Origin of the sequence: Paraburkholderia sp. J76 (assembly GCF_905220295.1) — a bacterium.
GTDB lineage: Bacteria > Pseudomonadota > Gammaproteobacteria > Burkholderiales > Burkholderiaceae > Paraburkholderia.
Window position 1 is genome coordinate 56339 of the sequence record NZ_CAJMZJ010000004.1, and the last position, 57671, is coordinate 114009.

Genomic DNA, 57671 nt, shown 5'->3' on the forward strand with positions numbered 1-57671 from the left:
ACCTCTCGCTGGGCGTGGCGAATTCGATCGTCGCCGTGGAAGAAGGTTGCGACCGCGTCGATGCGTCGCTCGCGGGCATGGGTGCGGGCGCGGGCAATGCGCCGCTCGAAGTGTTCATCGGCGCGGCGGAACGCATGGGCTGGAACCACGGCACGGACCTCTACACGCTGATGGACGCCGCTGACGATATCGTCCGCCCCTTGCAGGATCGCCCGGTGCGCGTGGACCGCGAAACGCTCGCGCTCGGCTATGCGGGCGTGTATTCGAGCTTCCTGCGTCACTCGGAAGTGGCTGCGAAAAAATACGGCCTGAAGACGGTGGACATTCTCGTCGAACTGGGCAAGCGCCGGATGGTGGGCGGCCAGGAAGACATGATCGTCGACGTGGCGCTCGACCTCAAGAATCGTCAGGAAGCGTTGGAGTCCTGATCAAGCGTTGCCGCGTAGAGCCGCCATCAAGAGCGGCCCGCATATACACATGGAGACTTTTATGACGACGCAAAAGAGTAGTGCCGGAGGAAGCGTAACCAACGGCAACGCAACCATCGCCCTGTGTCTGGCGATTGCGCTGCTCGAAGGATTGGACCTGCAATCGGCGGGCGTAGCGGGGCCGCGCATGGCGAAGGAATTTCATCTCGCCGTGGCGCAAATGGGCTGGGCCTTCAGCGCCGGCGCAATTGGCCTGTTGCCGGGCGCGGCGCTGGGCGGGCGGCTCGCCGACCGCTTTGGCCGCAAGCGCGTGCTCATGTGGTCGGTGGCGCTGTTCGGGCTCTTCTCGCTCGCCACGACCATGGTGTGGAATTTCGAAAGCCTGCTCGTCGCGCGTCTGCTCACGGGCCTCGGGCTCGGCGCGGCCATGCCCAACCTGATCGCGCTGTGCTCGGAGGCGGCGGGTGAGCAGCAGCGCAGCACGGCGGTCGGCGCGATGTACTGCGGCATGCCGTTCGGCGCGGCGATTGCGGCCGGGATCGGCATGCTCGGCAGCGGCGACGCGAGCTGGCGTCACGTTTTCTACGTGGGCGGTCTTGGCCCGATCGTGATGGTGCCGATGCTTGGCATGTTCCTGCGCGAGTCGCAGCAGTTCGTCGCCGCGCAGGCTTCGAAGATGGCGAGGGAAGGCGCGCCGAGCGTGACGCAAGCGCTTTGGCAAGCGGGCCGCGCGCGTACCACCATCGCGCTGTGGATCAGCTATCTCGGCACGCTGATCGTGCTGTACTTCCTGATGAACTGGCTGCCTTCGATGGTGCTCGCGCGCGGCCTGACGCGCGTGCAATCGAACCTCGTGCTGATGCTGTTCAACATCGGTGGCGGTATCGGCGCCGTTGCGATCGCAACGATCATGGACCGCTTCGGCCGCCGGGGCACGGTGATCGGCATGTACGTCGGTATCGTCGTGGCGCTCACCGTGCTCGCGGGCGCGGGCGGCGCAGGCTCGACGGCCGTGGGCGGCCTGCTGTGCGGCTTTTTTATCGTGGGTGGCCAGTCGGTGCTTTATGCACTCGCGGGCCATGCGTACCCCACGGAAGTGCGCGGCACGGGCGTGGGCGCGGCGGTGGCCGTGGGACGTCTGGGGTCGATTCTCGGGCCGCTCGTGGCGGGCCAGTTGTTCGCACTCGGTCAAAGCCCGTCGATGCTAGTGGGATCGAGCATTCCGCTCGTGGTGATCGCGGCGGTTGCGGCACTCACCGTGGTGGGTGCATTCCGGCCGCGCAACGCGTTGGGCGCACAAGGCGCATGACATTGAAGGGAGAAGGCACGCGCATTCTCCCGCACGAGTTATCACGTTCTAAAGGATGGTCATCATGACTGGCACGGCACAAGCAATCACCGAAGCCTCGACGAGCGGATTCGCCCGCGTGAAGGACGGCGAGGTCGAATTCCGGATTCACTACAACGACGCAGGCGCCGGCGCCGAAACCGTCGTGATGCTGCACGGCTCGGGTCCGGGCGCGAGCGGCTGGGCCAACTTCAACCGCAACGTCGAACCGCTCGTCGCGGCCGGCTACCGCGTGATCCTGATGGACTGCCCCGGCTGGAGCAAGAGCGACCCGATCGTCTGCACGAGTTCGCGCTCGGACCTGAACGGCCGCGTGCTCAAGGCCCTGCTCGACGTGCTCGACATCGAGCGCGTGCATATTCTCGGCAATTCGATGGGCGGTCATAGCGCCGTGGCGTTCGCGCTGGCGAATCCGCAACGCGTGGGCAAGCTCGTGCTGATGGGCGGCGGCACCGGCGGACCGAGCAGTTTCGTGCCGATGCCCACCGAAGGCATCAAGCTGCTGCAAGGTCTTTATCGCGAGCCGACCATCGAGAACCTCAAGCGCATGATGAACGTGTTCGTGTACGACGCGAGCGCGCTCACCGACGAACTGATGCAAACGCGTCTCGACAACATGCTCGCGCGCCGCGACCACCTGGAAAACTTCGTGAAGAGCCTCGCCGCATTCCCGAAGCAGTTCAGCGATTACGGCCCGCGCCTTGGCGAGATCGCGGCGCCCACGCTCGTGATCTGGGGCCGCGACGACCGCTTCGTGCCGATGGATATCGGGCTGCGCCTGCTGGCAGGCATGCAGAACGCCCAATTGCATGTGTTCAACCGTTGCGGGCACTGGGCGCAGTGGGAGCATGCGGAGGCGTTCAATCGCATGGTGATCGACTTCCTGAAGCACTGAGACCAGGCGTTCAGGCGCTTAGGCGCGGAAGTCCTTGCGGCAACGATGCGGCGCACCTTTTGGGTGCGCCAACGCGCGCGCCGGGCTGATCTTCGCGTACACGAAGAAAGACTCGGTCGAAGCGCGCGCAAAGAGCATGACGCGGTGCGCAGCGGCCTCGAACTGCTTGATCCGAAAAGCCGGGCGCTCGCGGCACTCAAAGATAGACCAGTGACTGGAGATTGCGGACGGGACAAGCAGCGCTTGAGGGCGATGAGGCGAGAGGGGGAGATGGTTACCGGGGTTGCCGGAACGTAATCTTGAATTGACTCGGCGTTCTACCATCGTCATCAACTGGCATTGGGTCGGACTGTTGCACAGCCCTCATCACGGCGGCGTCCCATGCCATGTCTCCACTTGAACGGACAATTTTCGCTGACAGCAATCTACCATCCGCAGAGCATTGCACGGATACTAACGTTTCAAGGCCCGTGTTTTTCCCGTTCCATACCAGCCTGGATTGCAGCAGTTGTTGGACCTTTTGAGGGAAGGGATGCTTGATTGAGGGGTCATAGACGTGACTAGCCGGAACATATCGAAGAGAAAGCTGCGAATTCTTTTGCATGGGGTCAGCAGTCCCATCATTTTGCGCGTTCGCATGCGAAACGAGCGAGATGGAGCAGAGACAAGTCAAAAGACCGGGTAGCCACTTCATGCGCATTTTTTGTATGAAAGACGTAACGACATCGCTTTTATCGTACATCGTACGTTCGCATTTGAGCACAGCGGGAACATGATTCAGGTCAGTGTTGGCATGCTTCCCGACGGCTCGCTCTGGCTCATCGCGCTCGTGCTCGAAAACTGGTGGCTCACCGATGGCTGGTGCAAGTGCGCCGTCACCAGGCAGAACGGCTCCTAGAGGCGCAATGTACCCGTCACCGCAACATGTGCGGCGGGATGGCGGACCCGCAGTACCGGCCAAGCTTCCTGGATGGCGGCGTGACCTGACACTGCGGCTATCCTTATCGTGGAAAGTACCGGGCGAGCAACTCGCGCGTGTTGATAGGTGTACTGCACAACATACTTGTTCATTCAGATCCCGTTTCGATTCATTGTTCGCAGCGAACTCGGCTGGCACCCGTGGCCTTGCGGATGCAACTGCAAGGATGCAGCGCCGACTATCTCGAAACAAGTCAATAAAGGTTTAATCCCGCTTCGCTTGCCGGTAAAGCCTCGGGCTTCGATCTCGCGCCGCTCTATACGAGCGAGCCACACCAGATGCCGTTTCTCAACGGCGAGCAACAAAGCGAGTCGCGCCGGTCGGTTGACTGTGCAACGCAGGTCAACGCGCGCGTCACGGTCCTGCAAGCGTTCACGCAGGAACTCAAAAACGGGTGACGCGGGCCATCCCGTCACCGCGAATACCACATATATCGAATCGTGGAACGGCATAACCGAAGTCGACACACATCGGCACGATCAACGTGTACGGGTCCGATACGCGCGACGGTCATGCGGTCGCTGGCGGCATGCGCGAGGCACTCGACCGGCGCGGACTCGCGATTAATGGCGCGTATGCGATGACGTGAGGCGGCCTCATGAAACCGCAAGGATGGATCTCATATCGCCGATGAAGTCGTACGGACCAGAATGAACGACACGCGGCCATGCACAGCCGTAGACAGTGCCGCCATGCTCACGCACGAGATTGCAAAAATAGAAGTCCTCGCCGAGCAAACGGCCGTCAATGATCTTCTGACGAAAGAATTCATAGACCGTGAAATCCAGCGGACCAGTTGGTAATGCGTACGGGATTCCAGCGGCCACCAGACGTTGCAGGCACGCACGGGAGATCAGCATGATGCCAGTGCCAGTCTCGCGTATGGGCATTGGGCTTTCCAGTGCAGCGGCAGGAGTATCGCCGTCATGAAGGAATGTCTGCATCCCGCCGTACTGCCCGGCAATCTGCGGCAACATTGAAGGCTCGATCTCCGGATGGGCCAGCACGACCTGCTTGACCCGTTCCCAATCGATTTGCTTGCGCGGATACATGGCAGCCACGACGTCGTAACTGTGCCATTCAAACATGCGCATTACGTCAGTGACGTCGAAACCCATGTCGTCATCGAGAAAGAGCAAATGACTGAAATCCGTCTTGCCAAGAAAGTGGCCTGTGAGTGTATTGCGGGCGCGGTCCACCATGCTCTGGTTCTGCAACGTCAGCAATTGGACCGGAATGCCGCGCAGCAGACACGCGCTTTGCAGGTCCCAGAGGCTTTGAACGTAGGAAGTCGAAAATAGCCCGCGACGAGAGGGCGTCGCAACTGCAAGTGAGAACGGCGTGGGCATAGGCGTCGTGAGTGCTGTGTGACCTGTGTGAAAAGTATAGGGTCCACGTTCGCGATGCCATCCTGAAATCTGTGACGCCACTGATCTCGTTCCCGAACGTACCGCCTGTCGTGGGATCCCCTGGCGCCTCACGTTGACGATACTTGAGCAATTACACACACCTGTTGCTCCCAAAGATGGGCGCAAGGCCTTCGGCGTGCATGACGTGCTGGCAATCAGCCTTTACACCGTCATTCATTCTGCGCCAGTTCGTCCAGCAGCCAGTCGCGAAATGCAACCAGCACGGGATGGCGCTGCGCACGCTCGGGGTACACGAGGTAATACGAGCGCGAGCTTTGCACCGCTTCGAACGGGCTGAGAAGCCGTTTCTCGTTCAATTCGTCTTCCACCAGCATGCGCGGCACGAGGCCCACGCCAATACCGGCCACGACGGCCTGAATCAAATGCGAGGTCAGCTCGAAACTCGGCCCCGGGCGTAGGGCGTCGTGAGGCAAGCCGAAATGCGCGCACCATTCGCGCCATGCATCGGGAAAGCTGCGCACGCGCAGCAGCGTGAGGCCGTCTAGCGCTTCGATGCTCGGCGCGGCGGCCCGTCGCCTCGATTTTTTCGCGAACGGCAGCGCCGCGGCGTTGCCGACCAGCACCAGCTCTTCCGCATAGAGACGGTGCGCCGTCACGCCCGGCCAGCGGCCGTCACCCACTACGATGGCGGCGTCGAGGTCCTGGGTCGAAAAGTCGGCGGCCTCGATGCGTGAGTCGAGATCGATCTGCAAATCGGGGTGCGCCTGATAGAAGCGGTGCAGGCGCGGCAGCAGCCACCGCGCGCCGAACGTGGGCAGCGTCGCGACGCGCAACTGCGTTTTCGGCGCGCTGGAGGTGAGCGCCTGTAGCGTCGCGCTGCGGATCAGCGTGAGCGCGTGCGAAATCTCGGCCATATAGGCGCGGCCGATATCCGTCGGGACGATGCGCTTGCCTTCGCGCGTGAAGAGAGGAAGATCGAGCATCGCTTCGAGCGCCTGAACCTGGCGGCTCACGGCGCTCTGCGTGAGCGACAGTTCCTCGGCCGCGCGCGTGAAGCTCTCATGGCGCGCGGATGCCTCGAACGCGAGCAGCAGCGACATGGAAGGCGTGAGCTTGCGGTAGTTCATTCGTAAACCTCATGATCGACCCAACCAGTTTACGTTTGCGCGCAGCCGGCTGGGGCGCGAGAATGTCTTGCCAGGAAGGACCTACTAGCGCCCAGTGCCAAACTTCGAGAGCGACATGACGATTGCCCAGCTTACCATTGGCGAACCCGGCAACCCGCTGATCCGTCAATTTTTGCATGAACTCGCGATTTCGGGTTTCGAGGGCGAGGTGGATGCGAGTCACGCCACGCGCACGGTGCTGGCCACGGACAATTCCATCTACCAGCGTTATCCGCAAGCGGTGGTGTTTCCGCGCCATGCGAAGGACGTCGAGCGTCTGGCGAGCCTGCTCGGGCGCGGCGCGTTTCGCGGCGTAGCGGTCGCGGCGCGCGGCGGCGGCACGGGCACCAACGGGCAATCGCTGACCGAAGGCGTGGTGGTCGATATGTCGAGGCATATGAACCGCATCCTCGAAATCGATCCGGTGGCGCGCACGGCGCGCGTGGAGGCCGGCGTCGTCAAGGATCAGCTCAATGCCGAACTGAAGCGGCATGGACTTTTTTTCGCGCCGGAACTCTCGACTTCGAATCGCGCGACCATCGGCGGCATGATCAGCACCGATGCGAGCGGGCAGGGCAGTTGCACGTATGGGAAAACGCGCGACCATGTGCTCGCGCTGGAAACGGTGCTGGTCGGCGGCGAACGTCTGTCGAGCGCGCCGGTCGATCACGACGCACTCGTGGCGCTCTGTGCGCGCGACGACAAAATCGCCGAAGTGTTCCGCACCGCGCGCGATATCAGCGAGCGTGAAGCGGGCCTGATACGCGAGCGCTTTCCCAAGTTGAACCGCTGCCTCACGGGCTACGACCTGGCGCATTTGCGCGACGGCGAAGGACGCTTCGACATCAACAGCGTGCTATGCGGTTCGGAAGGCACGCTCGGCTTTATAGTCGAAGCGACGCTGAACGTGTTGCCCGTGCCGAAGCACGCCGTGCTCGTCAATATTCGCTACGAGGGCTTCATGGACGCCCTGCGCGACGCACGCGCCTTAATGACCCATCGTCCGCTCTCGATCGAAACCGTCGACTCCACGGTGCTGCAACTCGCGCGCGAAGATAGCGTCTGGCAAAGCGTGGCCGGGTATTTTCCCGCTGACGATGGCGTCGAAGGCGGTGCGAGCGGCATCAACCTGGTCGAATTCAGTGACGACGATGCGGACAAACTGCGCGAACGCGTGGCGGCGTTCGCCGGGCACCTGGGCGCGGACGCGAGCGTGAAGCGCCTGGGTTACACGATTGCCGAGGGCGAAGCGGCGATCAATCGCGTCTACGCAATGCGTAAGCGCGCGGTGGGCCTGCTCGGCAACGCGCGCGGCGCGAGCCGCCCGCAGCCCTTCGTGGAAGACACAGCCGTGCCGCCCGAAAATCTCGCCGGCTACATTGCGGAGTTTCGCGCGCTGCTCGACGGTTTCGGCCTGCGTTACGGCATGTTCGGCCACGTCGATGCGGGCGTGCTCCATGTACGCCCCGCGCTCGACATGCGCAATCCCGACGAGGCCGCGCTCGTGCGTCCTGTTTCGGATGCCGTGGCCGCATTGACGATGAAGTATGGCGGCCTGCTGTGGGGCGAGCATGGCAAGGGCGTGCGCTCGGAATACGTGCCCGAATATTTCGGGCCGTTGTATCCCGCGCTGCAACGGCTCAAGGCGGCGTTCGATCCGCACAACCAGCTTAATCCGGGCAAGATCGCGACGCCGGCTGGCGCGAGTGCGACCCTGCTCAGAATCGACGGGACGACGCTGCGCGGCGAACTGGACCGGCGCATAGACGAGCGGGTGTGGCAGGCCAATGCCGACGCCGTTCATTGCAACGGCAACGGCGCCTGCTACAACTTCGACCCGCACGACGCCATGTGCCCGTCGTGGAAAGCCACGCGTGAGCGCGTGCATTCGCCGAAGGGCCGGGCTTCGCTAATGCGCGAATGGTTGCGGCTGCAACAGGATGCCGGCGCGGATCTTACCGCTGCGCCGGTTGCGGCGGCGTTGCCGGTGCGCATCGTCAATAGCGTGCGCAAACGCCAGGGCGAGCAGGACTTCTCGCATGAGGTTTACGACGCCATGGCGGGTTGCCTTTCGTGCAAGTCATGCGCGGGGCAGTGCCCCGTAAAGGTGAGCGTTCCCGAGTTTCGCGCGCGCTTTCTGGAGCTTTATCACACGCGCTATTTGCGTCCGCTGCGCGACTACCTGATCGGCGCGCTCGAATTCACGGTGCCGCGCGTGGCGGCTGTGCCCGGCGCGAGTCGCGTATATAACACGCTGATGAGTGCGGGTCTCATCAAAGCATTGCTTGCGCGCTGCGCGGGCCTCGTCGATAGCCCGCTGTTGAGCCGAGTGTCGTGGCGTGGGGTGCTGCACAGGTCGGGGGCGCAAACTGCCACACCCGAACGGCTCTCGATGCTTGACGAAGCGGGACGAAAGCGCAGCGTGATCCTCGTGCAGGACGCGTTCACACGCTACTTCGAAACGCCGGTAGCCGCGGCGTTTGTGGAACTCGCCACGCGTCTGGGTTTCAAGGTATTCGTCGCGCCTTATTCGCCGAACGGCAAGCCGCTGCACGTGCAGGGGTTTCTCCCACAGTTTCGCCGTGCCGCGCGGCGCAATGCGGCGCGCCTCGCCGCGCTTGCGGGCTCGGGTGTGCCGCTCGTCGGCATCGATCCCGCCATGACGCTCGTGTACCGCCAGGAGTACCGCAAGGTGGAAGGCATCGGCACCGTACCGGAGGTGCTGCTGCCGCAGGAGTGGCTGCTCGGCGCATTGCGCGCGTGCGCGACAAAGGCCGAAGTATCGGGCTCGTTCCGCCTGCTCCCGCATTGCACCGAACGCACTAACGCGAGCGCCGCGACACTCCTGTGGAAAGACGTATTCGCCGCGGTGGGCCTCGCGCTCGCGACGCCCGCTAGCGGATGCTGTGGCATGTCGGGCACCTATGGGCACGAGGCGCGCAATCGCGCGACTTCGGAAACGATCTTCGCGCAGTCGTGGGCGGCCCATGTCGACTCGAACGCTACCGCGACGCAGGGAGCCGAAGAACTGCTCGCCACCGGTTACTCGTGCCGCTGCCAGGTGAAGCGCTTGCGCGGGCGCCAGTTGCGTCACCCGGTTCAGGCGTTGCTCGACGCGCTGCGCTGAACCGGATCATTAGTCCCAGCGTCCCTGGTTGTGCCATTCGCGTTCGCGCCACTGGTGCTCGCGCCATTCATGCTCACGGCGTTCGTGCTCGCGCCACTCGTGTTCTCGCCAGCGCCGCGCGCGCCAGTCGTCGTCTCCTCTCCAGTCGGTCTGGACTGCCGCCGGCGCGTAGACCGCGCCAGGCGCCTCCACGCCGAAGCCCACCTCCACGTGAGCCATTGCTGCGGTCGAAGCCGCCAAAGCCGTTGCGCCCAGGACCAGGCCGAGAATCGTTCGCTTCATATCGCAACTCCTTCGCACGCTGTGTGCGTTTTCGATGAGCACGGTTCGGAGTGTAGGCGTCGCCTTCGGACACAGGTGCAACGGTACTGCGAGATTGGTAACAACGGGTTATGCGCACGCCGTGTTGCCGCCGTGGCAATCGCTCCGCGAGTTGATAAGCATAACGATGTATTTCTCGTGGTAACGCGTGCGGGCGATATCGCGTGAATCCGGGTACACTCGAATACGAATCGCGAGCCCATGTTTATCTATTGCCTTTTTTGCGCACGATGTCGAAACGAATCCTGCTTGTGGACGACGACCGCGACGTTGCTGAAGCGCTCGCGGCGCTCGTCGAGTTCGAAGGTCATCAGGCCCGATGCGCAGCCGATGGCCGCGAGGCCCTGCAAGTTGCCGCGTCGTTTCTTCCGGAACTTGCTTTCGTGGACTGGAAGCTTCCGGACATGAGCGGCGGCGACCTCGTGGGCCGGCTTCGACTCAATCCCGCTCTGTCGAATACCCGGTACGTTCTGCTATCGGGACATACCGGGCAGGGCTTCGCGGCCCAGGTAGCGGCAGCCGGTTTCGATAAATGTCTGACGAAACCGGTGCGGCTCGAAGACCTCGTGGCCTGCCTCTAATGCCGCACCGGCCGCCTCGCGCGGGCGGTGCGCGTCCACCTTGACGGATTCCCCTGTATGCCGGAACAATAATTGCGCGCGTGTCTCGCCGGTGCGCCGCCGTGCTGGTCGCAGCCGTGTACCGTTAGGAACATCGGCCACGAACATCGCGGTCCCGATTTTCAGCAGCGTCTCCCCGGAGCAGAGTCGCGTCATGAACAAGGAAGTTCCACCGCCGGTCGAGCACCGCCCCGCCCGTTGGGCCGGTGAAATGGCGGAGCGCATCGCCGCATTCGACTGGAGCAACACTGCGCTCGGCCCGCGCGAATCGTGGTCGGCTAGCCTCGTTGCCGCCATCAACATGCTTCTTGCTTCGCCCTCTCCGCTTGTCATGCTATGGGGTCACGAAGGCACGATGGTCTACAACGACGCCTACGCCGTTTTCGCGGGCGGCCGGCATCCGTTCCTGCTGGGTAAGCCGGTCGAAACGGGCTGGCCCGAGGTGGCTTCGTTCAACCGGAATGTCGTCGATACGTGTCTGGCTGGCGGAACGCTGGCCTTCCAGGACAAGCAACTCGTGCTGTACCGCGAAGGTCACCCCGAAGACGTCTGGATGGACCTTAGCTACAGCCCGGTTTTCGAAGACGACGGGCGGCCGGCGGGCGTCATCGCCATCGTGTTCGAAACGACCGCGAAGATTCAGGCCGAAAAGCAGCGCAAGGTGGCCGAAGACGCGTTGCTGCAACTGACCCAGAACCTGGAGCAGCGCGTAGCCGAGGAGGTGGGCGCGCGCGTGGCGATGGAGGAGCGGCTGCGACAGGCGCAAAAGCTCGAGGCGATCGGCAGTCTCACGGGCGGCGTGGCGCACGACTTCAATAACGTCTTGCAGGTCATCTCCGCCAATCTGCAACTCATCGAGCTTTCGACCAAAGGCAACGCCGCGCTCGAACGGCGCGTGGCTGCCGTCAGCAATGCGGTGTCGCGCGGGGCCAAGCTCGCCGCGCAGTTGCTGGCCTTCGCACGCAGGCAGCCGCTTGCGCCGGCCGTTCTGAATCCCTTCCGGCTGGTCGAGGGGATGGCCGAAATGCTTCATCGCACATTGCCGGAGACGATCGAACTGACCATCGTGCCGGCGCAGGAAAGCTGGAATATCTGTGCGGACCGTAGTCAACTTGAAAGCGCGCTGCTGAATCTGGTCATCAACTCGCGCGACGCGATAGACGGACCCGGGCGCATCGCCGTGTGTCTCGCCAATATCGATGCAGAGGACGACGAGCAGGCGAGCCGCGGCGGCGTGCCCGCGGGCGAATACGTTCGCCTGCGCGTGTCGGACTCGGGCAGCGGCATGCCCGACCACGTGAAAGCGCGCGTGTTCGAACCGTTCTTCACCACGAAGGCAGAAGGCCAGGGCACGGGCCTTGGCTTGAGCATGGTGCACGGATTCGTGGCGCAGAGTTCGGGCCACGTTTTCATTGAAAGCACGCACGGCCAGGGCACCACGGTCAGCCTCTATTTTCCCCGCAGCCTCGAAGCGGAATACGACGCCTACAAGCCGACGGTCGCGAGACAGGAGCGCGGCGGCGAGACCATTCTCGTTGTCGAGGACGATGCCGAGGTTCGCATCGCCGCGATCGAGATGCTTGCGCAACTCGGCTACAAGGTGCTCTCCGCGCAGGACGGCGAAAGCGCGCTCAAACTGATCCAGAGCGGCCAGCGTTTCGACCTGCTGTTCACCGATGTCGTGACGCCGGGCACGGTGCGAAGCAGCGAACTGGCACGCATTGCGAGCGGGGCGCCTTATCACGCCGAAGTCCTCTTTGCCTCCGGCTACACGCGCGACGTCATTTTCCACGACGGCAAGCTCGACGAAGGTGTCGCGCTCATTAGCAAGCCTTATCGATTCGACGAACTTGCCGTCGCGGTGCGCAATGCGCTCAACAAGACTGCATGACGTTGCCGCCGCGTCAGGTTTTCAGGCCGATCTGGGCGCGTCCTTGCGGCGTCAGGTCGTCGATGGTTGCGCGCCCAACGAAATCGACCTCGAAATGGTCCGCCGGAAAATCGGGCGGACTCTTGCCTTCGAGAAAGGTCGGCAACTGCCGCGCGAGATACGCGTCGTTCTTGGCGCAGGACGGCGCCGAAGCGATGTACATCACGTTGCTGTAGCCTTTGCCGCGATGCGCGTCCTCCACGGCGTGAATGACGTCGCTATGCCAGAAGACGGTGTCGCCCGGCTGCATCAGCGGTATCGACGAGAGCGCGTGGAACAGCGGCGCGTGGTATTCCGGCTTGATCGAGAGCGCGCGGCCCGGCATCGCGCCGCACAGGTCGTCGTCCGCGATGTCGTCCTGCAGCGCGCGCAGCAGGATATAGACCATGGCGTTCGCGATGGGCACGAGTTGCAGCGTGCCGTCGCCGGGGCCTTGCTGCGTGAGCGCCGTCCAGCCCTGAAACGTGCGGAACATCGAGCACACAGCCGGTGACGGAATTTCTTCGACCTCGGTGCGCCACGCCGCGTCGAACGCATCATAGTCGCGCCAGTTTCCCGAGAATACGTGGCGATAGACCTTGCGGAAGTTCGCTTCGATCCAGCGCTCGACTGAACCGCCGTCGCAATGCGCGGAAAGCCCCAGCGATTCGGAACCGGGCGGCCGGCGGCGCAGCCGGTCCGCATAAACCGGCACGTGGTCCGGGTCGAAATGCACGCGGCCTTCGCTCTGCGCGCTCCACAGCCGGTTCAGGAACACGCGCGCTTGCGTCAGCTCCGGCGACTGGCGCGCCAGCACCTGGGGCTTCGACCAGTAAACGCCGTAGATCTGCGGCTTGCTCGAGGCCAGTTGACCGAAGTATTTGTCCTCCGCGCGATTGAGCAGCTTGCGGTCGAGATCGTTGCGCTCGACGTAGTGCGCAATGTCGTTGTCCCATTGCTCCACGAGCGAGGGATCGAATACCTTGCGGATGACACAGGCGCCGCGCGCCTTCACGAGCGCGATCTGTTGCGCGCCAACCCGGTTGCCGACGATATCCGCGAACGCGATCTCGGGGATGACCGGCTCGCCGCGCTCGCGAAGCTGGGCAATGCGATGCGCCTCGTCGTGCATCGCACCTTCGACCTCGGCGAACACGGCCCGGTAGTTGGGTAACTTTTCCCGCAGTTCCTGCTTCGCGAGGCGGATAGCCGCGGGCAGATCGTCGATATGCAAAGCCATTGGGTTGTCTCCATCGTCGTGACTTCGAATGTCCGCAGCGTACGCTGGCGCTGGTCCGCGTGGTGATACTATCGAGTCAATCTTTTTGTAGATTCAGCCATGAAAGCCGCCTACGAGCACGTCGACTTCGGCAGCAGTTGTTCCGTGCGGGTTTACCACCGGCGCTTGCCGCGCATTCCGTTCGAATGGCATCACCACCCGGAATACGAACTCACGCTGACGATGAACAGCCAGGGCAAGCGCTATGTCGGCGACTCGGTCACCGTGTATGGCGCCGACGATCTCGTGCTGGTCCCGCCGGACATGCCGCATACGTGGTCGTCCAATCGCTCGGTCGATCCGGCGGACCCGCAGGTGGCCATCGTCGTCTGGTTCGAAGGCAACTGGGTGCAGCGCCTCGCCGACGTTTGCCCGGAATACGCGAACCTGCGCAACCTGTTGCGCCGCGCGGCGTGCGGGCTGGTTTTCGAAGAGGGCGCCGGCGCGCACATGCGTGGCTATCTGGATCGGCTGTTGTCGGCGGACCCACGTACGCGCCTGGCCGCCGTGCTGGACATCCTGGTCTGGCTGACCGGTTTGCCGGCCACGCAGCTCGCCACGCCCAGCGCGTTCGAAGGCCGGGCCGGCGCATCGACGGGCTATGCGCCCGAGCAGTTGAACCGCGTTCTCGCGCTGATCGAAACGCAGTTCTCGCAACCGTTGCGGCTTTCGACGCTCGCCAAGGCCGCAGGTCTTTCCGCGCGCACGTTGACGAGACACTTTGTGCAGCATACGGGCGAAAGCGTGGGACAGTACCTCGCACGAGTACGAATCGGCCATGCCTGCCGCCTGTTGACGGACACCCAAATGCCCATCTCCGTGATCGCGGCGCGCTCGGGATTTCCCAACGCCGCCAATTTCAACCGGCAGTTCAAGGCCGCGAAAGCGCTGACGCCCGTGGCCTACCGGCTGCAATTCACGGGCGCGAAGCGCGCCGAGGATCATGCGGCGCCGTCGCTCACCGAGCGCTCGCCTTCTCTTGAGCCGGTGCGCCGTAGCGTGCCGTAAGCAAGACGAAGGGCGTCGTTTATCGCCCATCAAGGGCACGGCCAGGCGTCGCGGCCTGCCATGCCTCGCCGTCTCAGCGATTTCCCTGGAGTGCTGTCATTCGCGTCGGGAATGTGTTGATATAACGAAAAAACGCACGGTCGGACAGAAAATTTCACGCACGATAAGTCATGCCCAAACAAGCCCGAACAAAGGAGACAGTCCATGAGGATGTTGCGCTCGTTGGTGGTTGGTGCGGTTGTATCGTCAGCGTTGGCAGCAGCGGCCGCGCAAGCGGATACGGTCAAGATTGCCTTCATCGATCCGCTGTCCGGCTTGATGGCGTCGCTTGGAACGAATCAGTTGCATAGCTGGCAATACACGGCCGAATTCGCCAATGAGCATAACTGGGCCAACGGCACGAAGTTCGAAGTGGTGGGATTCGACAACAAGCTTTCGCCGCAGGAAAGCCTGACCGTGCTGAACCAGGCCGCCGATCAGGGCATTCGCTATATCGTGCAGGGTAACGGCTCTTCCGTGGGGCTCGCGCTCGAGGATGCGGTCGCGAAGTACAACTCGCGCAATCCGGGCAAGGAAATCGTCTACCTGAACTACGCCGCGGTGGACCCGGCCATGACCAACGCGCGGTGCGACTACTGGCACTTCCGCTTCGACGCCAACGCCGACATGAAGATGGATGCGCTCACCACGTTCCTCGCGCGCGACAAGGACATCAAGAAGGTCTACCTCATCAATCAGGACTACTCGTTTGGTCACGACGTGTCGCGTGTGGCGCGCGAGGACCTGAAGACGAAGCGCCCGGATATCGTGATCGTCGGCGACGATTTTCATCCGCTCGCGCGCGTGAAGGACTTCTCGCCTTATGCCACCAAGATCAAGGCGTCCGGCGCCGACACGGTGATCACGGGCAACTGGGGCAGCGACCTCGCATTGCTCGTGAAGGCCAGCAAGGACGCGGGCGTGACCGCCAACTTCTATACCTATTACGGCGGCACGACCGGCGTGCCGACGGCCATGGGCGCGTCCGGCGCCGACCATGTGAAGTACGTGGGCGTGTTCGGCCCCAACACGGCGAACAACGCGCCGGTAGTGGGGCAGGTCATTGAGGGTTTCAAGAAGAAATACAACGACGACTATTACCTGGCGACGGCGTATGCCGGCATCGCCATGCTGAGCCGTGCGATGAACGCCGCGAAGTCGACCGATCCCGTCAAGGTGGCCAAGGCCATGGAAGGCATGACGGTCGACGGCATGAACGGTCCGGTGACGATGCGCGCCGCCGATCACCAGGCGCAGCAGTCGCTCGTGATCGCGACATGGACCAAAGCGGACGGCAAAACGGTAAAGTACGACCAGGAGAACACCGGCTATGGCTGGCGCACCGACGTCCAGCTTGGGCCGACCGCGGCAACGCAGCCGACCACTTGCCAGATGAAGCGCCCGGGCTGAACGTGCTCCCGCCACGACACTTCACAAGGACCATCGGGCAGTGGAATTCCTGACCATTTCTCTTTTGAACGGCATCGGCTATGGGCTGCTGCTGTTCATGCTTTCCTCGGGCCTCACGTTGATTTTCAGCATGATGGGCGTGCTCAACTTCGCGCACGCCAGCTTTTACATGCTCGGGGCCTACTTCGCTTACACCATTGCCAGCAAGATAGGTTTCTGGCCGGCGCTGGTGGCGGCGCCCGTGCTCGTGGCGTGCGTCGGCGCGCTCGTCGAGCGTTTCGGCCTGCGTACCGTGCACAAATACGGGCACGTGGCCGAATTGCTGTTCACCTTCGGCCTCTCGTATCTGATCGTGGAGGGCGTGAAGCTGGTCTGGGGCCTGGCCGCCGTGCCGTATGCCATCCCGCCCGAGCTGAACGGCGCGCTGTTCAAGGTGTACACGTCGGAATTTCCGAAGTATCGCGCCTTCATGATGCTGGTCTCGGTCGCGATGCTCGCGGCGCTCTACCTCGTGCTGACGCGCACGCGCATCGGCCTCGTGATCCAGGCAGCGCTTACGCACCCCGAGATGGTCGAGGCGCTCGGGCACAACGTGCAGCGCGTATTCATGCTGGTGTTCGGCGGCGGCGCCGCGCTGGCGGGACTCGCGGGCGTGATCGGCGGAAATGCGTTCGTCACGTCGCCTTCGATGGCCGAGTCGGTGGGGACCATCGTGTTCGTGATCGCCGTGGTGGGCGGCATGGGCTCGCTGCCGGGCGCCTTCATCGCGTCGCTGCTGATCGGCGTCATGCAGACCTTCGCCGTGACGATCGATGCTTCGCTCTCCGATCTATTTTCGCTCGCGGGCGTAACGGTGACGGACAACACGGCGCTCTCGTCGCTGTGGCGCATGCCGGTGTCGCAGGTCGCGCCGATCCTGCCTTATCTGCTGATGGTGCTCATGATGATCTTCCGGCCGCGCGGGTTGCTCGGCAAGCGGGAGGGATGAACGATGAAACCGCTCATTCAGGCCGGCGCCGGTTCGGCCATGCCACGCCGCGGGTTGCTGCAGTCCGCGCATTCGCTGCGCTGGATCATCTGGGGCGCCACGGTGCTCGTGATGGGAGTGCTTCCGCTGGTGTTTTCCAGCGGTTTTGCCATCGCGCTGCTTTCGCAGATGGGCATCATGATCATCTTCGCGCTCTCGTACAACATGCTGCTGGGGCAAACCGGCATGCTCTCGTTCGGGCACGCGGTGTATTCCGGGCTCGGCGCGTTCGTCGCGGCGCACGTGCTCAACCAGATCGGCGCGAACCATTTTCCGTTGCCTGTTTCGCTGCTGCCGCTGGTGGGCGGTTTCGGCGGCATGCTGTTCGGTGTGCTGTTTGGCTATGTGACCACGCGCAAGTCGGGCACCACCTTCGCGATGATCACGCTCGGCATCGGCGAGATGGTGGCGGCGAGTTCGCTCATGTTTCCCGGGTTTTTCGGCGGTGAAGGCGGGGTGCCGACCAACCGCACGGTGGGTCATGCGGTGCTGGGTATCACGTATGGGCCGGCAATTCAGGTGTACTACCTGATTGCGGTGTGGTGTCTCGTTTCGATGATCGCCATGTACGCATGGACGCAAACGCCGCTCGGCCGCATTGCCAACGCCGTGCGCGACAACCCCGAACGTGCGGAATTCGTGGGCTATAACACGCAGCGCGTGCGCTTTTTCGTGATGGTGCTTTCGGCGTTCTTTGCGGGCATTGCGGGCGGCCTCTCGGTGATCGACTTCGAGATCGTGACGGCGGAGAACGTCGGTGCCGCACAGTCGGGCGGCGTGCTCCTCGCCACGTTCATCGGCGGCGGGGCGTTCTTCTTCGGGCCGATCATCGGTTCGATCCTGTTCGTGCTGTTTGCGGTGGCGTTGTCCAATCTCACGCCGGCATGGCTGCTGTACCTCGGCCTCTTCTTCGTGCTGGTGGTGATGTACGTGCCGGGCGGCATTTCGAGCCTGCTGATGAAGCAGGTTCCGCTCATCGCGGCGCGCAGGCTGCATCGCATGCTGCCTTCGTATGCGGCGGCGCTGGGCGCCGCGCTTGTCCTGCTCGGCGCGCTCGTGCTGACGGTCGAACTCGTCTACAAGGTGCAGATCGACAGCGACAACGGCACGGCGATGGCGTTCCTCGGCCTGAACTTCGACGCCGCAACGTGGATGCCGTGGGCCGTCGCCGCGGTGCTGTGGGCCGTGGGCGCGCAGGCAGGACGCCTCGCGGCCGCGCGGGTTCGCGCCGCGTGGGACGGCGTGCAACGGGAAATCGCAGGGAGCAACGTATGACGGCCGCACTGGAAGTGCGCGAATTGCGCAAGAATTTTGGGCGCACGGAGATCATTCGCGGTGTCGACCTGAACATCGCGAAGGGCGAACGGCATGCGCTGATCGGTCCCAACGGCGCGGGCAAGTCGACGACGTTCAATCTGATTTCGGGGCGCATGGCGCCGAGTTCCGGCACGGTGAAGCTCAACGGTGTGGATATCGGCGGGCTGCCGCCGTACAAGATCAATCGCATGGGGCTCTCGCGCAGCTTCCAGGTGACGAACATCTTTCATCGCCTTTCGGTGTTCGAGAATTTGCGCTGCTCCGTGTTGTGGTCGCTCGGTTATCGCTATTCGTTTTGGCATCGCCTCGCGCAATTGCGCGACGCGCGGGAACGCGCCGAAGAAGTGCTCGAATTGATCGGCCTGCAGGGGCGGCACGACACGCTCGCCGGGCTGCTGACTTATGCCGAGCAGCGCGCGCTCGAAATCGGCATTACGATCGCGGGCGGCGCCGAGGTGATCCTGCTCGACGAACCCACGGCGGGCATGAGCCGTTCAGAGTCCGATCATGCGGTGGAACTGATTCGCCGCGTGACCGTCGGCAAGACGCTGGTGATGGTCGAGCACGACATGAGCGTCGTGTTTGGCCTCGCCGACCGCATCTCGGTGCTCGTGTACGGCGAGGTGATCGCCACGGACACGCCGCAAGCCATCCGTAACAACCGCCGCGTGAAGGAAGCCTATCTGGGCACCACGCTGGACGAACCCGCGGGGGCACATTGATGGCGACCGCCCATTGCATGCTCGAAGTGCGCGACCTGCATGCGTACTACGGCAAGAGTCATATTCTGCATGGCGTCGAAATGCAGGTGGGCGAGGGCGAGATCGTCGCTTTGCTCGGGCGTAACGGCGTGGGCCGCTCGACGTTGGCGAAAGCCATCATGGGGCTCGTGCGATGCGAGGGGCAGATTCTGCTGCGCGGCGAGCAGGTGCGCGGGCTGCGCACTTTCGAAGTCGCGCACCGGGGCATCGGCTACGTGCCGGAGAACCGCGACATCTTCCCGACGCTCACCGTGCGGCAAAACCTGATGCTCGGCGAAAAGCGAAATCGCGCGCACCAGAAGCCGCGCTGGCAATTCGACGACATGTACCGGATGTTTCCGCGCCTGAAGGAGCGCGAGGACACGCCCGCGGGTCTGCTATCCGGCGGCGAGCAGCAGATGCTGACGCTGTGCCGCACGCTCATGGGCGACCCCGACTTCATCATCATCGACGAGCCGACCGAAGGGCTCGCGCCGCTCGTCGTCGCGCAGGTGGGCGAGTACCTCAAGGCGCTGAAGGAGCGCGGCATTTCGGTGCTGCTGGTCGAGCAGAAGCAGGCGATTGCGCTCGATATCTCGCAGCGCGTGTACGTCATGGGCCACGGCCAGATCGTGTTCGAAGGGACGCCGCAGCAGTTGAAGGCCGATGCGCGCGTGCGGCAGGAGTGGCTGGAAGTGTAGGGCGCGCTTCGGCCGGTTGCGCTGCGGCGGGCATTGCGCCTAGCGCGAGGGCAGGTTGCACGGCGAATAAGTCGGCTGCTGACCGGTCGCGCCGAAAAGATCCTCGGGTTGGCCGTTCATACGCTGCCGTATGGTGTCGTTGACGATCATCCCTGCGGGGAAGGCTCGCGCGCCCACTCCGGCGGCCAGCCAGACAGGATCCGCGACCCATTCCCTGTGGCGCGGGCCGAGGGGATTGGACTGGACGGCAACGGGCGGATGAAGCGCGAAACTCAAACCCACGTCCGCATGCTGCAACCTGTCCACGACCCAGAGCAGGGCGCCATCGGAGAGGCCATGATCGGTATAGCCGCCGCCGACATCGCAATGACCGCCGGGGAAGAGCGCTTGCGTGACGTTCGGGTTGGGATTCCACAAGGTCGGTTCGAACGGCTTGCGTTGCTCGTCCAGCGAGACCGCGTGCACGCCTAGTCCGATGGCGGGGCTGAGCGTCAGATCGCAGAACCGGAACAGGTCGATGGCGGAACCTCGAAAGTAGACGGGGATGCCGAGTGAGCCCACGGTATCCCAGACCGCCACGGCGGCGATTTTTGCATCGACGAACGAGGTGGCGTCCAAAGGTTTGGGATGGGAGAAGGCGGTGTGGATCGTCAAAAATTCCGTCACACCGTCTACCAGTTTCTGGAGCGTCGTATCGTGGCCGTGTCTCCATCGATACCACGCCGATACCGCGGTGTCGTAACGGTTCTCGTCGTCGACGGCAGCGAGATCGGGGCGCAGCAGTCCCTGCCCCGCAATCAGTCCCGCAAGGGCTCGCGCGGTGTACGCGCCGCGGCTGAATCCGACGATCACAATGCTGTCGCCGGCCTCGAAGTTGCGCGAAATGTAGGTATAGCCGCGCGCGATTCGGGCGACCACACCCACGCCAAACGCGCCGCCGGCGACTTTATCGAGCAATTGCTGGGAATTGCCGACTCCGTGAATATACTTCGCGATTTGTATGGGTTTTCCGCTTGCGTCTGGAAGGGCTTTTTCCATCTCTATGCCGCCCCAGTCGGTTCCTTCCGGCACGATGTTTCCGTTGAGCCACGCGAAAAGCTTGCATACGTTGGTGAGTTCGGGCAGGCACCCAGCGACGGAATCAGGTGCGTCGCCATCGCTTTTTCCGGCTGGATCGTCGGGCCCGTTCCACGTACCGTCTGCGCAAAAGACTATCGTTTTGGACATTGTTGGCTCCTTGCATGCCAAAGCCGGTCGGCGTCTAGCTTGTTCGCAATCCTGAATAATTTGTTGGAGTGTTATCGTTGCAAAGGGGCGTTGCGTAACGTGCGCGTCACGTACTTTAGGTCTACAAATATAGCTTCTGTGCCCCGGAATGCGAGACGAGGAATGTGCGAGGGCGCACGTGTGGCGTCGCAGCCCATGGTGCATCGCAACGATCGTAGCGAAATGAAGATGGCGGCGAGCGAGGTGACAGTCGATGAATGCAATCGGCCAATGCGGGCAAAGCGCAGCACGGCATGCATTCGCGCTCGTTTGCGTGACCGTGTTCGCGATCTCCTGGACCTGCGTCGCGCCGGCGCAGTCACAAGCCGCGAACCCAACGAACCCAACCGATGCCCAGCGTAAAAACTGGTACAACGACCCGTTCTTCGCGCTGTCGAACGCGATACGCGCGTGCCCGCAGCCGCTCGGCCCGCTGATGACGAAAGCCGAAGCCGACGACGACGCCCACTACCGCGTCGAGCGCGGCACGACCTGCTGGCTCGCGCACAAGTGTTCGAAACCGAATTCGTATCTTTACGATGCCGACATCGCAGCGGCGATCCGGCAGCAACTGCAAGGCGATGCCGTGTTCGCGGGCACGAGCATCTGGATCACGGTGCAGCGGCGCTTCGTCTACGCGGAAGGCTGCGTGGGCCCGGGTTTCGACAGCGCGGCGCTGGAGCGCAGGCTCGCCGCCATTCCCGCCGTCGAGCAGGTCTTCGTGCGCCTGACTTCGCACCCGCAAGGTGCGCTGCCTTACAAGACGCTCTCGACCGCGCCGTGAGCACCCCCGGCGCGTGCGGCTGGCGCTCGCCGCGATGCATCGCACACGGCTCGCGGCATGGCACAATCGCAACGTCGAAAAACTAGAAGCCCATCGGGGTGCTCGAAATGACTCGTCCAGTTTCGTCGTTGTTCCGTTTGCGCGGATTGCCATTCGCGGCCTGCGCGTTGACCTTGATCGCGGGGCTTGCTGCGTGCAGCAGCGGGCCGCCGCTGTTCCTGTCGGATGGCCGTCCCACGGTCCAGGTCCAATGCCCGGCTTCGGGCGATCGCGATTCCTGCGCCCAGCAGGCGCGCGCCCGTTGCGCCGACGCGGGTTACGACACCGTCGCGACATCGACCGACAATGGCAACTACACGCTCGTGTTTGCCTGCCGCAAGGCCCAATAAGCCTGGAGCGTCGCTCAGCCTTCGGCGGCGGCGCCCGGCCCGCGCGCCGGCAGATTCAGCAGCAGGCGCAGCAGATCGGGCTGGCGGCGCGTGGCCGTCTTCTGAAAGATCGATTGCAATTGTTTGCGCACCGTGTCGTGCTGTACGCCCACGCGCGCGGCGATTTCCTTTTGCGTGAGACCCTCCGCTAGCAGCAGTGCAATACGGCATTCGGCTGGCGAGAGATCGAACGCCGAGGCGAGCACCCGCTCGTCGACTGGCGGCGCGGATCGCGGGTGGTAGAAGGTCAGCGCCGCGAAGGCGCGCAATTCCGAAGCCGAGGCGTCGTCGGCCGTCACCACGTTGTAGAACGCGTAGAGCACCTCCGGCTGGCTCGCCGAGGGGTGTGTGCTGTGCGGCCCTGCGTGGGCCTCGTCGTGAGGATCCAGCGAAGCAGCGGCGTCGGGCGCGCGCGCGGCATCCGGGCCGCCCTCGCTGGCGCCGACGATGCGCAGCGCGCGAAAGCGCGCCGCCGCTGCCCGCGCGCCGCTCGCGCGGTTACGCAGTCTGGCCTCGCTCACGGCGATGTCCTCGAGCAGGCGCGCGTGATGAGGCGCTGCGAGGGCGATCCGCCTTCCGCGCACCCGCACGAGCGAGGTCGCCTTCAGGAGCCGCTGCGCGGGCTCGTTGCTATGGAGCACGTCGCCCAGCGCGCTCACCAGCATGGCCGGCGGCCGTGAGCGGTTTGCAAGCGTGTCGGCGTTCAACGTAAAGCGGCGCGCGTAAAGGCGCACCGCGCGCACGAGATGCGGCGTGAGCCGCCCGAGCAGTTCGCGATGCTCGGGCGCAAGCGGCCCGGCCTCGCCGCCCCCGCTGCACGCGAGCATGATCGTGAGCCCGTTTTGCTCGATCAGCTTGCACAGCGCCACGCATTGATGACCGTCCTCCAGCGGATAGAGTTCAAAGCCGGTTGCGCGGTCGCCGTCCGCGCAGTCGAATTCCACGCCGCAATGCAGCCATTTGGCCGCCGGGAAAGCGCGCAGCCATGCAAGGCGCGCGTCGTCGCGATAGAGCGGCCGAATGCGCTCGAGCGGCTCCGCGCCCGCGAGCGCGAAACCGTCGCTCCAGGCAAAAAGATCGCGCTGCCTCTCAAAGCCAAACAGATGAATCGACGTCACGCCAATCGTTTCGCGCAATTGCGCGCAAAAATCCTTCCAGGCGCAAGGATTATCGAGTGTGTCGTAAATAACATGCAGCAGGCGATCGTATTGTGATTCGTTTGTTTTCACGCCATTCCCGTTGTTCGTATTGTGAAAGCAGCGGCGGAAAAATGCGCTCCGCATAGCGTTCCACAATTGAGGAATATACAGATGCAAATGCCCCCGTTAATCTGCTTTCCAATTGGATGCGGATACAACCGTCAGCGTGGACGAGAGGCCTTTGAAGTTCCGTGCGGTATCCAACGGATACGCGGGCACGCTGGCCGTATTCTTGTCTGACGGTACGAACAAAAGCCGTAAATCCGCTGCGGCGTGCATTTAGCACGTCCCGATGCGCGATTACTAAACCGACCGATTATCCGCCGCGCGCGGAAAAGCGGCGATGCGACGAAAGTGAGTGCACGCTATTTGTGTGCGCTCGATAAAACTTGTCATGACCGGGGGCAGCGATGAATCATCACCAACTCGAAAAGGACATTGAGCATCTCGAACACATTATCGGGCGGCTCTCGGGGCAAGACCGTATTCCACTCTCTTATTGGCGCGGCCGGCTCGAGTCGGTGTCGAGCGCGAACCTCGTGCCTTCGCAGATGCAGCGCGTGAAGCGCCTGAACGAAGCGCTGCGCGCGCTCGAAAGCCGTCTGTCGCACGAATCGTTGCAGCAACGCGAGCGCTAAACCCAACGTTGCGGCAAGTTTTGTAAAAAAGCGCCCCTTCGCGTTCGTTGACGCTCCAAACCGGTCACAATGGCAATCTCGTGACCGAACTGGAGATGACGTTTCATGGCGAGCTACAAGCAATTGACCGCCCAGCTTGAGAAGCTTCATAAGGAAGTGGCTGCGGCGCGTGAAAAGGAAATTGACCAGGCGATCGCCGAGATCAAGGAAAAGATCGCGGAGTACGACCTCACGGCGGAAGAACTGGGCTTCTCGAGCCGTCGTGCAGTCCCCACGCGCAAGAAGGCGCTCCCTGCCCGTTACATGAACCCGAAGACGGGCGAGACCTGGAGCGGCCGTGGCCGCGCGCCGGGCTGGCTGGCGGGCAAGAACCGCGAACGGTTCCTTATCAAGGAATAACGGATTCCCATCAGGCCGAAACGCCGGAGTGCCCGGAGTGCCCGGAGTAACCGGCGCGACAGCGGCACGGCTTCAAGTCTCCTGAAAAAGCTCACCGTGGGCCACGCGGCGCGCGCCAGCGCGCCCAACCTGTTCGAACCCCATCAAACCTTTAGTCGGCGGCGCGAATGCCGTGTATCATTCGGTCCCGGCGCCTTTTCGCTTTTTCGCGCGGGCATTCCTGGGACATTCCCGATCGCTCGTGCTATTCGCCGTGCGTAGCGGCCCGCATGGGTTCGCCGCAAATGCACCCGGCGTGACCTGAAAACGCGCCCGCAAGCGCCGCCGCGCTCGCCGCAACCTCCGCCGCGCGGCCCGGTTGCCCGAATTCATCCGTGATACCCGCCAGATCCATGTCAGTAGCCGAACTCAGACGCCGCCGCACGTTCGCGGTCATTTCTCACCCGGACGCGGGCAAGACCACGCTCACCGAAAAGCTGCTGCTGTTTTCGGGCGCGATCCAGATCGCCGGCACCGTGAAGGGCAAGAAAAGCGGCCGCTTCGCGACCTCCGACTGGATGGAGATCGAAAAGCAGCGCGGCATTTCGGTCGCCAGTTCGGTCATGCAGTTCGAGTACGGCGACGCCGTCATCAATCTGCTCGACACGCCTGGCCACGAGGACTTCTCGGAAGACACGTACCGCGTGCTGACCGCCGTGGACGCGGCCGTGATGGTGATCGACGGCGCGAACGGCGTGGAAGCGCAAACGCTCAAGCTGCTCGAAGTCTGCCGCAGCCGCAAGACGCCCATTCTCACGTTCATCAACAAGCTCGACCGCGAAGTGCGCGAGCCGCTCGACCTGCTCGACGAAATCGAACAGCATCTGGGCGTCTCGGCGGTGCCCTTCACCTGGCCCATCGGCATGGGCAAGGAATTCCAGGGCGTGTACGACATCCAGCGCGACCAGGTGCGCGTGTTCCGCGCGGGTCAGGAGTCGCTGGGCGGCGCGGTGGAAACGCTGCAGAACATCAGCGAAGAAGAGGGCGAAGCGCGCTTCGGCTATCACTGGAAGCGCACGAAGGAAGAAGTCGAACTGATCACGGGCGCGACGCCCACGTTCGATCGCGACGCCTTTCTCGCGGGCGAGCAGTCGCCGGTGCTGTTCGGCTCGGCGATCAACAACTTCGGCGTGAAGGAAATTCTCGACGCGCTCGTCGATCTCGCGCCGCCGCCTTCGCCGCGCATGGCCGTGCAGCGTCCGGTCTCGCCGGAAGAAACGAAATTCACTGGCGTCGTGTTCAAGGTGCAGGCCAACATGGACCTCGCGCACCGCGACCGCGTGGCGTTCATCCGCGTGTGCTCGGGCCATTTCGAGCGCGGCATGCAGTTGAAGGTCACGCGCAACAACAAGACCTTCCGCGCCAACAACGTGGTGAGCTTTCTCTCGCAGCGCCGCGAAACCGTGGCCGAGGCGTACCCTGGCGACATCATCGGTATTCCTAACCATGGCACGCTGAGCCTCGGCGACACGCTCACCGAAGGCGAAGACCTGCAATTCACGGGTCTGCCCTTCTTCGCGCCGGAAATTTTCCAGACCATCGAAGTGGTCGATCCGATGCGCGCGAAGCAACTGGGCGAAGCGCTCAAGCAGCTTGGCGAAGAAGGCGCGATCCAGGTGTTCCGCCCCATTCATGGCGGCGCGACGATTCTGGGCGCGGTCGGCCAACTGCAGTTCGAGGTGGTGTCGCACCGCCTCGCCGCCGAATACAAGGTGGCCGTGCGCCTGATGCCGGCGCGCTATCGCCTCTCGCGCTGGGTGACCTGCGACGATCCCGCCGAACTGCGCCGCTTCACCGATTCGTACGAGGCCCGCATGGCCTACGACGCTTCGAATGCGCCGACGTATCTCGCCTCGCACGTCTCGGAAATCGAGGTCGCGCAAAAGGCCTGGCCCAAGATCGTGTTCAACGAACTGCGCGAGCATTCGGGCGCGCCGTTCAAGAAGTCGATGTAACACGCGCGGCGCGCTCGCGCCGCGTTTTCAAACAAGCGAAATTCCTCCTTCCGGCGTGTGACACCTTCATGCGCCGCACCAGGCGGCGTGCGACGCCATGCCGCCGCATCTGCGCTCACGCGCGCCGGGCGAAAAGCGCGCATCGCCTGCGCGCTTGCCCTATCCTCCTCGTAACGATAAACGACGACAAACCGGCGTTCGCCATAGCGGCGCGCCTGCTCGACAGACGAGGAGTGCCTGTGACCGTACGCAATCTCGACGCGGTGTTCCAGCCGAAATCCGTAGCCGTGATCGGCGCTTCGCAGCGGCCCGACAGCATCGGCAGCATGGTGTGGCGGCGGCTGATCGAAGGCGGCTTCGCGAGCCCGCTGTGGGCTGTCAATCCGCGCCATGCGGGCGACGTCGAAGCGTTCGACGGCCGCCCCGTGCTCGCCGATGCGGGCGACCTGCCCGAAGCGCCGGGCGTCGCGATCATCTGCACGCGGCCCGCAACGTGGCCCGCGCTCGTGCATCGCCTGGGCGGCATGGGCACGCGCGCGGCGATCATCGTCGGCGAAGCGCGCGACGAAGCCGATCAGGCCGACCTGCGCCACGCGCTGGCGGCGGCGCGCCCGCACCTGCTGCGTATCGTCGGCCCAGGCAGCCTCGGCGCGCTCACGCCCGCGCTCAACGCGCAACTGGGCGCGGCGGCGTCGATTGCGCGCAAGGGCGGCGTGGCGTGGGTGTCGCAGTCCAACGCGCTCACCAACGCGGTGCTGCGCTGGGCCGCGCCGCGCGGCCTCGGCTTTTCGCACGTGATTGCGCTCGGGGACGAAGCCGACGTCGACGCGGGCGACGTGCTCGACTATCTCGCGAGCGATCCGGGCACCCGCGCCATCCTGCTCGAAGTGGACACGATCCGCGCGGCGCGCAAGTTCATGTCGGCGGCGCGCGCGGCGGCGCGCAACAAGCCTGTCCTCGCGCTGCGCAGCGGCCGCGACGACAAGGGCGACGCGCTTTACACGGCGGCGTTCCGGCGCGCGGGCATCGTGCGCGTGGATACGCTCGACGACCTGCTCGACGAAATCGAAACGCTCGGCGTGGGCCGCGTAGCCGCGAGCGACACGGCCACGCTCATCACGAGCGACCGCGGCGTGGCCACGCTCGCGCGCGACGCCTTCATGAAAGCCGGCGACACGCTCGCGCACTGGAACGACGAAGCGCTCGCGGCCATCCAGGCCGCGCTGCCGCATGCGCAGGCGGGCAATCCGCTCGTACTCGGCGACACCGCCAAGCCCGAGCATTTCGGCCTCGCGCTGCAAACGCTCGCCACGCACCGTTCGAGCGGCACGGCGTTCGTCGTGCACGCGCCCACTCACAGCGCGCCCGTGGATGCGGTCGCGCGCACGCTGATTGAGCAGCAGCGCTTTGCCTATCGCGGCATGCTCGCGTGCTTCTTTGGCGGCGTGGACGAAAAAACGCGCGACGAACTGCACGCGCACGGCATTCCGGTGCACACCACGCCGCGACGCCTGGCGCGCGCGTTCGCGCGTCTCGTCGATTACCGGCTGGGCCGCGAGCTGCTGATGCAGACGCCCGAAACGATGCCCGCCCAGGGGCCGGCCGCGATCGAGGCCGCGCAAGGCGAGGCGCGCGCGGCGCTGGCGGCGGGGCGCACGGAACTGAAAGGGGCGGAGGCTGCCAGATTGCTGGCCCTGTTCGGGCTCGCCACGCAGGCGCAGGACGAGCCGGGCGTGAAGGCGGTGGTGGACGTATCGGTGGAGTTTCGCGACGACGACAACTTCGGCCCCGTGTTCCGTTTCGCCGCGCCCTCGCCGGACGACTTTTCGCCGCCGCTGCGCGTGTACAGCCTGCCGCCGCTGAACCCCGTGCTTTCGCGCGACATCATCGCGCGCTCGCCCTATGCGCGCTACACGGCGCCCGCGCCGCCGCTGGCCGCGCTCACGGAGCTGTCGCAGTTCGTGTGCGAGGTGCGGGAGATCGTGGGCATGCGTTTGACGCTGCGCGTGCTGCCCGAGGCGGTCGTGGTCGTCGCGCCGTGCCTGCAACTCGCGGAAAAGCGCAGCCGCTTCGCGATCATGCCGTACCCGCGGCGGCTGGAAGAAACGCTCGACTGGCACGGCGAGCGCCTGACGATCCGTCCGATCCGCCCCGAAGACGAGGACATGCATCGCACGTTCGTCGAATCGATGACGCCCGACGACTTGCGCCTGCGCTTCTTTTCGGCGGTGCGCAGCTTCGATCACTCGCAGCTCGCGCGCATGACGCAAATCGACTACGACCGCGAGATGGCGCTCATCGCCGTCGTGCACGGCGAGGATGGCCGGCCGCGCACGCTGGGAGTCGCGCGCGCCGTGGCCGACCCGGACAACGAGACCGCCGAATTCGCGGTCGCGATCCTGTCGAATCTCAAGCGAGGCGGCCTGGGCCGCTTGCTGCTGTCGCGCATCATCGCGTACGTGCGCTCGCGCGGCACGCACTGGCTGCTCGGCGAGGCGCTGCGCGAGAACGCGCCGATGATCGGTCTTGCGCGCGCCTGCGGCTTTACCGTCACGCCCACGGAAGACCCGGGCGTGGTCGGTTTTCGCATGGCGCTCGACTGAACCGGCTAACGGGCGGGAACCTTAAGCGGCCAGCTTCGCGAGCGCGTCGTCGATCTGGCCGCGCGTGAGCGCCAGCTCTTCGAGCCACGCCTCGCCGTACTGGGCGCCGGTTTCCTTTTCCAGCCGCGCGATGGTCGCGGCACAGCGCGCGGCGTCCTTGGGCGTGGCGATGAACGCCTTCACCGACTGGCCGCCCTGGAATGCCTCGAACAGCGGCGCGCGGATTTCGTCGGGCAGCGCGCGCGTGGTCCACTGGTGCGTCTTGCCATTGAAGGTGAGCGAAGGCGGCAGCACGCGCTCCTTGCGCGTGGCCGGAATCAGGCCGAAGTTGCGGGCGGCTTCGGCGATCTGCTCGGCCGTGAACAGCTCCTCGGGAGCGATCTCGAATTGCGCGATGGCGTTCTCGACGGTCTTCATCGCTTCCGCGCGGTCGTCGCGCTTTTTCTGCGCGCGCGCCACGATGTCGCGCAGCTCGTCGGCTTCTTCGGGCGTGATCGTGAAGCTTGCCTGTTTCTGCTGAAGCTCGGAAAAGCGCTGGAATTCTTGATCGGTCAGGAGTTTCGCCATGGGTTTTCGCGGTTTTTCGCGCACGCGGCCTTCATGCGCCGGGAAGGCCGCGCGCGCGGGTTTTTGAGAGGGCCGCCATTCTAACCGTTTTGCGTGGCTGCCTTCCATTTGCGCGGAATGGACGTGCATGCGCGCGCGGCGCATATGTAGGACGCGTCCGATTTCCTCGGGCGAAGGCGCTCCCTATCATCGCCAGATGAACTCATCGCGCCCCTCATCTCAAGCCGATTCGTGCCCGGAGGCTTTGCTTCAACGCGGCATCGGGCATCTGAACGACGAAAAATACAGCTTCGCCGAAGCGCTCTTTCGCGAAATTCTCGCGCAGGACCCGCATCATGCCGAAGCGCTCCATCAACTCGGCGTAACGCTCGCGCGGCAGTCGCGGTTCGAGGCGGCCGAACAGTCGTACCGCGCGTCGCTCGCCCAGCGCGAGAGCGGGCCGTGCCGGCGCGATCTCGCATGGGCGCTCCTGTGGCAGGGCCGCGACGGCGAAGCGATCGAAGCGTATCGCGCCGCGATCGGCGCGGGCGTGCGCGAGGCGCGCGTCTTTAGCAACCTCGGCAATCTGCTCAAAAAGCGCAATGCGCTGCCGCAGGCGGAGGCCTGCTACCGCGAGGCCATTGCGACCGACCCCGGCTACGCGCTTGGCTACAGCAATCTCGCGATGCTTCAGCAGGACGCCGGCCAGCTCGAAGCCGCCGAGAAAAACCTGAAGCAGGCGCTCACGCTTGCGCCGAACTCGGCGCATCTGTGGCAATGCTATGGCGGTTTGCTGGAGCGTCTGAACCGCATAGACGAAGCCGATCATGCCTATTGCCGGGGCGGCCGCTGGGAAGCCGCGCAATTCGTGCGCCGCCGCGAGGCGCACTGGCAACAGCTTGCCGAGATAGACGCGGCTGCACTGGCCATGGTGTCGGCGGGCACGGCGGACAACCTCACGCCCTGGGGCCTGCTCGGCATTCCGGCGCTTACGCCGCAACTGCATCGCGAAGCGGGGTCGCGCTTCGCGCTATGCCGCTGGCGCGGGGAACTGGCCGCGGCGCCGCTCGTGGCGCGCGGCGTGGGGCTCTCCGGCGCGCTTGCGCGCTGCAACCTGGGCGAGCGGCTGCGCATCGGCTATCTTTCGGCCGACTTCTACGACCATGCCACGCTGCGCTTGCTGGCAGGCGTGCTCGAATTGCACGACGCCACGCGTTTCGATGTGCATCTGTACTCGTACGGACCCGATCCCGATGCCGCCGCCCGCGCGCGCTTCGCGCACGTGCCGGGCACCTGGCACGACGTCGGCGCGCTTTCCGACGCCCAGGCCGCCGCGCAAATCATGCACGACGGCATTCACCTGCTCGTCGACCTGAAAGGCTATACAACGGGCGCGCGGCTCGGCATCACGGCGCTGCGTCCGGCGCCCGTGATCGTGAGCTGGCTGGGCTATCCGGGGTCGCTCGGCCACGCGCGGCTGGCGGACTACCTCATCTCCGACGCCCTGGTCACGCCGCCCGCCGCAGCCTCGCACTACAGCGAGACACTGGCGCTGATGCCGCATTGCTACCAGCCTGTCGATCATCGCCGCCAAAGCGCATCGCCGCCCTCGCGTGCGCAAGCGGGTTTGCCCGAAACGGGCTTCGTGTTCTGCAGCTTCAACCAGACCTTCAAGTTCAACGCGCCGATGTCGGCGCTGTGGGCGCGGCTGCTCAAGGCCACGCCCGGCAGCGTGCTGTGGCTGCTCGAACCGGGCTCGGAGCGAGCGAAAGCGAACCTGCGCAGCTTTTACGAGACGCAAGGCGTCGATCCCGCGCGCGTGATCTTCGCGCCGCGCGTGCCGCAGGAGGCGCATCTCGCGCGTCTGCAACTCGCGGACCTCGCGCTCGACACGCTCCCGGTCGGCTCGCACACCACGGGCAGCGACGCGCTCTGGGCCGGTGTGCCGATGGTGACGGTGCCGGGCACGTTGTTCGCGGGCCGCGTGGGCATGAGTCTGCTGCACGCGGTGGGACTGCCCGAACTCGTCGCGCACGATCTCGACGCCTACTTCCAGATCGCGCTCGGCTTTGCCACCGACGCCGCCTGGCGCGCGAGGGTGCGCGAAAAGCTCGCGGCCGCGCGCCTTGCGTCGCCGCTGTTCGATACGGCGCGGTTCACGCGCGATCTGGAGCGTCTGTACATGGCGATTGCCCAGCGGGAGGCACAGGGCGTAACGCAGGAAACGGGCGATCGTACGCCCGTGGTCGTGAGCTAAGTGCGGTAAGTGCGGTAAGTACGACGAGTGGGGACGTGCGTGTGCGTCACGCCGCGCTGTCTTCGCGAAACATCGACAAGGTTTGCACGGTCGCGCTCAGCATTTGCGTGGCGTCGTCGAGCGAGGGCGCGACATAGTCGTCGATGCGCTTGAGGAACGGGCAGGTCAGCGCCGCAATGGCCTGACCGGAAGGCCCGAGCACGGGAAACGTCACGTCCGTCACGCCGAAAATCTGCTGGCTGTCCTTGCGCGAGAAGCCCGCCTCGCGCACCTGTTCGCACGCGGCCTCCAGCGCCGCGTGATCGATCGGCACCTCGCCCTTCACTTTCGTATGCTCCGCGAGCATGTGCGCGCGCTGCTCCGGCGTTTGCCAGGCGAGGAGCGTGCGGCCCGAACTCGTATCGACGAGACCCACGCGCGACCCCAGGCGCACCGCAATGCCCCACGTGCCGGGGCCGTCCACCTGCGCGATCACGAGCAGGTTGCCGCGGTCGTACACGGTGAGATGGCAGGACTGCTCGGCTTCGTCGGCGAAACGCTGCATGAGCGGCAGCGCTTCCGAGATCAGGCGCTCCATGGGCGGGTGACGATGCGCGAGCGCGAAGAGCTTCAGACTCAGCGCATAACGGTCGCCGCCTTCCGAGCGGATGACGTACTGGCGCGCCACCAGCCGCTCGAGCATGCGGTAGATCTCGCTCGCGTTGCGCCCGAGCGCCTTCGTGATCTCGGCGCGCGTGAGGCCGGCGCGCTGCTCCGCAAGCAGTTCGAGTATGTCGAGTCCCTTGTCGAGGGCGGGCGCGCGATAGCGATCGGCGTCGTCTTTCTCTTCGGTTTCTTCGGGCACGTTATCCATCTGGCTATTTTTCGCGTTCTTTTCCATTCGATGTCCCCAGGGAAAGCACGGACCCATGTTGCACTGCACTTTTCTTGACCTCGTGTCGTGCGTATATGAATAATATGTTCACTGGTGAATAAACGCCAGCGTCGTCAGGTTAGGGCAGGTCAGGAAGAGGCAGTTGCAACGGGTCGCCGGCGCTTCGGGCATTCCACGTGGGCGCGGCAAACAGTGCGATTCATCAACGACAGAATCGGCGCGCCAGGCGCGCGCGACAGGAGACACACATGGCGTTCGCATCCGGGCTTTTGAAGGCCCGCCGCTCCACCGCAATTCATCCGTCGCGCGGCGCCTTCGCCCGCGCCGCCACAAAAACGCTGTGCGTCGCCGCGGCCTGCGCTGCGGCGTTTGGCGCGTCGAGCGCCGTCAACGCAGCGGAACCTGGCAAGGTGGGCCTTGGCCTGCCGCTCCTCACGTCGCCGTTCTGGCAGTCGTACAACAATTACCTCGGCGTCTACGCGAAGCAGGACGGCATCGACATTCTTGCGCCCGTGAACTCGAACAACGATCCCGCCCAGCAGATCACGGACATGAACAACATGATCAATCTGGGCGCGAAGGGCATCGTGGTCGGGCCGATCGATTCGGCCGCGATCAGCCGCGCGCTCGGCAACGCCGCGCAGAAGAACGTGAAGGTCGTGGCCGTGGACGTCGCGCCCACGCAGGGCAACGTGGCGATGGTGGTGCGCGCCGACAATCGCGCCTACGGCGAGCAGGCGTGCAAGTACATTGGCGAGCACGTGAAGTCGGGCAAGGTCGTGCAGATCATGGGCGACCTCGCGTCGGTGAACGGTCGCGACCGTTCGGAGGCGTTCCGTGCGTGCCTGAAGAACTATCCGAATCTGTCGCTGCTCGAAATTCCGGCCGGCTGGAAGGGCGACGTGGCGGCGAGCGCACTGGACAGCCTGCTCACCGCGAACCCCGACGTGAAGGGCATCTACATGCAGGCGGGCGGCGTGTATCTCTCGCCCACGCTGCAAACGCTGCGCCGCAAGCAGATGCTCTTTCCGGCGGGCGACCCGAAGCACATCGTGATCGTTTCGAATGACGGCATTCCGCAGGAGTTCGAAGCAATTCGCAAGGGCGAGATCGACGCGACCGTATCGCAGCCCGCCGATCTTTACGCGAAATACGGCCTCTATTACATCAAGGCCGCGCTGGAGGGCAAAACGTTCAAGCCGGGCAAGACCGATCACGACAGCACGATCATCCAGCTTCAGTCCGGCATTCTCGAAGACCAGTTGCCGGCGCCGCTCGTGACGAAACAGAACGTCGACGACAAGAACCTCTGGGGCAATACCGTCAAATGAACGATCGAACGAGCGATCGGGTTGCAGCACGGGTTCCAGCGCGGGTTGCAGCCGATAGCGCGCCGCCGTGGGGCGATGCGCTATCCGCGGGCAGCCGCGAGGCGGCTGCGCGAGCCCTGGCGCCGGTGGTCGAGGCGAGCGGCGTGACGAAGCGCTATGGCTCCACGGCGGCGCTCGCCGACGTGAGCCTGCGCGTGATGGCGGGCGAGTCGCATGCGCTGGTGGGCCGCAACGGCGCGGGCAAGTCCACGCTCGTTTCGATCCTCACCGGCTTGCGCAAGCCCGACGAAGGCAGCGTGCGCTTTAACGGCGAGAGTGCGCCCGCGCTCGCCGACCGCGACGCCTGGCGCGAGCGCGTGGCCTGCGTGTATCAGCATTCCACGATCATTCGCGATCTCACGGTCGCGGAGAATCTCTTCATCAATCGCCAGCCTGTGCGTCGCGGCGCGATCGACTGGCGAACCATGCGCCGCGACGCTCGCGCGCTGCTCGACCACTGGCGCATCGACGTGCGCGAGGACGCGCGCGCGGGCGACCTCACGGTCGAAGCGCGCCAGCTCGTGGAGATTGCGCGGGCGCTGTCGTATGGCGCGCGTTTCATCATCCTCGACGAACCGACCGCGCAGCTCGACGGCGAGGAAATCAAGCGCCTCTTCCGGCGTATCGACGAATTGCAGCGCGAAGGCGTGACGTTCCTGTTCATCTCGCACCATTTGCAGGAGGTGTACGAGATTTGCCAGGCTGTCACGGTGCTGCGCGACGCGCGCCATATCGTGAGTGCGCCGGTGTCCCAGTTGCCGCGCGAAAAGCTTATCGAAGCCATGACGGGCGAGCGCGGCGGCCTGAATGTGGCCGATGCGTCGGCGCGCGCGGCGCTGCCCGCCGACGCGCCGCTCGCGCTCGAAGTGCGCGGCCTCACGGGTCACGACTATCACGACATCTCCTTCACGCTAAAGCGCGGCGAAGTGGTGGGCCTCACGGGCGCGACGAGCAGCGGCCGCACGAGCGTGGGCGAGGCGATTGCGGGACTCGCGGCGCAGCGCTCGGGCGAGATTCGCGTGAATGGCGCGCCGCTCGCGCCCGGCGACGTGCCGGCGGCGCTGGCGAGCGGCGTGGGCTGCGTGCCGAAGGACCGCCATCACGAAGGGCTCGTGCTCACGCAGTCGGTGGCCGAAAACGCATCGATGACGATTGCGCGCCTGCTCGGGCGCTTCGGCTTCGCGCCGCCGGCGAAGAAGCAGGCGTTCGGCAAGCGCATGATCGAATCGCTCGGCATCGTCGCGCAAGGTCCGGATCACGTGGTTTCGGGTCTGTCGGGCGGCAACCAGCAGAAGGTGGTGATGGCGCGCGCATTGGCAAGCAATCCTGACGTTCTCGTACTCATCGACCCCACGGCGGGCGTGGACGTGAAGTCGAAGGAAGCGTTGCTCTCGGTCGTGGACCGCGTGCGCGACGAAGGCAAGGCCGTGCTGGTCGTGTCGAGCGAACTCGACGACTTGCGCACCTGCGACCGCGTGCTCGTGATGTTTCGCGGCAGGGTGGTTGCCGAAGTGGCGGCCGGATGGCAGGACCACGAACTGATCGCATCGATTGAAGGAGTCGATCTCCATGAAGAATAGTGTTTCGACGCCCGCGTTCGCGGCGGCGCAGGCCGATGCGGCCGCGAAGGATCGCCGGGCGCGCCCCCGCATCGAACTGGCGCGCCTGCGCGATTTCGCGCTGTTGCCCGCGCTGGTGCTGCTGCTCGTGATCGGCGGCTTCGTGAGCCCGAGCTTTCTCACGCGTGCGAATCTCATCAGCGTGCTGGGGGCTTCCGCGGCGCTCGCGCTCGTGGTGCTCGCCGAGTCGCTCATCGTTCTCACGGGCAAGTTCGATCTTTCGCTCGAATCGACCGTGGGCATCGCGCCCGCCGTTGGCGCGATGCTTGTCATGCCGGCTGCGTCGGCGGGCTTCGGGACGCAATGGCCTGCGTTCGCCGGGCTCGCGGCCATCGTGCTGGTGGGCGCGCTGATCGGTTTCATCAACGGCTTTCTCGTCGTGCGGCTGCGCCTGAATGCGTTCATCGTGACGCTCGCCATGCTTATCGTGCTGCGCGGCATGCTGGTGGGCGCAACCAAAGGCGGCACGCTCTTCGACATGCCTTCGTCGTTCTTCGCGCTCGCCACGACAATCGTGCTCGGCCTGCCGGTTTCCGTTTGGCTCGCCGCCGCCGCGTTCGCCGTGGCCGCGTTCATGCTGCGCTATCACCGCGTGGGCCGCGCGCTCTATGCCATCGGCGGCAATCCCGACGCGGCGCGCGCCGCCGGCATTCGCGTGGAGCGCATCACATGGGGCGTGTTCGTGCTCGGCAGCGTGCTGGCCGCGCTCGGCGGGTTGATCGTCACGGGCTACGTGGGCGCGATCAACGCGAATCAGGGCAACGGCATGATTTTCACCGTGTTCGCGGCGGCCGTGATCGGCGGCATTTCGCTCGATGGCGGCAAGGGCACGATGCTCGGCGCGCTCTCGGGCGTGCTGCTGCTCGGCGTCGTGCAGAACCTGCTCACGCTCGCCCAGGTGCCGTCGTTCTGGATTCAGGCGATTTACGGCGCAATCATCCTCGGCTCGCTGATGGTGGCGCGGCTCGCGGGCGGCGAGGCACAGAACTAAACGCGGAGACCCTCTGTGAACAGCAACGCACTTCATACGGACGCCCGCCTCATCCTGCTAGCTCCTGAGGACAACTGTCTGATCGCGGCGGCGCGTCTGCCGGCGGCCGAGACCGTGGAGATAGAAGGCGAGCGCGTGACGCTCGCGAAGACGATCGAACTCGGTCACAAGGTGGCGCGCCGCGCGCTTGCGAAAGACGAAAAGGTGCTGCGCTACGGCGCGCGCATCGGCCATGTGAACGAGCCGGTGGCGCGCGGCGAGCATCTGCACACGCACAACCTGGAAAGCGATTACTTGCCGACCTATACGCACGACGCGGGACACGAGTTCGTGCCGCATAAGTCGTGACCCAATGATGCGATACGCGCTGAAAGCAGGATTCAAGTTATGAGCGATAGCAACATCACATCTTCACAAGCCCGCGCGCCGATGCTCGAAGGCTGGCCGCGCAACGACGGCCGCAAGGGCATTCGCAACGTGGTTGCGGTGGCCTACCTCGTGGAATGCGCGCACCATGTGGCGCAGGAGATCGTCGCGCAGTTTCGCGAGCCCTTTGGCGCCTTCGACGATCCGGCCGCGCAGCATGAACCGCCTGTGCATCTGATCGGCTTTCCCGGCTGCTTTCCGAACAGCTACGCCGAGAAGATGATGAAGCAGCTCACCACGCATCCGAACGTGGGCGCGGTGCTGTTCGTTTCGCTCGGCTGCGAGAGCATGAACAAGCACTATCTGGTCGAGCAGGTTCGCGCGAGCGGCCGTCCTGTAGAAGTCCTGACGATTCAGGAAAAGGGCGGCACGCGCAGCACGATCCAGTACGGTCTCGACTGGGTGCGTTCAGCGCGTGCGCAACTCGCCGCGCAAAAGAAGGTGCCGATGCGCCTCGACGAACTCGTGGTCGGCACGATCTGCGGCGGCTCGGACGGCACGAGCGGCATCACCGCGAACCCGGCCGTGGGGCGTGCCTTCGATCAACTGATCGCGGCGGGGGCGGCCTGCATCTTCGAGGAAACCGGCGAACTGGTGGGCTGCGAATTTCACATGAAGACCCGCGCGGCCAGGCCCGAACTGGGCGAAGAGATCGTGGCATGCGTGGCCAAGGCGGCGCGCTACTATTCGATTCTCGGACACGGTTCGTTCGCCGTGGGCAATGCGGACGGCGGCCTCACCACGCAGGAGGAGAAGTCGCTTGGCGCCTACGCCAAAAGCGGCGCCTCGCCGATCATCGGCATCGTGAAGCCCGGCGACGTGCCGCCCACGGGCGGTCTCTATCTGCTCGACGTGGTGCCTGACGGCGAGCCGCGCTTCGGCTTTCCGAATATCAGCGACAATGCGGAAATCGCGGAGCTGATCGCATGCGGCGCGCATGTGATCCTGTTCACGACCGGGCGCGGGTCGGTGGTGGGTTCGGCGCTTGCGCCGGTCATCAAGGTGTGCGCGAACCCTCTGACCTACCGCAACCTCGCCGGCGACATGGACGTGGACGCGGGCCGCATTCTCGAAGGCCGCGCGACGCTCGACGAAGTGGGGCGCGAAGTATTCGACCGCACGCTGGCGGTGGCGGGCGGCGAGCGCTCGAAGTCGGAGACGCTTGGGCACCAGGAGTTTATCCTCACGTACAAGACCTTCGATCCGGTCGGTCCCGCCTGCCTGCCCGCCAGTGCGCGTGTGCCGATTGTCGAAGTCGCGAACTGAACCCGCGGTTACACGATTTCGTTGTGGACCCAACCATCTCCAGGAGGTGACGAGCCATGGCGCAAGAACAGCATCCCAAGGTGGCGCATACGCGCCGTATCGGACGCACGGCGCTCGAAGTGAGCGCCCTGGGTCTAGGCACCGCGCCGCTCGGCGGCCTGTATCGCGATTTGTCGGAGGAAGAGGCGCAGGCTACCGTCGACGCCGCGTGGCAAGCCGGCATCCGCTTTTTCGACACCGCGCCTCACTACGGTCACACCAAGGCCGAGCATCGGCTGGGCGCGGCGCTGCGGCGTTATCCGCGCAACGAGTACGTGATTTCCACGAAAGTGGGCCGCCACTTCGTGCCGCGCACGCACCCGTACGACGGCAGCGAGGGCTGGCAAAACCCGCTGCCCTTCGAGGCGATTTTCGATTACACGCGCGACGGCATTCTGCGTTCGTTCGAGGACAGCCAGAAGCGCCTCGGCGTCGCCGATATCGACATCCTGCTCGTGCACGACATCGGCCACTATACGCACGGCGAGCGCAACGAGTTCTACTGGCGGCAACTGAGCGATAGCGGCTTCAAGGCGCTCGACGAATTGCGCAAGGCGGGCGTGATCAAGGCGATCGGCTTCGGCGTGAACGAGCGCGAAGTGATACGAACGGCGATGCAGGAATTCGACATCGATTGCGCGCTGCTCGCGGGCCGCTACACGCTGCTCGAACAGGCGCCGCTCGACGATTTGCTGCCCGAGTGCGAGCAGAAGGGTGTGAGCATTCTGCTGGGCGGCGCGTTCAATTCGGGCATTCTCGCGCATGGGCTGCTTGGCGAACTCAAGTTCAACTACGCCGACGCGCCGCAGGAAGTGGTGGACCGCGTGGCGCGCCTCGAAACGATCTGCCGGGCTTACGACGCGCCGCTCGCCGCGGCGGCGCTGCAGTTTCCCTATGCGCATCCCGCCGTGGCGACGGTGCTCAACGGCGCGCGCAGCCCGCAGGAAGTGCGCGAGAACGTGGCCTCGTTCGAAACGCCGTTGCCCCGCGAGCTGTGGATCGCGCTGCGCGACAAGGGGCTGCTCGATCCGCGCGCGCCGCTTCCGCAGGTCTGAGCCGTGGCTACGATCACGACGAGCGAACGGATCGACGCCCATCAGCACTATTGGGACCCCGCGCGCGGCGATTACGGCTGGCTCACGCCTTCGATGACCGCGCTGTATCGCCCGTTCGGCCCCGCCGATCTCGCGCCGCTGCGCGCGTCGTGCGGCGTGGCGCGCACGGTGGTCGTGCAGGCCGCGCCCACGGTCGAGGAAACGCGCTGGCTGCTCGACCTTGCGCGCAACGAGCCCTCGATTGCGGGCGTGGTGGGCTGGGTGCCGCTCGACGACCCGCACGTCGCCACGCTGATCGCGGAGCTTGCGCGCGAGCCCAAGCTGCGCGGCGTGCGGCCGATGCTCCAGGACCTGCCCGACGACGACTGGATTGCCAAAGCCGATACGGCGCGCGGCGTGCAGGCGCTCATCGCGCACGATCTCGCCTTCGATGCGCTCGTTTTCACGCGTCATGCGCAAGCGCTCGCCACGTTCCTCGCGCGGCATCCCGCGCTGCGCGTGGTGGTGGATCACGGCGCGAAGCCGCCCATCGCAGCGGGCGGCGAAAGCGGCTTTGCCACGTGGGCGCAGGCCATCGAGCGCTTCGCGCAGTTCCCGCAGGTGTACTGCAAGCTCTCGGGGCTCGCGACCGAGGCCGCGCCCGGCTGGGACGACGCCACGCTGGCGCCCTGGGTCGCGCATCTGCTTGCGTCGTTCGGGCCGCAGCGCCTCATGTGGGGCAGCGACTGGCCCGTGCTGAACCTCAACGGCGATTACGAACGTTGGCATGCAAGCGCGCAACAGCTAACAGGGGCGCTTTGCGCAGACGAGCGCGCCGCCGTTTTCGGCGGCAACGCCGCGGCTTTTTACCGGCTTGAACCGGGCCTTGAACCCAGGTTCGGGGGCGATCCAGCCGGTTAGAAAACGTCCGCCGAACGCCACGAGGCGCGCGTGCGTCGCCATAATGGCCCCTGGCGTCATCCCGACTTCTTCCCGCGATTTCAACGGAGTGGCAGATGGTACAAAGACTGGCCGGCAAGACGGCCTTGATCACCGCGGCAGGCCAGGGCATCGGTTACGCGGCCGCGGAACTGTTCGCGCGCGAAGGCGCACGCGTGATCGCCACGGACCTGCGCATCGACGCGCTGGCGGCGCTGCCGGTCGAGGCGCGCAAGCTCGACGTGCTCGACGGCGCGGCCATCACGGCGCTCGCGCAGGAACTGGGCGAGATCGACGTGCTGTTCAACTGCGCGGGCTTCGTGCATGCGGGCTCGATACTCGAAGCAAGCGAGGAAGACTGGGATTTCGCGTTCGATCTGAACGCGAAGGCGATGTACCGGACCATCCGCGCCTTTTTGCCGGCCATGCTGGCGAAGGGCAACGGCTCGATCATCAATATGTCGTCGGCGGCGTCGAGCGTGAAGGGCGTGCCCAACCGCTTCGTGTACGGCGCCTCGAAGGCCGCTGTGATAGGGTTGACGAAGGCCGTGGCCGCGGACTTCGTGACGCGCGGAATTCGCTGCAATGCGATCTGCCCGGGCACGGTTTCGTCGCCGTCGCTCGAAGAGCGCATCGCCGCGCAGGCGGCGGCGCAGGGCACGAGCGTGGACGCGGCGCGCGCCGCGTTCGTCGCGCGCCAGCCGATGGGGCGCGTGGGCAAGCCCGAGGAAATCGCGGCGCTCGCGCTCTATCTCGCCTCCGACGAATCGGGGTTCACGACCGGCCAGGCGCATGTGATCGACGGCGGGTGGTCTAACTAGTTAGACCCAAAGTAGTTAGCCCCGAAGAATCTGACCGACTGCATGGCAACTCAGACACACGAGGAACACAGACGATGAAACTGCTTCGCTACGGCCCGAAGGGCCACGAAAAACCCGGCATGCTCGACGCCGAAGGCCGCATTCGCGCGCTTTCGGGCAACGTGGCCGACATTGCAGGCGACGTGCTTTCCGACGCCGGTCTCGCGCAACTGCGCTCGATCGACCCGGAAACGCTGCCGCTCGTCGAGGGCAATCCGCGTATCGGGCCCTGCGTGGGCCATATCGGCAAGATGGTGTGCATCGGTCTGAACTATGCCGATCACGCGGCCGAGTCGGGCATGGCGGTGCCGAGCGAGCCGGTCGTCTTCAACAAGTGGACGAGCGCCATTGTCGGCCCGAACGACGACATCGAGATTCCGCGTGGCTCGACGAAGACCGACTGGGAAGTGGAACTGGGCGTGGTCATCGGCAAGCATGCGAAGAACGTGAGCGAGGCGGATGCGCTCGACTACGTGGCGGGCTACTGCGTGATCAACGACGTGTCCGAGCGCGAATGGCAGATCGAGCGCGGCGGCCAGTGGGACAAGGGCAAAGGCTTCGATACGTTCGGCCCGACCGGCCCGTGGCTCGTCACGCGCGACGAAGTAGCCGATCCGCAGAACCTCTCCATGTGGCTCGAAGTGGATGGCCACCGCTATCAGAACGGCAGCACGCGCACGATGATCTTTACGGTCGCGAAGCTCGTTTCGTATCTTTCGGAGTGCATGAGCTTGCAGCCGGGCGACGTGATCTCCACCGGCACGCCGCCGGGCGTGGGCATGGGCGTGAAGCCGAGCCCCGTGTTCCTGAAGGCGGGGCAGACGGTGCGTCTGGGCATCGAAGGCCTGGGCGAGCAGCAGCAGAAAACGCGCGCGGCGGAATAAGCTCGCTGCAAGCGTGAAAAAGCGCGCGAGGCGAAGCGGACCAACCCGCTTCGCCTCGCGCGCTTCGTTTTTGCGGCGCGGACCTTGTGGTTTGTCTAACCTTTCTCTTCCGCCCCGTTCCCTTCCGCAAGCCGGTTGACCGTCCCCTGCGCGAGCGCGACGAGCTTTTCGTCGCCGTTCTCCATCACGTACACGCTGCACTGGCAGGTGGCCTGGTGGCGCCCCGCGTACACCACGCGCGCCCGCGCCATCAGCGTGCCCTTGAGCGCCGGGCGCAGATAGTTGATCTTGTATTCGCCCGTCACCACGCGCGGCCCGAGCGCCAGCGCCCCGGCGAAAGTCAGCGCGTTGTCGGCGAGATAGCTGATCACGCCGCCGTGCACGAAGCCGTGCTGTTGCTTGAGTTCGTCGCGCACCGGCAGGCGCAGGGTCAGCTCGTCGGCGCCAACGTGCATCAGTTCGGTTCCGAACAGCACGCTGAACGGTTGGGCATGCAAAGCGCCGCGCGCGCGGTCTACGAGATCGGTCATCGTGGCGTTCCCTGGGTCTATCCCCGAGTGGTTTCCTAACCACTCTAGGAAGCATCGGCGTCGAGTCAAGGTGAATCGACCGTGGCCGACTCTATTGTTGCCAGAAATGCGGGGAATAGTCGTGCAACCATTTCTGAAATGATCCGCTGCGCATTTTGGGGCGTTTTTTTACGGTTTGGGGCTCAAAAACGAGGTTTGCACGGCCGTAAACGCAAGGGGGCCCAGAGCGATCACATGCTCGCGGCTCACTCATTCACTGCTATCCCAGGTGTCCCCGATGTTCAGCAAGATCAAGGTCGCATCCGGCCTGTTGTGTGTCCTCGTCGCGTTCTGCGTACTGCAACTCGTGACCGCAGGGCTTGGTTACTGGTCGCTCACGCGCACGCACGATGACGTGGCCGACCTCTCGAAAGTGGCGTTGCGCCAGGCGAGCGCCGCCAACGTCATCACCCAGCAGTTGATGGACGCCCGTATCAATCTTTCGCGCGCGGGCACGCGCATGGTGCGCGGCGGCACGGTTCCGGCCGACATGGTCAATCACGCGCGCGAGCAGCTTACCGCCGCCGACACCACGTTCGCGGCGTTCATGGCCGTACCGCCGATCAACGACGACAACCGCGCGCGCGTCGCCGCGCTCGGCGAGCGTTACCAGGTGTACCGCAAGGCGCTCGGCGAGCTGGTCGACGACCTCAACGGCAACAATCTGCAGGCTTTCCTCGACCAGCCGACGCAGTCGTACCAGGACGCCTATCTCGCCGAACTGCACGCGTTCGCGCAATTCAGCGCCGCGGCGAGCCACGCTTCGCTCGACTCGATCGACTCGCGCCTCGCGCTCTTCCAGGGCGTGGGCCTCGTCATCCTGATTCTGCTGATCGCGCTCGCGACCGGCGTGCACTTCGCGTTGCGGCGCGGCGTGGTGGAGCCGCTTGAAGAAGCGGGCCGCCACTTCGAGCGCATTGCGCGCGGACGCCTCGACGAGCGCATCGCCGCGCGCGGCGAAAACGAGATCGGCCGGCTGTTCCAGGGGCTCTCGATGATGCAGGCAAGCCTCGCGCGCACGGTCCACACCGTGCGCGAGACGGCGGGCTCGATCAACGTGGGCGCCGACGAGATCGCCACGGGCAACGCCGATCTGTCGGCGCGCACCGAATCGCAGGCGGCTTCGCTGGAGGAAACGGCGGCGAGCATGGAGGAACTGACGGGCACCGTGCGCAACACGGCCGAGAACGCGCGCGAGGCGAACGCGCTGGCCGAAGCGGCGCTCGACGCGACCGCGCGCGGCGGCGCCGTGGTGGGCGAGGTGGTCGAGCGCATGCGCGGCATTGCGCAAAGCTCGGACAAGATCGCGGAGATCATCGGCGTGATCGACGGCATCGCGTTCCAGACCAACATTCTCGCGCTCAACGCCGCCGTGGAAGCGGCCCGCGCGGGCGAGCAGGGCCGGGGTTTCGCGGTCGTGGCGGGCGAAGTGCGCGGGCTCGCGCAGCGCAGCGCGCAGTCGGCCAAGGAAATCAAGACGCTGATCAGCGAGTCCGTTTCGCAGATTCGCGGCGGCTCGGAACTGGTGGAGCGCGCGGGCGACTCGATGCGCGAGGTGTCGAACTCGATCTCGCGCGCGACGCAGATGATGGCGGGCATCAGCGCCTCGTCGCTCGAGCAGAGCACGGGCATCGATCAGGTGAATCAGGCCGTCTCGCAGATGGACCAGATGACCCAGCAGAACGCGGCGCTCGTCGAGGAGGCCGCGGCTGCCGCCGCTTCGCTGCATCAGCAGACGCGCCAGCTTTCCGAAGCGGTTGCCGCGTTCGAGATTTCGCCGGCGGTGCTGGCGGGCTGACGACGGCGGGCTTGCGCCCGCCTGTGACTCAAACGCCCATGCCCTGGTAGGCGGTCAAGAGGTGATACGGCGTCGTGGACGGCATGTCCGCGCGCGCCACGTCGCCATTCGCGCTGCGGCACTCCACCCAGCCTTGCGGCGTGAGAAAGCGCGGCGCGAAGCGCGCAATTTGCGGCGCGAGCGCGGCGCGCACCTCGGCGTCGCCGTGCGTGGCGAGCGCGCGCAGATATTCCGTTTGCGCCCAGATGCGCTGGGTCGCATCGATCACGCGGCCCTGCTCGTCGAGTGCGGCCGCCACCGCACCCGTTTCCGGATCTACGCCGTGCTTTTGCGCAAAGGCGAAGGCGCGCGCGAGCGCCTCGTCCAGACCCGACGCGCCCAGCCGCGCTCCCGCCCGCGTTGCCAGCCAGAACCATTCGAACTGATGCCCGGGCTCGAGGCGGTTGTCCGCCGCGCCAACCGGCAATTCGGCGATGCAGCCCGTGGGCTCGTGCAGGAAGCCGCGCGCCAGCGCTTCGACAAGACGCGTGATCGCCGTGTCGAACGCGCTGTCGCCGGTCGCCTCGCTCGCCACGAGCCAGGCTTCGGTGAGGTGCATGAGCGGATTTTGCAGCGGGCCGCCGGCGACGCTCGCGAAGGAAGCGTCGAGCGCCGCGTTGAGCAGGCCGTCGCGAGCGGCGAAGCGATCGGCGATCAGCGAGGACGTTTCGCGCGCGACGTCGAGCGCGTCGGCCACGCCGAAGCGCTGGCCATAGGCCGCGGCGGCGAACACCACGAAGGCGTGCGTGTAAAGGTCCTTGGTGGTGTCGAGCGGCGCGCCGGCCGCGTCGACGCTGTAAAACCATCCGCCGTGCTTCGGGTCTCGATAAGTGTGGCGCAGGGTTTCGAACAGCGTTTGCGCGTGCGCGGCGTCCCCGGCCTGGGAGAAGACGAAGAGCTGACGCGCGCATGCCATCGCGCGGTAGCGCGTGACGGGCAGCGGCGTGGCGCCGGTGGCATCGAGTGCTTCGTAGGGCAGGCGCAGTTCGGCGTTGAAGCCCGGGCCGCGCCACATCGGCAGGACGATGTGGTCGAAATGCTTGCGCAGACTGGCTGCGCTCGTAGGTGTATTCATGGCGAAAGGTGCGGCGAACCGCGTCACTTCAAAAGAGTCATGCCCGGCGATGGTACGGATTGTACGCATTCGCAAAATGCACGGGCCATTCCCTCCTGACGCGGGGCGGCCTCGTCGAGCCAGCGCGTGAAGCCGTACGTCGCGCAGCACAGCGGCGACTCGCCCGCACTGGACGAAGCGATGATCACGCGGAGCCGCGTGTCGTCGACGGTGCGGTCGATGCCCCGTGGGTTAAGTGGGGGAAGAGCATCGGGACACGCGTTCGGGCATGCGACAATGCGCGTTCGAACCAGAACACGAGGACGTCGCCAAGCGGCCGTGACCGGCCCGCGCGCGACGCGAACCGCATCGCTGACCCATGGCTGATTACGAAGACACCGCATCCCTGAGCCCTTCGCATCCTGAACGCAACGCACCGTGGCAGCCGCGCGCCGCGTCGGCGTCGTCCAACGTTACTGAACCCCCTGTTGCTGTTGAATCCGGCGTATCGCAAGCGCTTGCTGGCGAGAATCCCGCCGCGCTAGCTCTTGCGGAAGCCGAGGCCGCCGTGCGTCAGGGCACGCTGAGCGGCTTTGAAAACCGGGAGGGCGAGGAGGCAAGCGCGGCGACCCCCACTGGCGGAACCCCTGCGGGCGCAACGACCGCGCGCCGCACGGCGCGGGCCAAACGTGCCGCTGCGCCGGCCCCGGCCGAAGCCGTTTCTTCGGGCTTCGGCGACGCGCAGGAGCCGGTTGCGCCAGCGTACGTCGCCGAACCGTCGTTTGCCGCCGGTCATGCCGGGCGCGTCGAACCGGTCGGTTTCGCGACCGAAGCGGCGCAGACGGCCGCCGAGCCGGATGCGCTGGCGCAGCGTCTCGACGCGCTTCAGGGTGCGCTCGCCGAGCAGCGCCGCATGGCGGTTGCTTCGTCGCGGCGTCTGAAGTGGGTGCTCGCCGCTGCGTCGGCGGCGGTGCTTGCAGCGGTGGGTTTCGGGATCGCGCAGTCGGTGCGGCTCGACAGCCTCGCGAACGAATCCCGCGCGGACGAGGCGCGCCTCGAGCAGTTCATCCTGAAGCAGCAGTCCATGCTCGACGATCTGTCGCAGCGCGTCGCCGCGCAAACCGCCGCCGCCACGGCGGCTGCGGCCGCCGTCGCAGAAGCGCCAGCGCCGCCTGCCGCCCGCGCGATGGCCAAAGCGCCGGCCGCGAAGGCGTCGCCCGCGCGCCGCGCCGCGGCGGCGCATTCCGCGCGTACGGCTCACGCTAAAGGCGCCCAGAAAGCCGCCCGCTAAACGGCTTCATCCGGCGATCCCGCCCCGATATCACAAACCTCGATGCGTTGCTTTGCTGCAACGCATCGTTTGCGCTCGACCCCATGCGACGGTGCGCCGCAGTTTTTCTGCTGCGTTGCACTAGCGCAGTCCTAGGGAAAACCCTATAATTCGTTCTGTCTTAGGGAAAACCCTGAACTGCAAGTCTAACTGGGAGTCGCCATGAGCTTCATCTTTGCACTGTTCCAAAAGGTGAGCGACCTCTTCGCGTCGCCGTATCTGCCGATGGATTCGGACTACTCGTACGCAGCGCGTCACCGCGAAGCAGAGCGCGTTCGCCGCTCGCACTACATGCCGTTCGGCATGCCGCGTGACTGATCGAAGCTGAAGCGCTTCGAACGGCAAAGCGCCGTCCAACGCGTTTCTCCGCTCAGACCGCAAGATTTTCAGACAAGGCCGGCTCTCGAAGGAGAGCCGGCCTTGTTGCGTTCCGGGCTGCCAGCAGCGGCGCGCGGCTCGTGTCATAGTGATGCCGCCTCGCAATCGCTACGCCTCGCACTCATGTCCAATACCTACTTCTACGATCCCGCCCAGGGCCACGGCCTGCCGCACGACCCGTTCAAGGCGATCGTCGCGCCGCGCATGATCGGCTGGATCTCCAGCCGCGCAAAAAGCGGCGCGCTCAATCTCGCGCCCTACAGTTTCTTCGGCGCGTTCGCCACCTTTCCGCCGATCATCGGGTTCAGCAGCGAAGGCCGCAAGGACAGCATCGGCAATATCGAGGAGACGGGAGAGTTCGTCTGGAACCTCACGTCGAAGGCGCTCGCGCCGCAGATGAACCGCACCTCCGCGCCAGTCGCCGCCGACGTCGACGAGTTCGCGCTCGCGGGCCTGACGGCCGCGCCGGGCCGCAGCGTCGCGGTGCCGCACGTGGCCGAGTCGCCCGCGGCGCTCGAATGCAAGCTGTTGCAGGTCGTGCGGCTCAGCACGCTCGAAGGCGCGCCCATGGACAACTGGCTCGCGCTGGGGCAGGTGGTGGGCGTACACATTCGCGAGGAGTTCCTGAAGGACGGCCTCTTCGACACGCACGCCGCCCAGCCCGTGATGCGCGCGGGCTATCGCGCCGACTACGCGCAGATCGGCGAGATGTTCCAGATGGTGCGGCCGGGCGCGTAAGCCGCTTCCGGCATGACCACGGCGCGGGCCCACGCGCGGCGTTGCCGCCTCCCGCGTGCCCGCCCATAATGGCCCGACAGCGCGCGGCGCGCGAGGGAGGCAATCCATGCAATCTCCGACGGGATCGGTGGTGGCGCTCAGTTCGGCCGCCTCGACGATGTTTTCGATCGGCATGATCGCGCTGGGCTACTGGGGGCTGCACGAGCCCACGGCCTGGCGCATTGGCGACCGCGTGGTTGTCGGCATTGCGCTCGCGGGCTTCGCGTGTCTCGGCAGCGTGCCCTGGCTCGCCACGTCGCCTGCGAAGCCCAACGACGAATCGCGCTTTCTGATGGCGCGCCGCGCCTTTCTCTGCGGCGCGACGGCCGTGTGGGTGTCGATCGCGCTGTCGCTCGCGCTCTGACGAAGAGGATTCTTCCTGTATGTGGAAGGATGGTTTCATCTCCATGTCATAAATCGACTCACGCCGACGTAGGGTTTGCGCCGGGCGGGAAGCAGGAGCGGCCTTTCGAGTTTGGTACGATTCACGCTTTGCCAGCCGACCCTACCTGCCGCGTGAAGCGTTATGTGCCGTTGATCCGCGATCGAATCGCGATGCAGTTTTCCCGCCTGAAGCCCGCCGCTGCCCGGTTTGGCGCGTTTTTACGTCCGTTCGGCGCGCGTGCGCTTCACCATCTGCGGCATCCCACGCGGCGCGGCGTGCTCATCGCCATCGGGGCGCTGCCGGCGCTCGTCGTGCTCTACGTGCTCGTGCTGATTCCGTTCACGCCCAGCATCGGCGACATCCGCAAGGCGCGCGTGGACGAGCCGGCCCAGATCCTTTCCGCCGACGGCAAGGTGCTCGCCGAGTTCAAGCCCTCGAACCGCGAATGGGTGCCGCTCGCGCAGATCTCGCCGCACATGGTCGACGCGCTGGTTTCCACCGAAGATCACCGCTTCTACGAGCACCACGGCATCGACTTCAAGCGCACGGCGGGCGCGGCGCTGCACACGTTTTCGGGCGAGCGTCAGGGCGGCTCGACCATCACGCAGCAGCTCGCGCGCAATCTTTATCCCGACCAGATCGGCCGCGCGCCCACGCTCACGCGCAAGATCAAGGAAGCGATCACGGCGTTCAAGATCGAGGCGGTGTACAGCAAGCAGCAGATCCTCGAAACCTATCTGAACACGGTGCCGTTTCTCTACAACGCCTACGGCATCGAGATGGCGGCGCGCACCTATTTCGGCGTTTCGGCGGATCAGCTCGACATCCTCCAGGCCGCGACGCTTACGGGCATGTTGAAGGGCAACGCCTATTACAACCCGGTGATCAACCCCGAGCGCGCGCTCGCGCGGCGCAACACCGTGCTCGGCCAGATGGTGAAGTACGGCAAGCTCAGCGACGCACAGTACGCCACGCTCTCGAAGAAGCCGCTGCGGCTCGACTTCGAACGCCAGACCGAGCCGCCCGGCCCTGCGCCGCACTTCGCGCTGCAACTGCGCAAGTGGCTGATTTCGTGGGCCGACCGCAACGACTACAACATCTATTCCGATGGCCTCGTGGTGCGCACCACGATCGATTCGCGCCTCCAGCAGATGGCGACCGCCGCGCTGCGCCAGCACGCGAGCCAGCTTCAGGGCATCGCGAACGGCGCGTGGAGCGGACGCAATGGCTGCGTCGCCAACAATGACCTGTTCGCGACGTTCATGCGCGAAACGCAGGACTACAAGAACGCGCGCGACGGGGGCGCGACCGACGCCGACGCGCTCAAGCAACTCGCCGCCGACCGCACCTTCATGCGCAACCTGTGCAAGAGCAAGACGGCGGTCGAGGCGGGCTTTCTCGCCATCGACCCGCGCAACGGGCAGATCAAGGCATGGGTGGGCAGCCGGGACTTTGCCGACGAACCGTTCGACCACGTGCAGCAGGCGCGCCGTCAGCCGGGCTCGACGTTCAAGCCGTTCGTGTACGGCGCGGCCTACGCGGCGGGCGCAAAGCCGACCGACACGTTCATCGACCAGCCGGTGGAGATTCCGCTGGCGGGCGGCGAAATCTGGAAGCCGACCGACGACGTGCCGCCGAGCAACCGCCCCATGACGCTGCGCGACGCCATCGCGTTCTCGCGCAACCGCATCACCGCGCAACTGATGCAGTCGGTGGGCCCGGACAAGGTCGCGCGCCTCGCCCGCGCGATGGGCGTGCGCGACAGCCAGCTCGACCCGGTGCCGTCGCTCGCGCTCGGCACGAGCCCGGTCACGTTGAAGGAGATGGTGTCCGCCTACAGCACCATCGCCAACGACGGCGAGTATCTCGAACCGCGCATGGTCACGAGCATCGAAGACCGCAAGGGCAACGTGCTCGCGCAATTCGAAAGCGCATCGCCCGAACGCGCGCTTTCCGCGGAAGCGGACCGCACGCTGCTCGATACGATGCGCGACGTCGTGAACCGCGGCACGGGCGCGGCCATCCGCACGCGCTTCGGTATTCGCGGCGACGTGGCGGGCAAGACCGGCACGACCCAGGGCAACACGGACGGCTGGTTCATTCTGATGGATCCGCAACTCGTGGCCGGCGCGTGGGTGGGCTTCGACGATGGCCGCGTGACGCTCGACGACTACTGGGGGCAAGGCGCGCGCAGCGCGCTGCCGATCGTCGGCGACTTCTTCCAGCGTGCGCAGCGCCAGCGGCTCGTCGATCCGCGCGCGCGCTTCGACACTGAAGTGGCGCCGGGCGCGTTCGAAACCTTCCGCGAGAAGCTGCGCGCGTGGATCGACAAGCTGGTCGGCCCGCACGAAGCGCCGCCGCCCCAGAGCGCGCCAGTGCGTCGTGCGCCGCCGCCGCGCGTGAGCGCGCCTGCGCCTGCGCCGGCATCGGTAGCTTCGGAGGCGTCGGCGCCTTCGGCGGTTTCTGCGCCTTCGGCCGCGTCGGCAGCGGCCTCGGAAGCCGCGGCGCGCGAGATCATGGGCGTGCCGCCGATCATCGGGCCGTCCAGCGCGCCGCCGGCGCCAGCCCCGCAGCCTTCGTATCCGGCGCAGGCGCCGGCGCTTGCGCCCACCCCGACGCCCGACGACGAAGACACCGGCACGCCGGGTGCGAGCGCGACCTACACGCCGCCAGTGGCCCAGCCGCAGGGGCAATGAACGCGGCCGCGCGCGCCGTCGCCTTGCGGTGACGTCTCGCGCGGGCGTCTCGCGCTTGACGTGCCGCAAGCTTCCCATCCGGCCCCGCGTCCGTTTGACACTTCCTGACAACAGCGCTTCGAGATTCCGCTAGATTCGCGCGGATCAAAACCAGCCCTGGCGCTTGCTGCAGCGTTGCGCCCGGGCGTTCCGAACTTGCTGGAGTCAATCGAAATGTCATTCATGTCCCGATCCATCCGCGCGCTGTGCCTGCTCTCGTTCACTTCGGTGGCGGCGAGCACGCTGGCGCCCACGCTCGTCCAGGCGGCCGAAGCCGCAACCCACGCTTCGTCGGCCGCCGCGCTGCCAGCGGGTGCCGCCGCGCTCGTCAACGGGCAAGTTATCGCGCAATCCGCGCTCGACACGGCAGTGAGCAACGTGGTCAGCCGCACCGGCGCGCCCGACACGCCGCAACTGCGCGCCGCGCTCAAGGACGACCTGATCGCGCGCGAACTGCTGCGCCAGCAGGCCGTGCTCGGCCACTACGACCAGCGTGCCGAAGTCGCGCAGTTCCCCGACGCCGAAAAGACCGACGCCGAAATCCGCGCGTGGATTCTCGACAACGTGCATGCCCCGAAGATCACGGACAGCGAGATCAAATCGCGCTACGAGTCGGTCGTCGCGACGTTCGGCAAGGAGGAGTACAAGCCGGAAGTGATCGCCGTGACCGACGAGGCCACCGCGAACACCGTGCTCGCGGCATTGAAGGGCGGCCAGCCGTTCGCTGACCTCGCGCGCCAGTACGGCATTGGCGCGACGAAGGCGACCGGCGGCGAGATGCCCTGGGTGAGCTTCAAGTTGCCGCTCACCGAAGGCAATACGCACGGCGTGCCCATGCCGCTCGCGCAGGTCATCACGAGTCTCGCACCCGGCCAGACCGCGCCGCAGCCGCTCAAGGCCGGCGACGGCTGGCTGATCGTGCGCCTCGAAAGCAAGCGGCCGATGCAGGTGCCGGCGTACGATTCGGCGAAAGAAGATATTCGCCGCCAGTTGCAGGACGAGGGCATGCAGGCCGCGCTCGGGCAACGCGTGGCCGAACTGGCGCGCTCGGCAACGATCGTGGAGTGATAGAGGGCGCGGCGTCCGCCGCGCGGTTAACGTAAAAAGGCAGCGTCATGTGGCGCTGCCTTTTTCGTTTATTGGGCAGTGCGAATCATGCCCTGAAGGTATCTCAAGATACCTGAAGGCGCGCTTACTCGCGCACCTTGAACACGGAAACGAGTTCCGCGAGCGCCGCCGCGTGGTCGTTGAGCGCGGCGGCGGCGCGCTCGGCGTCGCCCACGAGCGCGGCGTTCTGCTGCGTCGCTGCGCCGATCTGCGAAACCGCGATATTCACCTGCTCGATGCCGCCCGACTGTTCGCGCGAGGCCACGCTGATTTCGCCGATGATCGAGCGCACTTCGTCCACGCGCGCGACGATGCCGCGCATGGTCGTGCTCGCTTCGCCGGCAATGCGATAACCGGTTTCCACCGTCGAAGACGATTCGGTGATCAGCGCCGAGATCTCCTTCGCCGCCGCCGCGCTGCGCTGCGCGAGCGCGCGCACTTCGCTCGCCACCACCGCGAAGCCCTTGCCGTGCTCTCCCGCACGCGCGGCTTCCACGGCCGCGTTGAGCGCGAGAATGTTGGTCTGGAAGGCGATGCCGTCGATCACGCCAGTGATCTCGGCGATCTTCTGCGAGGAGCGGCTGATGTCGTTCATGGTTTCCACGACGCGGCTCACGGCGCGGCCGCCGTCGAGCGCGGCTTCGGCGGCGCTCGTCACCACGGTGTTGGCGCGCGTCGCGTGGTCGGCGTTCTGCTGCACGGTGGAAGTGAGTTCTTCCATGCTCGCCGCCGTTTCTTCCAGGCTGCTCGCCTGGCTCGCGATGCGCGAAGCGATCTCGCCGCTGCCTTGCGCGATGCGCGAGGTGTCCTCGCTCATCTGCGCCGTGGCGCTGCGCACCTGCGCGACGATCTGCGCGAGGCCCACGCCGATGCCGTCGATGGCGCGCGTGAGGCGGCCGATCTCGTCGGCGCCCGCCGCGCCCTGTGCGTCCGTCGCAATGCCGCCGCCGTTTCCGCCGCCCTTGCCGCCGTGGTTATTGCCTATGCGCACGGTGAGATCGCCCGCGGCGAGCTGGCCGGCGGCGAGCGCGGCGGCGTCGAGCGGCTGGCTCACGAGGCGGCGCGCCGCGTAGATCGAAAGCGCCGCGAACAGCACGACCAGCACGAAGCCGATCGCCGCGAAGCGGTTGCGCGTGGCGTTCACCTCGGCCATGATCTCGTCGCGCACGGCGACGCCGCCCACGAGCCATTGCCATTGCGGCACGCTGACGAACGAGACGAACTTCGCGCGCGCCTCATGCTCGTTGCGCGTCGAGTCGGCGGACGTATAGTCGAGCGTGCCTTCGCGCGCTTCGAGCATGCGCGACCAGGGTGCATCGGCGTCGTCGTAGTGTTTGCCCGCGGCGCCCGGATGCACGAGGAAGGTACCGCGCGTCGGGCCGCTCGAGGCGTCCATCACGAAGTAATAGCCGCTCTCGCCAATCTTGAGCTTGGCGATCTCGCCCTTGAGCGCTTCGATCTGCGCGCCCACATCCACGCCGACGAACAGCGCGCCGATCACGTGGCCGCTCGCGTCGAGAATCGGCTTGTACTGCGTGATGTACTGCTTGCCGAATAGCTGCGCGAGGCCGGTGTAGGTGCGGTTGGCCAGAACCGGGCCGTACGCGGGGCCCTTGCGGTCGAGCAGCGTGCCGATCGCGCGCGAGCCGTCCTGCTTCTTGAGCGAGGTGGTCACGCGCACGAAGTCGTCGCCGCTGCGCGCGAAAACGGTGGCGATTTCGCCGCTGCGCGCGAGGAACTGGTCGGGGATCGTGAAGTCGAGGTTCAGCACGTGGTCGCCGGACTTGAAGAGCGGCGTGGCCTTGCCGCCGATGTCGACGGTTTGCGTGGGATCGATCGTGAAAGCGCCGGGCAGGAAGCTCTCGAAGAGCTGCATGGCGCGGTCGACTTCGGCGTCGAGGGCGCCGTCGATCAGCGAGATCGACGAAGCGACCGACTGGTCCTTTTCGGTGATGCGTGCGCGCACCTGGTCGCCGACCTGCGTCGCCGCCGAGTGCGTGATCGCCCACGTGAAGGCCGCAAATATGGCCGCGACGAGCACGCAGGACAGCAAGGCGAGGCGCACGCCGACGCTTGCGCGGGCTGATAAGCGTGAGAACATGAATATTCGGTTCCGGAATAGAGCTTGTGAAGAAGGAACCTGCGCCTTCGAGACGCTGGCATACGCATTACGGCGCGCGCGAGCGATCCTTTAGGGAAAGGCCTGAAAAACCTTACGGCAACGTAAAGATTACCGACCATTCATCTGCTCCGGCGTACAGATCGTGGGATATTTCGGAATCCGAAATTAATGCGTGCTCATAACAAAAGGACGCATATAGCGCCCTTTCGTTGTATTCCTCATGATACGTCGCGCAGCGAATTTCCGCGTTAGCGTCGGGCTTGCCAGGTTCTGAGCAGCAGCGCGTTGGTCACCACGCTCACGCTCGAAAACGCCATCGCCGCGCCCGCGAGCATGGGGTTGAGCAGGCCGAAGGCGGCGAGAGGAATTCCGATGAGGTTGTAAATGAACGCCCAGAACAGGTTCTGCTGGATCTTGCGCCACGTGCGCCGCGAAATATCGATTGCGGCGGCAACGAGCGCCGGGTCGCCGCGCATGAGCGTGACGCCTGCCGCGTGCATGGCGACGTCGGTGCCCGTGGCCATGGCGATGCCGATGTCGGCGGCGGCGAGCGCCGGGGCGTCGTTGATGCCGTCGCCGGCCATCGCCACGATGCCGCCGCTCTGGATCTTGAGGTTGCGGATCGTGCGCGCCTTGTCGTCGGGCAGCACCTGCGCGTGAACTTCGTCGATGCCGAGTTGCGCGGCCACGGCCGCCGCGCTGCCCGCGTTGTCGCCGGTCACGAGCACGCTGCGGATGCCCATCGCCTTGAGGCTGGCGACGGCTTCGCGCGACGTGGGCTTCACCGTGTCGCCGAATGCGAGCAGGGCGAGGACGCCGCCGTGCGGTTCGCCATCGGGTGCAAAGAGCCACGACACCGTATTGCCGGCCTCTTCGAGCGAACGCGCGCGCGCCGCGAGCGCGGGCGGCACGGCCAGCGCCAGCTCGTCGAGCCAGCGGCCGCTGCCGATGGCGAGCCGCCGTCCGTTCACTTCGGCCTCCACGCCGCGCCCGGGCACCGCGCGCGCATGGGCGGCGCTTTGTTCGCGAGCGTTTGCCTGGGTTTCATACGCCTGCACCACGGCCTTCGCGAGCGGATGGTCGCTCTGGCGCTGCACGGCGGCGGCGAGCGCAAGCGCTTCGTCGCGTTCGAGACCCTCGGCCGCTTCGAACGCGGTGAGCGAAGGCTGGCCGAGCGTGAGCGTGCCGGTCTTGTCGAAGGCGACCACGCTCACGTTGTGGGCGGTTTCCAATGCTTCGGCGTCCTTGATGAGCACGCCGTGGCGCGCGGCCACGCCGGTTCCGGCCATGATCGCGGCGGGCGTGGCGAGGCCGAGCGCGCAGGGGCACGCGATCACGAGCACCGCCACCGCGTTAAGGATCGCCGTTTCGGCGCTCGCGCCCGCGAACAGCCAGCCGCCCAGCGTGAGTGCCGCGATCACGAGAATCGCCGGGACGAACACGGCGCTCACGCGGTCGACGAGACGCTGGATCGGCGCTTTCTCCGCCTGCGCGCTTTCCACGAGGCGGATGATGCGCGCGAGCGTGGTTTCCGCGCCGATGGCCGTGGTGCGCAGGACAATCGCGCCTTCGCCGTTGATCGAGCCGGCCGTGACGGGATCGCCGGGCGCCTTCGGCACGGGCAGACTTTCGCCCGTGATGAGCGATTCGTCGACGTGGCTGCGGCCTTCGAGCACCACGCCGTCCACCGGCAGACGCTCGCCGGGGCGCACGACCACGACCGTGCCCACATGCACCTCGGCAAGCGGGACTTCGCGCTCCTGCGCGAGCGCGGGATTGTCGCCGCCGTCGATGCGGATGCGCGCGCGATCGGGCCGCAGCGCGTTGAGGGCGCGGATGGCGTCGGTGGTCTGGCGCTTTGCGCGCGCTTCCAGCCACTTGCCGAAGCGCACGAGCGTGATGACGACCGCCGAAGCCTCGAAATACAGATGCCCCACGTCGCCGGGGCGGGCGAGCATCGCGTACACGCTCACGCCGTAGGCGGCCGACGTGCCGAGTGCGACCAGCAGATCCATGTTGCCCGCGCCCGCCCGCACGGCCTTCCAGGCGGCGCGATAGAAGCGCGCGCCGAACAAGAACTGCACGACGCTCGCAAGCCCGAGTTGCACGGAGGCGGCCAGCATCCAGTCGATGCCGAGCCAGTGGCCGAACATCGGCAGCGCGAGCGGGGCCGTGAGCACGGCCGAAATCAGCACGGCGCGCCACTCGCGGCGCGCCTCGTCGATCGCGGCGGCGCTTTTGGCCGGGGCGGCGGCGTCTTCGTCGGCGGCGGCGGCGAGCGGCACGGCTTCGTAGCCGGCCTTTTCGACGGCGGCGACGAGCGCGGCGGGCGCGACGTCGCCGCTCGCCTCAACGGTGGCCTTTTCGGTGGCGAGGTTGACCGAGGCGCGCGTGACGCCCGGCACTTTGGCAAGCGCCTTCTCGACGCGCATGGCGCACGAGGCGCACGTCATGCCGTGGACTTCGAGTTCGGCCACGGCGGTATCGGTGCGCTCTGCTATGAGGGGTTCGTTCATGACGATGGGGCTGGCGCTGGCTGTAATCGATGTCAGGCAGTATCTACGTTCCCATTATGGGAAGGTCAAGGGGGCGACGGCGAGTCGCTTTCGGGTCGGATGGTGAGTCAGGACGCAACCTACGCCGCCGTCAGGCAATATTCCACGCTGTAGTCTTTTCAGGCCCATGCGCGAGCGATACGATACCAACCGGCGGCATTGGCGCCTTGCCGCGCGCTTTTCACGACGGCCCTGGGGGGACCTGCGCGCGGGAGTGGACAGCCGGTCGACGTCACTTCATGGACCGCCCGCACCGAATACAACCAACAAATGACAACAATACATCGAGCATTCTCCGCGTACCGTAGCTGCTCCGCGCTTGCCTGCCTTGCCCTGATCGCCGGATGCGCTTCGGCGCCGGGCGACGTCGCGCCGAAAAGCAACGGGTGGATGAAGGACGAAGTCTCCGACTCCTATGTGTTCGGCTATCCGCTCGTGCTGATGGACGTGTCGCGCGAAGCCGCCACGGGCACCGGCCCCGGCCAGGCCGCGCCGAACACGCTGCGGCACGCGCAGTCGCTGCCGCCCGTCGGCGCGTCGAGCCCGCCCGAACCCAACCTCGACACGCTGGCTTCCAGCGGCTGGCTCGACGTTTCGAGCGAGCCGGTGCTCGTCACGCTGCCCGACACGCACGGCCGCTACATGGACGCGCGCGCGCTCGACATGTGGACGAACGTCCTCTGGTCGACGGGCGCGTCGCAAACCGGCGAACGCGTGAGCGG

General features: G+C 65.6%; 50 protein-coding genes (2 of these 50 running past the window's edge). 37 read left to right on the top strand and 13 right to left on the bottom strand.

The window, feature by feature from the left end:
• The 3 genes from dmpG to U5768_RS09485 form a co-directional block, all read left to right on the top strand.
• Positions 1-428, top strand: partial view of a 4-hydroxy-2-oxovalerate aldolase gene (gene dmpG, locus U5768_RS09475; protein WP_322030126.1) — the final stretch only. Its footprint begins 598 nt before the window's first position; the window shows 428 of its 1026 coding nt (coding positions 599-1026); its start codon lies beyond the left edge, outside the window; it ends in the stop codon at positions 426-428.
• A 61-nt stretch (positions 429-489) separates the two neighbouring features.
• On the top strand, positions 490-1737 hold the full coding sequence (mhpT, locus tag U5768_RS09480) for a 3-(3-hydroxy-phenyl)propionate transporter MhpT (protein WP_322030127.1): 1248 nt from the start codon (positions 490-492) through the stop codon (positions 1735-1737).
• Positions 1738-1801: 64 nt separating this feature from the next.
• The gene (locus tag U5768_RS09485) at positions 1802-2671 is read left to right on the top strand and encodes an alpha/beta fold hydrolase (protein WP_322030128.1); all 870 of its coding nucleotides are present in this window, start codon (positions 1802-1804) and stop codon (positions 2669-2671) included.
• 274 nt (positions 2672-2945) lie between these two features.
• Here the strand turns inward: U5768_RS09485 and U5768_RS31960 are convergent, their stop codons facing one another.
• Positions 2946-3413: an energy transducer TonB gene (locus U5768_RS31960; protein WP_415913873.1), complete on the bottom strand. Its 468-nt coding sequence runs from the start codon at positions 3411-3413 to the stop codon at positions 2946-2948.
• Positions 3414-3443: 30 nt separating this feature from the next.
• Between U5768_RS31960 and U5768_RS09490 the strand changes: the two genes are divergently transcribed.
• Positions 3444-3569, top strand: coding sequence for a hypothetical protein (locus U5768_RS09490; RefSeq protein WP_322030129.1), 126 nt, complete (start codon positions 3444-3446; stop codon positions 3567-3569).
• A gap of 677 nt (positions 3570-4246) precedes the next feature.
• Here U5768_RS09490 and U5768_RS09495 read toward each other — a convergent pair.
• Positions 4247-4999, bottom strand: coding sequence for a hypothetical protein (locus tag U5768_RS09495; RefSeq protein WP_322030130.1), 753 nt, complete (start codon positions 4997-4999; stop codon positions 4247-4249).
• A 230-nt stretch (positions 5000-5229) separates the two neighbouring features.
• Entirely contained in the window at positions 5230-6147 is a 918-nt protein-coding gene (locus U5768_RS09500) for a LysR substrate-binding domain-containing protein (RefSeq protein ID WP_322030131.1), read from the bottom strand.
• 115 nt (positions 6148-6262) lie between these two features.
• Between U5768_RS09500 and U5768_RS09505 the strand changes: the two genes are divergently transcribed.
• On the top strand, positions 6263-9313 hold the full coding sequence (locus U5768_RS09505; RefSeq protein ID WP_322030132.1) for an FAD-binding and (Fe-S)-binding domain-containing protein: 3051 nt from the start codon (positions 6263-6265) through the stop codon (positions 9311-9313).
• Positions 9314-9322: 9 nt separating this feature from the next.
• Here the strand turns inward: U5768_RS09505 and U5768_RS09510 are convergent, their stop codons facing one another.
• Positions 9323-9595, bottom strand: a complete 273-nt coding sequence (locus U5768_RS09510) for a hypothetical protein (RefSeq protein WP_322030133.1) — start codon at positions 9593-9595, stop codon at positions 9323-9325.
• Between the two features lie 290 nt (positions 9596-9885).
• Here U5768_RS09510 and U5768_RS09515 point away from each other — a divergent pair, with 290 nt between their 5' ends.
• On the top strand, positions 9886-10215 hold the full coding sequence (locus U5768_RS09515; protein WP_322030134.1) for a response regulator: 330 nt from the start codon (positions 9886-9888) through the stop codon (positions 10213-10215).
• A 193-nt stretch (positions 10216-10408) separates the two neighbouring features.
• Positions 10409-12145 (top strand): ATP-binding protein, encoded by a 1737-nt coding sequence (locus tag U5768_RS09520; protein ID WP_322030135.1) that lies wholly within the window; start codon positions 10409-10411, stop codon positions 12143-12145.
• Positions 12146-12158: 13 nt separating this feature from the next.
• Here the strand turns inward: U5768_RS09520 and U5768_RS09525 are convergent, their stop codons facing one another.
• Positions 12159-13403: a DUF1479 domain-containing protein gene (locus U5768_RS09525; RefSeq protein ID WP_322030136.1), complete on the bottom strand. Its 1245-nt coding sequence runs from the start codon at positions 13401-13403 to the stop codon at positions 12159-12161.
• A gap of 99 nt (positions 13404-13502) precedes the next feature.
• On the opposite strand from U5768_RS09525, the gene U5768_RS09530 reads away from it, so the two are divergent.
• From U5768_RS09530 to U5768_RS09555, 6 genes are all read left to right on the top strand, one after another.
• A complete protein-coding gene (locus tag U5768_RS09530) occupies positions 13503-14450 on the top strand; it encodes an AraC family transcriptional regulator (protein ID WP_322030137.1) in 948 nt (315 codons plus the stop codon).
• A gap of 204 nt (positions 14451-14654) precedes the next feature.
• Complete coding sequence (locus U5768_RS09535) at positions 14655-15899, top strand: branched-chain amino acid ABC transporter substrate-binding protein (RefSeq protein WP_322030138.1); 1245 nt, start codon at positions 14655-14657, stop codon at positions 15897-15899.
• Positions 15900-15939: 40 nt separating this feature from the next.
• Positions 15940-16887 carry a branched-chain amino acid ABC transporter permease gene (locus U5768_RS09540; RefSeq protein ID WP_322030139.1) on the top strand — a complete coding sequence of 316 codons (948 nt, stop codon included), beginning with the start codon at positions 15940-15942 and terminating at the stop codon, positions 16885-16887.
• A gap of 39 nt (positions 16888-16926) precedes the next feature.
• Positions 16927-18201 (top strand): branched-chain amino acid ABC transporter permease, encoded by a 1275-nt coding sequence (locus tag U5768_RS09545; protein ID WP_322030470.1) that lies wholly within the window; start codon positions 16927-16929, stop codon positions 18199-18201.
• Positions 18198-18965, top strand: coding sequence for an ABC transporter ATP-binding protein (locus tag U5768_RS09550; protein WP_322030140.1), 768 nt, complete (start codon positions 18198-18200; stop codon positions 18963-18965). Before U5768_RS09545 ends, U5768_RS09550 begins: the two co-directional genes overlap by 4 nt.
• A complete protein-coding gene (locus U5768_RS09555) occupies positions 18965-19684 on the top strand; it encodes an ABC transporter ATP-binding protein (RefSeq protein ID WP_322030141.1) in 720 nt (239 codons plus the stop codon). The genes U5768_RS09550 and U5768_RS09555 overlap by 1 nt, the downstream gene beginning before the upstream one ends.
• Positions 19685-19723: 39 nt before the next feature.
• Here U5768_RS09555 and U5768_RS09560 read toward each other — a convergent pair whose 3' ends face one another.
• Positions 19724-20911: a DUF2235 domain-containing protein gene (locus tag U5768_RS09560; RefSeq protein WP_322030142.1), complete on the bottom strand. Its 1188-nt coding sequence runs from the start codon at positions 20909-20911 to the stop codon at positions 19724-19726.
• A gap of 253 nt (positions 20912-21164) precedes the next feature.
• Between U5768_RS09560 and U5768_RS09565 the strand changes: the two genes are divergently transcribed.
• Together U5768_RS09565 and U5768_RS09570 are read left to right on the top strand one after the other, a co-directional pair.
• Complete coding sequence (locus U5768_RS09565) at positions 21165-21734, top strand: BON domain-containing protein (protein ID WP_322030143.1); 570 nt, start codon at positions 21165-21167, stop codon at positions 21732-21734.
• A gap of 107 nt (positions 21735-21841) precedes the next feature.
• Complete coding sequence (locus tag U5768_RS09570) at positions 21842-22123, top strand: hypothetical protein (protein ID WP_322030144.1); 282 nt, start codon at positions 21842-21844, stop codon at positions 22121-22123.
• Positions 22124-22137: 14 nt separating this feature from the next.
• On the opposite strand, the gene U5768_RS09575 is transcribed toward U5768_RS09570, so the two are convergent.
• Entirely contained in the window at positions 22138-23298 is a 1161-nt protein-coding gene (locus tag U5768_RS09575; protein WP_322030145.1) for a helix-turn-helix transcriptional regulator, read from the bottom strand.
• A 473-nt stretch (positions 23299-23771) separates the two neighbouring features.
• On the opposite strand from U5768_RS09575, the gene U5768_RS09580 reads away from it, so the two are divergent.
• The 4 genes from U5768_RS09580 (at position 23772) to U5768_RS09595 (ending at position 28995) form a co-directional block, all read left to right on the top strand.
• Complete coding sequence (locus U5768_RS09580; protein WP_322030146.1) at positions 23772-23999, top strand: hypothetical protein; 228 nt, start codon at positions 23772-23774, stop codon at positions 23997-23999.
• A 105-nt stretch (positions 24000-24104) separates the two neighbouring features.
• On the top strand, positions 24105-24398 hold the full coding sequence (locus U5768_RS09585; protein WP_322030147.1) for an H-NS histone family protein: 294 nt from the start codon (positions 24105-24107) through the stop codon (positions 24396-24398).
• A gap of 392 nt (positions 24399-24790) precedes the next feature.
• Positions 24791-26392 carry a peptide chain release factor 3 gene (locus tag U5768_RS09590; protein ID WP_322030148.1) on the top strand — a complete coding sequence of 534 codons (1602 nt, stop codon included), beginning with the start codon at positions 24791-24793 and terminating at the stop codon, positions 26390-26392.
• Between the two features lie 239 nt (positions 26393-26631).
• On the top strand, positions 26632-28995 hold the full coding sequence (locus U5768_RS09595; protein WP_322030149.1) for a GNAT family N-acetyltransferase: 2364 nt from the start codon (positions 26632-26634) through the stop codon (positions 28993-28995).
• A 21-nt stretch (positions 28996-29016) separates the two neighbouring features.
• Here the strand turns inward: U5768_RS09595 and U5768_RS09600 are convergent, their stop codons facing one another.
• Positions 29017-29562 carry a hypothetical protein gene (locus U5768_RS09600; protein ID WP_322030150.1) on the bottom strand — a complete coding sequence of 182 codons (546 nt, stop codon included), beginning with the start codon at positions 29560-29562 and terminating at the stop codon, positions 29017-29019.
• A 244-nt stretch (positions 29563-29806) separates the two neighbouring features.
• On the opposite strand from U5768_RS09600, the gene U5768_RS09605 reads away from it, so the two are divergent.
• On the top strand, positions 29807-31798 hold the full coding sequence (locus U5768_RS09605) for a tetratricopeptide repeat protein (RefSeq protein WP_322030151.1): 1992 nt from the start codon (positions 29807-29809) through the stop codon (positions 31796-31798).
• A 46-nt stretch (positions 31799-31844) separates the two neighbouring features.
• On the opposite strand, the gene U5768_RS09610 is transcribed toward U5768_RS09605, so the two are convergent.
• Entirely contained in the window at positions 31845-32678 is an 834-nt protein-coding gene (locus U5768_RS09610; RefSeq protein WP_322030152.1) for an IclR family transcriptional regulator, read from the bottom strand.
• 242 nt (positions 32679-32920) lie between these two features.
• Here U5768_RS09610 and U5768_RS09615 point away from each other — a divergent pair, with 242 nt between their 5' ends.
• The 9 genes from U5768_RS09615 to U5768_RS09655 all read left to right on the top strand — a co-directional run bounded on the left by U5768_RS09615 (position 32921) and on the right by U5768_RS09655 (position 42100).
• The gene (locus U5768_RS09615) at positions 32921-34003 is read left to right on the top strand and encodes a sugar ABC transporter substrate-binding protein (RefSeq protein ID WP_322030153.1); all 1083 of its coding nucleotides are present in this window, start codon (positions 32921-32923) and stop codon (positions 34001-34003) included.
• Positions 34000-35622, top strand: coding sequence for a sugar ABC transporter ATP-binding protein (locus U5768_RS09620; RefSeq protein WP_322030154.1), 1623 nt, complete (start codon positions 34000-34002; stop codon positions 35620-35622). Before U5768_RS09615 ends, U5768_RS09620 begins: the two co-directional genes overlap by 4 nt.
• Positions 35612-36652, top strand: a complete 1041-nt coding sequence (locus U5768_RS09625) for an ABC transporter permease (protein ID WP_322030155.1) — start codon at positions 35612-35614, stop codon at positions 36650-36652. Before U5768_RS09620 ends, U5768_RS09625 begins: the two co-directional genes overlap by 11 nt.
• A 15-nt stretch (positions 36653-36667) precedes the next feature.
• Entirely contained in the window at positions 36668-37000 is a 333-nt protein-coding gene (locus U5768_RS09630; RefSeq protein WP_322030156.1) for a UxaA family hydrolase, read from the top strand.
• A 39-nt stretch (positions 37001-37039) separates the two neighbouring features.
• The gene (locus U5768_RS09635; protein WP_322030157.1) at positions 37040-38344 is read left to right on the top strand and encodes a UxaA family hydrolase; all 1305 of its coding nucleotides are present in this window, start codon (positions 37040-37042) and stop codon (positions 38342-38344) included.
• Between the two features lie 56 nt (positions 38345-38400).
• On the top strand, positions 38401-39438 hold the full coding sequence (locus U5768_RS09640; RefSeq protein ID WP_322030158.1) for an aldo/keto reductase: 1038 nt from the start codon (positions 38401-38403) through the stop codon (positions 39436-39438).
• Positions 39439-39450: 12 nt separating this feature from the next.
• Positions 39451-40338 (top strand): amidohydrolase family protein, encoded by an 888-nt coding sequence (locus U5768_RS09645; RefSeq protein WP_415913880.1) that lies wholly within the window; start codon positions 39451-39453, stop codon positions 40336-40338.
• Between the two features lie 95 nt (positions 40339-40433).
• Positions 40434-41177: an SDR family oxidoreductase gene (locus U5768_RS09650; protein WP_322030160.1), complete on the top strand. Its 744-nt coding sequence runs from the start codon at positions 40434-40436 to the stop codon at positions 41175-41177.
• 74 nt (positions 41178-41251) lie between these two features.
• A complete protein-coding gene (locus U5768_RS09655) occupies positions 41252-42100 on the top strand; it encodes an ureidoglycolate lyase (RefSeq protein ID WP_322030161.1) in 849 nt (282 codons plus the stop codon).
• Positions 42101-42195: 95 nt separating this feature from the next.
• On the opposite strand, the gene U5768_RS09660 is transcribed toward U5768_RS09655, so the two are convergent.
• Entirely contained in the window at positions 42196-42630 is a 435-nt protein-coding gene (locus U5768_RS09660; RefSeq protein WP_322030162.1) for a PaaI family thioesterase, read from the bottom strand.
• Between the two features lie 277 nt (positions 42631-42907).
• Here U5768_RS09660 and U5768_RS09665 point away from each other — a divergent pair, with 277 nt between their 5' ends.
• Complete coding sequence (locus U5768_RS09665; protein WP_322030163.1) at positions 42908-44467, top strand: methyl-accepting chemotaxis protein; 1560 nt, start codon at positions 42908-42910, stop codon at positions 44465-44467.
• A 28-nt stretch (positions 44468-44495) separates the two neighbouring features.
• On the opposite strand, the gene U5768_RS09670 is transcribed toward U5768_RS09665, so the two are convergent.
• Entirely contained in the window at positions 44496-45581 is a 1086-nt protein-coding gene (locus U5768_RS09670) for an AGE family epimerase/isomerase (RefSeq protein ID WP_322030164.1), read from the bottom strand.
• 358 nt (positions 45582-45939) lie between these two features.
• Between U5768_RS09670 and U5768_RS09675 the strand changes: the two genes are divergently transcribed.
• The 6 genes from U5768_RS09675 to U5768_RS09700 all read left to right on the top strand — a co-directional run bounded on the left by U5768_RS09675 (position 45940) and on the right by U5768_RS09700 (position 52233).
• Positions 45940-46851: a hypothetical protein gene (locus U5768_RS09675; protein WP_322030165.1), complete on the top strand. Its 912-nt coding sequence runs from the start codon at positions 45940-45942 to the stop codon at positions 46849-46851.
• A 201-nt stretch (positions 46852-47052) separates the two neighbouring features.
• On the top strand, positions 47053-47208 hold the full coding sequence (locus U5768_RS09680) for a hypothetical protein (RefSeq protein ID WP_322030166.1): 156 nt from the start codon (positions 47053-47055) through the stop codon (positions 47206-47208).
• Between the two features lie 183 nt (positions 47209-47391).
• On the top strand, positions 47392-48006 hold the full coding sequence (locus U5768_RS09685) for a flavin reductase family protein (RefSeq protein ID WP_322030167.1): 615 nt from the start codon (positions 47392-47394) through the stop codon (positions 48004-48006).
• Positions 48007-48112: 106 nt separating this feature from the next.
• A complete protein-coding gene (locus tag U5768_RS09690) occupies positions 48113-48409 on the top strand; it encodes a hypothetical protein (protein ID WP_322030168.1) in 297 nt (98 codons plus the stop codon).
• 191 nt (positions 48410-48600) lie between these two features.
• Positions 48601-51126: a penicillin-binding protein 1A gene (locus U5768_RS09695; protein WP_322030169.1), complete on the top strand. Its 2526-nt coding sequence runs from the start codon at positions 48601-48603 to the stop codon at positions 51124-51126.
• 222 nt (positions 51127-51348) lie between these two features.
• Complete coding sequence (locus U5768_RS09700; protein ID WP_322030170.1) at positions 51349-52233, top strand: peptidyl-prolyl cis-trans isomerase; 885 nt, start codon at positions 51349-51351, stop codon at positions 52231-52233.
• A 124-nt stretch (positions 52234-52357) separates the two neighbouring features.
• Here U5768_RS09700 and U5768_RS09705 read toward each other — a convergent pair whose 3' ends face one another.
• The gene (locus U5768_RS09705) at positions 52358-54373 is read right to left on the bottom strand and encodes a Cache 3/Cache 2 fusion domain-containing protein (protein WP_322030171.1); all 2016 of its coding nucleotides are present in this window, start codon (positions 54371-54373) and stop codon (positions 52358-52360) included.
• Between the two features lie 269 nt (positions 54374-54642).
• Positions 54643-56910: a heavy metal translocating P-type ATPase gene (locus U5768_RS09710; RefSeq protein ID WP_322030172.1), complete on the bottom strand. Its 2268-nt coding sequence runs from the start codon at positions 56908-56910 to the stop codon at positions 54643-54645.
• Between the two features lie 309 nt (positions 56911-57219).
• Between U5768_RS09710 and U5768_RS09715 the strand changes: the two genes are divergently transcribed.
• A protein-coding gene (locus U5768_RS09715) for a DUF1254 domain-containing protein (RefSeq protein WP_322030173.1) crosses the window boundary here: on the top strand, positions 57220-57671 show its 5' portion. Its footprint extends 994 nt past the window's final position; only the first 452 of its 1446 coding nucleotides appear in the window; it begins with the start codon at positions 57220-57222; the stop codon falls past the right edge of the window.

What these genes read in the sequence shown, in the direction of transcription:
- mhpT (WP_322030127.1), top strand. Translation starts at nt 490, where the DNA reads ATGACGACGCAAAAGAGTAGTGCCGGAGGAAGCGTAACCAACGGCAAC.
- U5768_RS09485 (WP_322030128.1), top strand. Translation starts at nt 1,802, where the DNA reads ATGACTGGCACGGCACAAGCAATCACCGAAGCCTCGACGAGCGGATTC.
- U5768_RS31960 (WP_415913873.1), bottom strand. Translation starts at nt 3,413, where the DNA reads ATGTACGATAAAAGCGATGTCGTTACGTCTTTCATACAAAAAATGCGC.
- U5768_RS09490 (WP_322030129.1), top strand. Translation starts at nt 3,444, where the DNA reads ATGATTCAGGTCAGTGTTGGCATGCTTCCCGACGGCTCGCTCTGGCTC.
- U5768_RS09495 (WP_322030130.1), bottom strand. Translation starts at nt 4,999, where the DNA reads ATGCCCACGCCGTTCTCACTTGCAGTTGCGACGCCCTCTCGTCGCGGG.
- U5768_RS09500 (WP_322030131.1), bottom strand. Translation starts at nt 6,147, where the DNA reads ATGAACTACCGCAAGCTCACGCCTTCCATGTCGCTGCTGCTCGCGTTC.
- U5768_RS09505 (WP_322030132.1), top strand. Translation starts at nt 6,263, where the DNA reads ATGACGATTGCCCAGCTTACCATTGGCGAACCCGGCAACCCGCTGATC.
- U5768_RS09510 (WP_322030133.1), bottom strand. Translation starts at nt 9,595, where the DNA reads ATGAAGCGAACGATTCTCGGCCTGGTCCTGGGCGCAACGGCTTTGGCG.
- U5768_RS09520 (WP_322030135.1), top strand. Translation starts at nt 10,409, where the DNA reads ATGAACAAGGAAGTTCCACCGCCGGTCGAGCACCGCCCCGCCCGTTGG.
- U5768_RS09525 (WP_322030136.1), bottom strand. Translation starts at nt 13,403, where the DNA reads ATGGCTTTGCATATCGACGATCTGCCCGCGGCTATCCGCCTCGCGAAG.
- U5768_RS09530 (WP_322030137.1), top strand. Translation starts at nt 13,503, where the DNA reads ATGAAAGCCGCCTACGAGCACGTCGACTTCGGCAGCAGTTGTTCCGTG.
- U5768_RS09535 (WP_322030138.1), top strand. Translation starts at nt 14,655, where the DNA reads ATGAGGATGTTGCGCTCGTTGGTGGTTGGTGCGGTTGTATCGTCAGCG.
- U5768_RS09545 (WP_322030470.1), top strand. Translation starts at nt 16,927, where the DNA reads ATGCCACGCCGCGGGTTGCTGCAGTCCGCGCATTCGCTGCGCTGGATC.
- U5768_RS09550 (WP_322030140.1), top strand. Translation starts at nt 18,198, where the DNA reads ATGACGGCCGCACTGGAAGTGCGCGAATTGCGCAAGAATTTTGGGCGC.
- U5768_RS09555 (WP_322030141.1), top strand. Translation starts at nt 18,965, where the DNA reads ATGGCGACCGCCCATTGCATGCTCGAAGTGCGCGACCTGCATGCGTAC.
- U5768_RS09560 (WP_322030142.1), bottom strand. Translation starts at nt 20,911, where the DNA reads ATGTCCAAAACGATAGTCTTTTGCGCAGACGGTACGTGGAACGGGCCC.
- U5768_RS09565 (WP_322030143.1), top strand. Translation starts at nt 21,165, where the DNA reads ATGAATGCAATCGGCCAATGCGGGCAAAGCGCAGCACGGCATGCATTC.
- U5768_RS09570 (WP_322030144.1), top strand. Translation starts at nt 21,842, where the DNA reads ATGACTCGTCCAGTTTCGTCGTTGTTCCGTTTGCGCGGATTGCCATTC.
- U5768_RS09580 (WP_322030146.1), top strand. Translation starts at nt 23,772, where the DNA reads ATGAATCATCACCAACTCGAAAAGGACATTGAGCATCTCGAACACATT.
- U5768_RS09585 (WP_322030147.1), top strand. Translation starts at nt 24,105, where the DNA reads ATGGCGAGCTACAAGCAATTGACCGCCCAGCTTGAGAAGCTTCATAAG.
- U5768_RS09590 (WP_322030148.1), top strand. Translation starts at nt 24,791, where the DNA reads ATGTCAGTAGCCGAACTCAGACGCCGCCGCACGTTCGCGGTCATTTCT.
- U5768_RS09600 (WP_322030150.1), bottom strand. Translation starts at nt 29,562, where the DNA reads ATGGCGAAACTCCTGACCGATCAAGAATTCCAGCGCTTTTCCGAGCTT.
- U5768_RS09610 (WP_322030152.1), bottom strand. Translation starts at nt 32,678, where the DNA reads ATGGAAAAGAACGCGAAAAATAGCCAGATGGATAACGTGCCCGAAGAA.
- U5768_RS09615 (WP_322030153.1), top strand. Translation starts at nt 32,921, where the DNA reads ATGGCGTTCGCATCCGGGCTTTTGAAGGCCCGCCGCTCCACCGCAATT.
- U5768_RS09620 (WP_322030154.1), top strand. Translation starts at nt 34,000, where the DNA reads ATGAACGATCGAACGAGCGATCGGGTTGCAGCACGGGTTCCAGCGCGG.
- U5768_RS09625 (WP_322030155.1), top strand. Translation starts at nt 35,612, where the DNA reads ATGAAGAATAGTGTTTCGACGCCCGCGTTCGCGGCGGCGCAGGCCGAT.
- U5768_RS09635 (WP_322030157.1), top strand. Translation starts at nt 37,040, where the DNA reads ATGAGCGATAGCAACATCACATCTTCACAAGCCCGCGCGCCGATGCTC.
- U5768_RS09640 (WP_322030158.1), top strand. Translation starts at nt 38,401, where the DNA reads ATGGCGCAAGAACAGCATCCCAAGGTGGCGCATACGCGCCGTATCGGA.
- U5768_RS09650 (WP_322030160.1), top strand. Translation starts at nt 40,434, where the DNA reads ATGGTACAAAGACTGGCCGGCAAGACGGCCTTGATCACCGCGGCAGGC.
- U5768_RS09655 (WP_322030161.1), top strand. Translation starts at nt 41,252, where the DNA reads ATGAAACTGCTTCGCTACGGCCCGAAGGGCCACGAAAAACCCGGCATG.
- U5768_RS09660 (WP_322030162.1), bottom strand. Translation starts at nt 42,630, where the DNA reads ATGACCGATCTCGTAGACCGCGCGCGCGGCGCTTTGCATGCCCAACCG.
- U5768_RS09665 (WP_322030163.1), top strand. Translation starts at nt 42,908, where the DNA reads ATGTTCAGCAAGATCAAGGTCGCATCCGGCCTGTTGTGTGTCCTCGTC.
- U5768_RS09670 (WP_322030164.1), bottom strand. Translation starts at nt 45,581, where the DNA reads ATGAATACACCTACGAGCGCAGCCAGTCTGCGCAAGCATTTCGACCAC.
- U5768_RS09675 (WP_322030165.1), top strand. Translation starts at nt 45,940, where the DNA reads ATGGCTGATTACGAAGACACCGCATCCCTGAGCCCTTCGCATCCTGAA.
- U5768_RS09680 (WP_322030166.1), top strand. Translation starts at nt 47,053, where the DNA reads ATGAGCTTCATCTTTGCACTGTTCCAAAAGGTGAGCGACCTCTTCGCG.
- U5768_RS09685 (WP_322030167.1), top strand. Translation starts at nt 47,392, where the DNA reads ATGTCCAATACCTACTTCTACGATCCCGCCCAGGGCCACGGCCTGCCG.
- U5768_RS09690 (WP_322030168.1), top strand. Translation starts at nt 48,113, where the DNA reads ATGCAATCTCCGACGGGATCGGTGGTGGCGCTCAGTTCGGCCGCCTCG.
- U5768_RS09695 (WP_322030169.1), top strand. Translation starts at nt 48,601, where the DNA reads ATGCAGTTTTCCCGCCTGAAGCCCGCCGCTGCCCGGTTTGGCGCGTTT.
- U5768_RS09700 (WP_322030170.1), top strand. Translation starts at nt 51,349, where the DNA reads ATGTCCCGATCCATCCGCGCGCTGTGCCTGCTCTCGTTCACTTCGGTG.
- U5768_RS09705 (WP_322030171.1), bottom strand. Translation starts at nt 54,373, where the DNA reads ATGTTCTCACGCTTATCAGCCCGCGCAAGCGTCGGCGTGCGCCTCGCC.
- U5768_RS09710 (WP_322030172.1), bottom strand. Translation starts at nt 56,910, where the DNA reads ATGAACGAACCCCTCATAGCAGAGCGCACCGATACCGCCGTGGCCGAA.